The organism is Micromonospora sp. bgisy143 (assembly GCF_057708145.1).
The window spans coordinates 1-53916 of the sequence record NZ_JBYIRN010000037.1; the positions used below are offsets into that span (position 1 = coordinate 1).

Annotated in this window: 47 protein-coding genes; 31 read left to right on the plus strand and 16 right to left on the minus strand. The window is 72.7% G+C overall.

Annotated features, from left to right (window positions below; translation table 11 throughout):
* Window positions 1–387 precede the first annotated feature (387 nt).
* Window positions 388–1074, minus strand: a complete 687-nt coding sequence (locus tag AC3EN4_RS29065) for a hypothetical protein (RefSeq protein WP_435209444.1) — start codon at window positions 1072–1074, stop codon at window positions 388–390.
* Between the two features lie 69 nt (window positions 1075–1143).
* Here AC3EN4_RS29065 and AC3EN4_RS29070 point away from each other — a divergent pair, with 69 nt between their 5' ends.
* From AC3EN4_RS29070 to AC3EN4_RS29080, 3 genes are read left to right on the plus strand one after another with little or no spacing between them, the layout of a single operon-like run.
* Window positions 1144–3762 carry a valine--tRNA ligase gene (locus AC3EN4_RS29070; protein WP_435209445.1) on the plus strand — a complete coding sequence of 873 codons (2619 nt, stop codon included), beginning with the start codon at window positions 1144–1146 and terminating at the stop codon, window positions 3760–3762.
* The gene (locus tag AC3EN4_RS29075) at window positions 3759–5093 is read left to right on the plus strand and encodes a bifunctional folylpolyglutamate synthase/dihydrofolate synthase (RefSeq protein WP_435209447.1); all 1335 of its coding nucleotides are present in this window, start codon (window positions 3759–3761) and stop codon (window positions 5091–5093) included. The genes AC3EN4_RS29070 and AC3EN4_RS29075 overlap by 4 nt, the downstream gene beginning before the upstream one ends.
* Complete coding sequence (locus AC3EN4_RS29080) at window positions 5090–5551, plus strand: DUF4233 domain-containing protein (protein WP_435209448.1); 462 nt, start codon at window positions 5090–5092, stop codon at window positions 5549–5551. Before AC3EN4_RS29075 ends, AC3EN4_RS29080 begins: the two co-directional genes overlap by 4 nt.
* Window positions 5552–5569: 18 nt before the next feature.
* On the opposite strand, the gene AC3EN4_RS29085 is transcribed toward AC3EN4_RS29080, so the two are convergent.
* Window positions 5570–7048, minus strand: a complete 1479-nt coding sequence (locus AC3EN4_RS29085; protein WP_435209450.1) for a VOC family protein — start codon at window positions 7046–7048, stop codon at window positions 5570–5572.
* Between the two features lie 142 nt (window positions 7049–7190).
* Here AC3EN4_RS29085 and ndk point away from each other — a divergent pair, with 142 nt between their 5' ends.
* On the plus strand, window positions 7191–7616 hold the full coding sequence (gene ndk / locus AC3EN4_RS29090) for a nucleoside-diphosphate kinase (protein WP_422736488.1): 426 nt from the start codon (window positions 7191–7193) through the stop codon (window positions 7614–7616).
* A gap of 11 nt (window positions 7617–7627) precedes the next feature.
* Here the strand turns inward: ndk and sigJ are convergent, their stop codons facing one another.
* From sigJ to AC3EN4_RS29105, 3 genes are all read right to left on the minus strand, one after another.
* Window positions 7628–8506, minus strand: coding sequence for an RNA polymerase sigma factor SigJ (sigJ, locus tag AC3EN4_RS29095; RefSeq protein WP_435209452.1), 879 nt, complete (start codon window positions 8504–8506; stop codon window positions 7628–7630).
* Entirely contained in the window at window positions 8503–8934 is a 432-nt protein-coding gene (locus AC3EN4_RS29100) for a carboxymuconolactone decarboxylase family protein (RefSeq protein WP_422740793.1), read from the minus strand. Before AC3EN4_RS29100 ends, sigJ begins: the two co-directional genes overlap by 4 nt.
* Window positions 8935–9026: 92 nt before the next feature.
* Window positions 9027–10169, minus strand: coding sequence for an acyltransferase family protein (locus AC3EN4_RS29105; protein WP_435209453.1), 1143 nt, complete (start codon window positions 10167–10169; stop codon window positions 9027–9029).
* Window positions 10170–10329: 160 nt separating this feature from the next.
* Between AC3EN4_RS29105 and AC3EN4_RS29110 the strand changes: the two genes are divergently transcribed.
* From AC3EN4_RS29110 to AC3EN4_RS29120, 3 genes are all read left to right on the plus strand, one after another.
* Window positions 10330–11880, plus strand: a complete 1551-nt coding sequence (locus AC3EN4_RS29110; protein ID WP_435209455.1) for an alkaline phosphatase D family protein — start codon at window positions 10330–10332, stop codon at window positions 11878–11880.
* A gap of 421 nt (window positions 11881–12301) precedes the next feature.
* Window positions 12302–15448: an isoleucine--tRNA ligase gene (ileS, locus tag AC3EN4_RS29115; RefSeq protein WP_435209457.1), complete on the plus strand. Its 3147-nt coding sequence runs from the start codon at window positions 12302–12304 to the stop codon at window positions 15446–15448.
* A gap of 97 nt (window positions 15449–15545) precedes the next feature.
* Window positions 15546–16235: a lysophospholipid acyltransferase family protein gene (locus tag AC3EN4_RS29120; protein ID WP_435209458.1), complete on the plus strand. Its 690-nt coding sequence runs from the start codon at window positions 15546–15548 to the stop codon at window positions 16233–16235.
* Between the two features lie 163 nt (window positions 16236–16398).
* On the opposite strand, the gene AC3EN4_RS29125 is transcribed toward AC3EN4_RS29120, so the two are convergent.
* Window positions 16399–17412: a hypothetical protein gene (locus AC3EN4_RS29125; protein WP_435209502.1), complete on the minus strand. Its 1014-nt coding sequence runs from the start codon at window positions 17410–17412 to the stop codon at window positions 16399–16401.
* Window positions 17413–18203: 791 nt separating this feature from the next.
* Between AC3EN4_RS29125 and AC3EN4_RS29130 the strand changes: the two genes are divergently transcribed.
* The 8 genes from AC3EN4_RS29130 (at window position 18204) to AC3EN4_RS29165 (ending at window position 27635) form a co-directional block, all read left to right on the plus strand.
* Window positions 18204–20180, plus strand: coding sequence for a TIGR03960 family B12-binding radical SAM protein (locus AC3EN4_RS29130; RefSeq protein WP_422736481.1), 1977 nt, complete (start codon window positions 18204–18206; stop codon window positions 20178–20180).
* Window positions 20181–20282: 102 nt separating this feature from the next.
* Window positions 20283–21002 (plus strand): TIGR03936 family radical SAM-associated protein, encoded by a 720-nt coding sequence (locus AC3EN4_RS29135; protein WP_422740792.1) that lies wholly within the window; start codon window positions 20283–20285, stop codon window positions 21000–21002.
* Between the two features lie 131 nt (window positions 21003–21133).
* Window positions 21134–24217 (plus strand): Rne/Rng family ribonuclease, encoded by a 3084-nt coding sequence (locus tag AC3EN4_RS29140; protein ID WP_435209459.1) that lies wholly within the window; start codon window positions 21134–21136, stop codon window positions 24215–24217.
* Window positions 24218–24334: 117 nt separating this feature from the next.
* Window positions 24335–24799, plus strand: coding sequence for a hypothetical protein (locus AC3EN4_RS29145; RefSeq protein WP_435209460.1), 465 nt, complete (start codon window positions 24335–24337; stop codon window positions 24797–24799).
* 167 nt (window positions 24800–24966) lie between these two features.
* A complete protein-coding gene (gene rplU / locus AC3EN4_RS29150) occupies window positions 24967–25281 on the plus strand; it encodes a 50S ribosomal protein L21 (RefSeq protein ID WP_007464063.1) in 315 nt (104 codons plus the stop codon).
* An 11-nt stretch (window positions 25282–25292) separates the two neighbouring features.
* Window positions 25293–25547: a 50S ribosomal protein L27 gene (gene rpmA, locus AC3EN4_RS29155; protein WP_043966727.1), complete on the plus strand. Its 255-nt coding sequence runs from the start codon at window positions 25293–25295 to the stop codon at window positions 25545–25547.
* Between the two features lie 92 nt (window positions 25548–25639).
* The gene (gene obgE, locus AC3EN4_RS29160; protein WP_435209463.1) at window positions 25640–27115 is read left to right on the plus strand and encodes a GTPase ObgE; all 1476 of its coding nucleotides are present in this window, start codon (window positions 25640–25642) and stop codon (window positions 27113–27115) included.
* Between the two features lie 70 nt (window positions 27116–27185).
* Window positions 27186–27635, plus strand: coding sequence for a GNAT family N-acetyltransferase (locus tag AC3EN4_RS29165; RefSeq protein WP_435209464.1), 450 nt, complete (start codon window positions 27186–27188; stop codon window positions 27633–27635).
* Between the two features lie 25 nt (window positions 27636–27660).
* Here AC3EN4_RS29165 and AC3EN4_RS29170 read toward each other — a convergent pair whose 3' ends face one another.
* Window positions 27661–28320, minus strand: a complete 660-nt coding sequence (locus tag AC3EN4_RS29170) for a DUF6766 family protein (protein WP_435209466.1) — start codon at window positions 28318–28320, stop codon at window positions 27661–27663.
* A gap of 76 nt (window positions 28321–28396) precedes the next feature.
* Window positions 28397–28888 carry a DUF4383 domain-containing protein gene (locus AC3EN4_RS29175; protein ID WP_435209467.1) on the minus strand — a complete coding sequence of 164 codons (492 nt, stop codon included), beginning with the start codon at window positions 28886–28888 and terminating at the stop codon, window positions 28397–28399.
* 232 nt (window positions 28889–29120) lie between these two features.
* On the opposite strand from AC3EN4_RS29175, the gene AC3EN4_RS29180 reads away from it, so the two are divergent.
* The 3 genes from AC3EN4_RS29180 to AC3EN4_RS29190 are packed head-to-tail and all read left to right on the plus strand — an operon-like array spanning window position 29121 to window position 31082.
* Window positions 29121–29936 (plus strand): hypothetical protein, encoded by an 816-nt coding sequence (locus AC3EN4_RS29180; RefSeq protein WP_435209469.1) that lies wholly within the window; start codon window positions 29121–29123, stop codon window positions 29934–29936.
* A 31-nt stretch (window positions 29937–29967) separates the two neighbouring features.
* On the plus strand, window positions 29968–30435 hold the full coding sequence (locus AC3EN4_RS29185) for a phage holin family protein (protein WP_421472713.1): 468 nt from the start codon (window positions 29968–29970) through the stop codon (window positions 30433–30435).
* A complete protein-coding gene (locus AC3EN4_RS29190) occupies window positions 30432–31082 on the plus strand; it encodes a DUF3618 domain-containing protein (RefSeq protein ID WP_435209470.1) in 651 nt (216 codons plus the stop codon). Before AC3EN4_RS29185 ends, AC3EN4_RS29190 begins: the two co-directional genes overlap by 4 nt.
* Window positions 31083–31180: 98 nt before the next feature.
* On the opposite strand, the gene AC3EN4_RS29195 is transcribed toward AC3EN4_RS29190, so the two are convergent.
* Together AC3EN4_RS29195 and AC3EN4_RS29200 are read right to left on the minus strand one after the other, a co-directional pair.
* Window positions 31181–32245 carry a glycosyltransferase family 2 protein gene (locus tag AC3EN4_RS29195; RefSeq protein ID WP_435209472.1) on the minus strand — a complete coding sequence of 355 codons (1065 nt, stop codon included), beginning with the start codon at window positions 32243–32245 and terminating at the stop codon, window positions 31181–31183.
* A gap of 61 nt (window positions 32246–32306) precedes the next feature.
* Window positions 32307–33551, minus strand: a complete 1245-nt coding sequence (locus AC3EN4_RS29200; RefSeq protein ID WP_435209474.1) for a cytochrome P450 — start codon at window positions 33549–33551, stop codon at window positions 32307–32309.
* Between the two features lie 219 nt (window positions 33552–33770).
* Between AC3EN4_RS29200 and AC3EN4_RS29205 the strand changes: the two genes are divergently transcribed.
* Window positions 33771–34169 (plus strand): hypothetical protein, encoded by a 399-nt coding sequence (locus AC3EN4_RS29205; protein WP_422736471.1) that lies wholly within the window; start codon window positions 33771–33773, stop codon window positions 34167–34169.
* A 103-nt stretch (window positions 34170–34272) separates the two neighbouring features.
* Here the strand turns inward: AC3EN4_RS29205 and AC3EN4_RS29210 are convergent, their stop codons facing one another.
* Window positions 34273–34491: a DUF397 domain-containing protein gene (locus tag AC3EN4_RS29210; protein ID WP_007464035.1), complete on the minus strand. Its 219-nt coding sequence runs from the start codon at window positions 34489–34491 to the stop codon at window positions 34273–34275.
* Between the two features lie 68 nt (window positions 34492–34559).
* Here AC3EN4_RS29210 and pepN point away from each other — a divergent pair, with 68 nt between their 5' ends.
* Entirely contained in the window at window positions 34560–37076 is a 2517-nt protein-coding gene (gene pepN / locus AC3EN4_RS29215; protein ID WP_435209476.1) for an aminopeptidase N, read from the plus strand.
* A gap of 96 nt (window positions 37077–37172) precedes the next feature.
* Here pepN and AC3EN4_RS29220 read toward each other — a convergent pair whose 3' ends face one another.
* Together AC3EN4_RS29220 and AC3EN4_RS29225 are read right to left on the minus strand one after the other, a co-directional pair.
* Window positions 37173–38387, minus strand: a complete 1215-nt coding sequence (locus tag AC3EN4_RS29220; protein WP_435209478.1) for an FAD-dependent monooxygenase — start codon at window positions 38385–38387, stop codon at window positions 37173–37175.
* Between the two features lie 159 nt (window positions 38388–38546).
* Complete coding sequence (locus AC3EN4_RS29225) at window positions 38547–39206, minus strand: PadR family transcriptional regulator (RefSeq protein WP_435209480.1); 660 nt, start codon at window positions 39204–39206, stop codon at window positions 38547–38549.
* A gap of 105 nt (window positions 39207–39311) precedes the next feature.
* On the opposite strand from AC3EN4_RS29225, the gene nadD reads away from it, so the two are divergent.
* The 5 genes from nadD (at window position 39312) to AC3EN4_RS29250 (ending at window position 42755) form a co-directional block, all read left to right on the plus strand.
* Window positions 39312–39908: a nicotinate-nucleotide adenylyltransferase gene (gene nadD, locus AC3EN4_RS29230; RefSeq protein ID WP_435209482.1), complete on the plus strand. Its 597-nt coding sequence runs from the start codon at window positions 39312–39314 to the stop codon at window positions 39906–39908.
* A 110-nt stretch (window positions 39909–40018) separates the two neighbouring features.
* The gene (gene rsfS, locus AC3EN4_RS29235; protein WP_053656062.1) at window positions 40019–40426 is read left to right on the plus strand and encodes a ribosome silencing factor; all 408 of its coding nucleotides are present in this window, start codon (window positions 40019–40021) and stop codon (window positions 40424–40426) included.
* Window positions 40423–41052, plus strand: coding sequence for a histidine phosphatase family protein (locus tag AC3EN4_RS29240; protein ID WP_435209484.1), 630 nt, complete (start codon window positions 40423–40425; stop codon window positions 41050–41052). Before rsfS ends, AC3EN4_RS29240 begins: the two co-directional genes overlap by 4 nt.
* A 69-nt stretch (window positions 41053–41121) precedes the next feature.
* Window positions 41122–41976 carry a DegV family protein gene (locus AC3EN4_RS29245; RefSeq protein ID WP_435209486.1) on the plus strand — a complete coding sequence of 285 codons (855 nt, stop codon included), beginning with the start codon at window positions 41122–41124 and terminating at the stop codon, window positions 41974–41976.
* On the plus strand, window positions 41961–42755 hold the full coding sequence (locus AC3EN4_RS29250; RefSeq protein ID WP_435209488.1) for an SDR family NAD(P)-dependent oxidoreductase: 795 nt from the start codon (window positions 41961–41963) through the stop codon (window positions 42753–42755). The genes AC3EN4_RS29245 and AC3EN4_RS29250 overlap by 16 nt, the downstream gene beginning before the upstream one ends.
* A 51-nt stretch (window positions 42756–42806) precedes the next feature.
* Here AC3EN4_RS29250 and AC3EN4_RS29255 read toward each other — a convergent pair whose 3' ends face one another.
* Window positions 42807–44285, minus strand: coding sequence for an arabinofuranosidase catalytic domain-containing protein (locus AC3EN4_RS29255; protein WP_435209489.1), 1479 nt, complete (start codon window positions 44283–44285; stop codon window positions 42807–42809).
* Window positions 44286–44501: 216 nt separating this feature from the next.
* Here AC3EN4_RS29255 and AC3EN4_RS29260 point away from each other — a divergent pair, with 216 nt between their 5' ends.
* The 4 genes from AC3EN4_RS29260 to AC3EN4_RS29275 all read left to right on the plus strand — a co-directional run bounded on the left by AC3EN4_RS29260 (window position 44502) and on the right by AC3EN4_RS29275 (window position 49328).
* Complete coding sequence (locus AC3EN4_RS29260; protein ID WP_435209491.1) at window positions 44502–45401, plus strand: ComEA family DNA-binding protein; 900 nt, start codon at window positions 44502–44504, stop codon at window positions 45399–45401.
* Complete coding sequence (locus AC3EN4_RS29265; RefSeq protein WP_435209492.1) at window positions 45398–47779, plus strand: ComEC/Rec2 family competence protein; 2382 nt, start codon at window positions 45398–45400, stop codon at window positions 47777–47779. Before AC3EN4_RS29260 ends, AC3EN4_RS29265 begins: the two co-directional genes overlap by 4 nt.
* 155 nt (window positions 47780–47934) lie before the next feature.
* Window positions 47935–48915 carry a DNA polymerase III subunit delta gene (holA, locus tag AC3EN4_RS29270; RefSeq protein ID WP_422736461.1) on the plus strand — a complete coding sequence of 327 codons (981 nt, stop codon included), beginning with the start codon at window positions 47935–47937 and terminating at the stop codon, window positions 48913–48915.
* The gene (locus AC3EN4_RS29275; RefSeq protein ID WP_435209494.1) at window positions 48912–49328 is read left to right on the plus strand and encodes a hypothetical protein; all 417 of its coding nucleotides are present in this window, start codon (window positions 48912–48914) and stop codon (window positions 49326–49328) included. The genes holA and AC3EN4_RS29275 overlap by 4 nt, the downstream gene beginning before the upstream one ends.
* Before the next feature lie 254 nt (window positions 49329–49582).
* On the opposite strand, the gene rpsT is transcribed toward AC3EN4_RS29275, so the two are convergent.
* Together rpsT and AC3EN4_RS29285 are read right to left on the minus strand one after the other, a co-directional pair.
* Window positions 49583–49849 (minus strand): 30S ribosomal protein S20, encoded by a 267-nt coding sequence (gene rpsT, locus AC3EN4_RS29280; protein WP_422736459.1) that lies wholly within the window; start codon window positions 49847–49849, stop codon window positions 49583–49585.
* Between the two features lie 262 nt (window positions 49850–50111).
* On the minus strand, window positions 50112–51086 hold the full coding sequence (locus AC3EN4_RS29285) for a phosphotransferase (RefSeq protein ID WP_435209496.1): 975 nt from the start codon (window positions 51084–51086) through the stop codon (window positions 50112–50114).
* A gap of 61 nt (window positions 51087–51147) precedes the next feature.
* Between AC3EN4_RS29285 and AC3EN4_RS29290 the strand changes: the two genes are divergently transcribed.
* Both AC3EN4_RS29290 and lepA read left to right on the plus strand, forming a co-directional pair.
* Window positions 51148–51684, plus strand: coding sequence for a DUF4240 domain-containing protein (locus AC3EN4_RS29290; RefSeq protein WP_435209498.1), 537 nt, complete (start codon window positions 51148–51150; stop codon window positions 51682–51684).
* Window positions 51685–51801: 117 nt separating this feature from the next.
* The gene (gene lepA / locus AC3EN4_RS29295) at window positions 51802–53679 is read left to right on the plus strand and encodes a translation elongation factor 4 (RefSeq protein ID WP_435209499.1); all 1878 of its coding nucleotides are present in this window, start codon (window positions 51802–51804) and stop codon (window positions 53677–53679) included.
* Window positions 53680–53916 lie beyond the last annotated feature (237 nt).

Here is a 53916-nt window from a genome sequence, read left to right on the forward strand (position 1 = left end):
GCCCGAACCCCGCGGGCCCTTCAACCCGCGCCGGCCCCATCCCCGCGTCCGCGCGCCGCGCACTGCGCGACCCGCGGGGTGATCATGGAGTTATTGCGGTGACACGCCGGTGACGGTGGCAATAACTTCATGATCAACCCGGCGAGAGGGCTTGGCGCTGGCGATGGGCTGGGCGCTTGGACCAGGTGCCGGCACTCGTCGACCCGTCGACGGTCGTGACCGCGGCGACGCGCGGAGGCAGGGGTGGAGTTGGCGAAAGGCGTCCGGACCCGCCGGTGATCGACTCCAGATCGGCGACATTGGCCTGTCAAGGCCAGCGGGACACCCCCACATCGGCGACGTCGTGTCGATCACGACAGGCAGGGGCCCGGTGGGCGGCTCGGCGGGTTAGTTGCGGGTTTGCATGTCGGTGCGGAGGTCGCGGAGCAGGGCGCCGGCGTCCGTCACCGACCTGCCGGGGAACATCGCCATCACGACGCTGCCGTGATCGGCCCAGCCGCACACCGCGAAGTCGCCGCCCTCACCACTCGTACTGCCGCACTTCATGACACCACCCAGCTCGCCGGCGTCCACCTCGCGCAGCCCGGTGACCGCACCCGTCTCGTCGGACATCAGGCCGAAGAGGCTGTCCAGGTCGCGTTCGGGCTGCCAGAGCAGGGTCGTGCCGCCGAAGACCAGCACCGACCGCTTGTCGTCCGCGGGGTCGCGGTAGACGGTCCCGAAGCTGCGGTCCAGGTCGATGTCGGCGGCCAGGCCGCTGCGCAGGTAGTCCGCCGTGCTCTTGGCCCGCTCGCTGTCGTCCCGGGTCAACCCCGCCACCTGATCGGGCGAGGTCAGCCGGGTGTCCTTCTGCTGGGCCACACGCCACCCGCCGACACCCAGCACACCCGCGCCCGCGAGACCGACGACCAGCGCGACCGTCCAGCCGATCTTGCGGCGGCGGGACCAGCCACTGGAGCGCTCGTCGGGGTCGCCGCCGGTGTCCCGCGTGCTCAGCTGGATCGGCTCCTCGGTCAGTTCGACCGGCTCAGGGCCGTGGTCGAGCGACCGGTCGGTGAGATGTGCGTCGGACATAGCCGACACCGTACGCGAACGACAGGTGGCGCACGTCAGGTCCGCGGAAGCCCTTCGTAGACTTGTCAGGTGACCGAGAGACTGGATGCCCGACGCCCCGACGCCCCGACCCTTGCCGGCCAGTACCAGCCCGGCGAGGTAGAGCAGCGACGGTACGAGCAGTGGGTAGCCGCTGGGCACTTCCGGGCCTCCGCCGACAGCGACAAGCCCCCCTTCACCATCGTCATCCCGCCGCCGAACGTCACCGGGTCGCTGCACATGGGCCACGCGTTCGAGCACACGCTGATGGACGCCCTGACCCGGCGTAAGCGGATGCAGGGCTTCGAGGCGCTCTGGCTGCCCGGCATGGACCACGCGGGCATCGCCACCCAGAACCTGGTCGAGCGTCAGCTCGCCGCCGAGGGCCTGTCCCGGCACGACCTCGGTCGGGAGAAGTTCGTCGAGCGGGTCTGGCAGTGGAAGGCCGAGTCCGGCGGCAAGATCCTCGGCCAGATGCGCCGCCTCGGCGACTCGGTCGACTGGGACCGGGAGCGCTTCACCATGGACGCCGGCCTGAGCCGGGCGGTCCAGACGATCTTCAAGAAGCTCTTCGACGACGGCCTCATCTACCGGGCCAACCGGATCATCAACTGGTGCCCGCGCTGCCTGACCGCGCTGTCGGACATCGAGGTCGAGCACACCGACGACGACGGTGAGCTGATCTCCATCCGCTACAGCGACGAGGTCGTGGTGGCCACCACCCGGGCCGAGACGATGCTCGGTGACACCGCCGTGGCGGTGCACCCCGACGACGAGCGCTACCAGCACCTCATCGGCACCGAGGTCGAGCTGCCGCTCACCGGCCGGCGGATCCCGATCGTCGCCGACGCGCACGTCGACCCGTCCTTCGGCACCGGCATGGTCAAGGTCACCCCCGCCCACGACCCGAACGACTTCGAGATCGGGCAGCGGCACGACCTGCCCTCGCTGACCGTGATGGACGAGCGTGGCGTCATCACCGTGCCCGGCCCGTTCGAGGGGCTGGACCGGTTCGAGGCGCGGCCGGCGATCGTTGCCGCGCTGCGCGAGCAGGGCCTGATCGTCGCCGAGAGGCGCCCGTACGTGCACGCGGTCGGTCACTGTTCGCGCTGCAAGACGACCGTCGAGCCGCGGCTGTCGTTGCAGTGGTTCGTGAACACCGCTCCGCTCGCCCAGGCCGCCGGTGACGCGGTGCGCGACGGCCGGGTGCGGATCGAGCCGGCCGAGCTGGCGAAGCGTTACTTCGCCTGGGTCGACAACATGCACGACTGGTGCATCTCCCGCCAGCTCTGGTGGGGGCACCGCATCCCGGTCTGGTACGGCCCGGCCGGCGAGATCGTGTGTGTCGGCCCCGACGAGACGCCGCCGACCGGCGAGGGCTGGCACCAGGACGAGGACGTCCTGGACACCTGGTTCTCCAGCGGGCTGTGGCCGTTCTCCACCCTGGGCTGGCCGGAGGAGACCCCGGACCTGGCGAAGTTCTATCCGACCAGCGTGCTGGTCACCGGGTACGACATCCTGTTCTTCTGGGTCGCCCGGATGATGATGTTCGGCCTCTACGCGATGGACGGCCGGCCGCCCTTCGACGTGGTCGCGCTGCACGGCATGGTGCGTGACCAGTTCGGCAAGAAGATGTCGAAGTCGTTCGGCAACGTGGTGGACCCGCTGGACTGGATCGACAGGTACGGCGCCGACGCCACCCGGTTCACCCTGGCCCGGGGCGCGAACCCCGGCCAGGACGTGCCGGTCAGCGAGGAGTGGTGCCAGGGCTCGCGCAACTTCTGCAACAAGCTCTGGAACGCCACCCGGTTCGCGCTGATGAACGGCGCGCACACGAGCGGCGACCTGCCGCCCGTCGAGCAGCTCTCCACCGTCGACCGGTGGGTCCTGTCCCGGCTCGCGCACGTCACCGCCGAGGTCGACGAGCAGTTCGAGGCGTACGAGTTCGCCAAGGTGTGCGACCTGCTCTACCACTTCGCCTGGGACGACGTCTGCGACTGGTACGTCGAGCTGAGCAAGCCGGTGCTCGCCGAGGGCGGTGCCCAGGCGGAGGTCACCCGTCGGGTGCTCGGGCACGTCCTGGACCAGTTGCTGCGGCTGCTACACCCGGTCATCCCGTTCGTCACCGAGGAGTTGTGGGTCGCGCTGACCGGCGGCGAGACGGTGCAGGCCGTCGCCTGGCCGGTGGCCGACCGGTCGCTTGTCGACGACGCCGCCGAGGTCGAGCTGTCCGCCGTGCAGCGGGTCGTCACCGAGATCCGCCGGTTCCGTTCCGACCAGGGGCTGCGCCCGACGCAGCGGGTCGCGGCGCGGCTGGACGGGCTGGCCGGGGCCGGCATCGCGGCCCACGAGCCGCTGATCCGGTCGCTGGTGCGCCTCGACCCCGCCGGTGACGACTTCCAGGCCAGCGCGACGTTGGCCATGCCCGGCGCGGTCGGTGTCGCGTTGGACACCCGGGGGTCGATCGACGTGGCCGCCGAGCGGGCCCGGCTGACCAAGGACCGCGCTGCCGCCGAGAAGGAGGTCGCGCAGGCCCGGGCGAAGCTCGACAACCCGGCCTTCGTCGGCAAGGCCCCCGAGCCGGTCGTCGCGAAGATCCGCGAACGGCTCGCCACCGCCGAGGCCGACCTGGTCCGGATCGACGCTGCTCTGGAGACACTTACCTCGTGACCGACCGTACCGATTTCGCCGCCGCCGAAGCCGAACTGAACGCCCGCGGGTTCACCCGCATGGTGTTCGAGCTGGACCGCATCGAGTCGCTGCTCGACCTGCTCGGCAGTCCGCAGCGGGCGTACCCGTCGATCCACCTCACCGGCACCAACGGCAAGACGTCCACCGCCCGGATGATCGACTCGCTGCTGCGGGCGTTCGGGTTGCACACCGGCCGCTACACGAGTCCGCACCTGGAGACCGTCCGGGAGCGGATCAGCCTGGACGGCGAACCGGTGAGCGAAGAACGGTTCGCCACGGTGTACGGCGAGATCAAGCCGCTGGCCGAGCTGGTCGACGCGCGGTCGGACGAGCCGCTGACGTACTTCGACATGACGACCGCGTTGGCGTTCGCCACGTTCGCCGACGCGCCTGTCGACATCGCCGTGGTCGAGGTGGGGCTCGGCGGCGCCGAGGACGCCACGAACGTCATCCAGGCCGGCGTCTGCGTGATCACTCCGATCGGCCTGGACCACACCGAGTGGCTCGGCGACACGCTCCAGGACATCGCGCTGGCCAAGGCCGGCATCATCCACCCGGGTGCCACCGTGATCGCCGCCGCGCAGGAGGAGGAGGCCGCGCGGCCCCTGCTCGAACGCTGCGCCGAGGTGGGCGCCACCATCGCCCGCGAGGGCGCCGAGTTCGGCGTGCTGAGCCGGGCGGTGGCCGTCGGTGGTCAGGTGCTCAAGCTGCAGGGGCTCGGCGGCGTCTACGACGACGTGTTCATCCCCCTGCACGGGGCGCACCAGGCGCAGAACGCGGCGGTGGCGCTGGCCGCCGTGGAGGCGTTCCTCGGGGCCGGGGCCCGCCGCCAGTTGGACATCGAGGCCGTCCGGGAGGGGTTCGCCACGGCCAGCTCCCCGGGCCGGTTGGAGCGGGTCCGCAGCGCCCCGACCGTCCTGCTGGACGGCGCGCACAACCCGCACGGCATGGCCGCCACGGTGACCGCCCTGCAGGAGGAGTTCGCGTTCAGCAAGCTGGTGGCCCTGGTGGGTGTCCTCGCCGACAAGGACGCGAGCAGCCTGCTGGAGCTGTTGGAGCCGGTGGCCGACCTGGTGGTGGTCACCCGCAACAGCTCGCCCCGGGCTATGCCGACGAAGGAACTCGCCGCCCTGGCCAGCGAGATCTTCGGCGAGGAGCGCGTCGAGGTGGCCGAGGACATGCCGGACGCGATCGAGTTGGCGGTCGCGCTGGCCGAGGAGGACGTGCCCGGTGAGCTCAGCGGCGTCGGTGTGCTGGTGACGGGTTCGGTGGTCACCGTCGCCGACGCCCGCCGGCTGCTGAAGCGATGACCGGCCCCGAGCGCGACCCCCGCGCCACCGACAACCCGACCGGCGCGGACGCCGGCACCGGCGGGCCGGTCCAGGACGTACCCGCAGCGGGCTCCGGGGAGCCGGAGGCTGGGCAGGTACGACGCTCCGGGCTGCGGAACCCGCAGGCGGCCGTCCGGGGTCTGGGCGCCGGCACGCTCGGCCTGGAGGCGCTGGTGCTGCTGCTGGCCATCCAGCCGATCCGGGTGGTCGGCGGTGACCTCGACGGGGCCGCGATCGCCGTGGTGGTGGCCCTGGCGGTGGCCGCCATCCTGCTGGCCGGCATGATGCGCCGCCCCTGGGCCTGGCACGCCGGCACCGTGTTGCAGGGCCTGCTGATACTGGCCGGGCTGCTGCACTGGTCGCTGCTCGTGCTGGGCATCATCTTCGCCCTGGTCTGGGCGTACGCGCTGCACGTCCGCCGGGTCATCCTCGGCTGACGCCCGGGGCGCTCAGGGTCAGGCTTCGGCCCGTTCGCGCCACTGGGTCAGGGCGATGCCGTGGCCGTCCGGGTCCCGGAAGGCCGCCGCCCACACCTCCAGCTTGCTGCCCCGGTTCACCACCCGCGGGGCGTACGTGAAGCGGACACCGGAGTCACGCAGCCGCCCGTACGCCGCCTCGATGTCGTCGACCTCGAGGTTGACGTGCACGAGCCGCCGGCTGATCGGGGCCGCCCCGGTCACCTCGCGCAGCACCAGCCGGGTCGCGCCGAAGGCGAGCACCGCGTTGCCGGTGCCCTGGTCGACCTCGGTGAAGCCGAGCATGTCGCGGTAGAAGCCGAGCGACCGGGCCAGGTCGGTGACCAGCAGGGTCAGGCCGACGCCACTGATCGGGCCGGCCGGGTCCGCCGCCGACGCTCCGTCGTACCCGAAGATCGCCTCGTCCAGGGTCTCGGCGGTGACCGTCTCGCGGACCGCTCCCACCGGGGTCGGATCGTCGAGCGGCAGGTCCAGCGGGTCCAGCGGATCCACCACGACCGGGCCGGTCCGCTGCGTCGGCGGGGCCTCGGTGGTCCGGTCCGCGCCGGGCGCGGACCGGGCCTGCGCCGGCGCGTCCGGGCGGTCGTCGTCGGACTCGGCGGGGCGGTCGTCACCCGGGTCGGCGTCGGGCTGCTCGAAGTGCTCCTCGGCCGGAGGTCGGGGTGCGGGAGTGGCCCGTCGGGGCAGGCCCGCGCCGGGCTGCTGCTCGACGACGACGCCTTCGAGGACCACCGGACCGCCCGGGGACTGGCTCACCACCACCGGCTTGCGCTCGTCGGGGACGCCGGACCGGTCCTCGCGCAGGGGATCGCCGCCGCGTGGGTCACGGAACGGGTCGCCGCCGCGCGGATCGCGGAACGGATCGGGGCCGAGCGGGTCGCCGAACGGGTCACCGCCGCGCGCATCCCGGAAGTCGTCATCGGGCGCGCGGTCCGCCCACGGCGGGGCGTCCTGCTGGATCAGCACGTCGTCCACGGCGTCGACGTCGCCGAACTCGGGCGGGAGGTCCGCCACGGCCGCGGCGGTCTCGGCGTGGGTGGGCACCTCGTCCCAGAGGACCTTGACGTGCCGCTGGTCGTCGAGCGCGACCCGGATGGGCAGGGTCTGCCCCAGCGACGGCCACTTGGAGACCGGCACCCGCGGCTCGATGATCTTCTTGGATCGCGGCGGCAGGCCGGGCGCGTCGATGACCAGTTGCAGCTCACACCGGCCGAACGCGTACTGGGTGGGTGGTTCGGAGGCGCTGTGCACGTGCGCCACGCCGACCACCCAGGTGCGTCCGCCGCCCTTCACGGTGGCCAGCGCGATCGCCAGCACCAGCAGGGCGACGCCGAGCGCGACGATGGCCCAGCTGGTCATGCCCAGCCCGAAGAGGACGACGAAGGTGGCCACGGTGCCGAGCACCGTGCCGATCAGCTTGCGTACCGGCGCGATGGGCCGGTTCCCGCCATTCGCCACAGTGGACCTCCCGGGGGTCAGGGCCAGGCTAGGCCGGATCGGCCACCGGAGGAAAGACCGGCCGCCGCGCCGGCGCCGGGACCGGGTCGCTAGGCTGACCGTACCGAGCCCAAGCGTTCTGCGCGTACAGGAGGAACCCAGCGTGTCCAGCAACAGCCCGGAAGAGCGCAGCCTCGTGCTGATCAAGCCCGACGCGGTCCGCCGCGGCCTGGTCGGCGAGGTCCTCTCCCGCTTCGAGCGCAAGGGGCTGCGGATCGACGCGATGGTGCACCGGACGATGGACGCCGAGCTCGCGGACGCGCACTACGCCGAGCACGTCGACAAGGCGTTCTATCCGCCGCTGAAGGACTTCATGACCGGCGGCCCGCTGGTCGCCCTGGTCCTCTCCGGCGACCAGGTCATCGACGTGGTCCGTGGGCTGGTCGGCGCGACCGACGGCCGTAAGGCCGCCGCCGGCACGATCCGGGGCGACCTGTCGCTCTCCAACCGGGAGAACCTGGTGCACGCCTCCGACTCGCCGGACAGCGCCAAGCGCGAGATCGCGCTCTGGTTCCCCGAGCTGGGCTGACGCCGCGTCGCTCAGTCGGCCGGCGGTAGCTTCTCCGGGTTGCCCACCACGTAGACCTCGGTGATCCGGCCGGCTGCCGCGGCGACGGTCAGCGTGTACCGGCCACCGTCGGAGCCGCGCACGAGCAGCAGGGCGGGTTCGCCGTTCAGCTCCAGCCGATGCGCCGTCCACGCCCGGCGCGGGCCGTAGATCCCGGCGTAGTACCGGGCGACCCGGTCCGCGCCCCGCACCGGGTTGCGCGCGGAGCGGACCCGACCACCACCGTCGTTCCACGCCGTGACGTCTGCGGCCATCAGGTGGGTGAGCGTCGCCAGGTCCCCGTTCCGGGCGGCGGCGAGGAACGCCTCCAGCAGCCGCTCGCGCTCCGGACGGCTGGCGGTGAAGCGGCGGTCCTCCTGGCGTACCCGGGTCGTCGCCCGGTGGTACAGCTGACGGCAGTCCTGCGGGGTCCGGTCCAGGATCTCCGCGATCTCGGTGTACGGCAGGTCGAACGCGGTGCGCAGGACGTACACGGCACGCTCCGGCGGGGTGAGCCGTTCCAGCACGTGCAGCAGCGCGGTGGAGAGCGAGTCACGCAACTCCGCGCGGTCCAGCGGGCCGAACGGCGAGGGCTCGGTCGGCACCGGCTCGGGCAGCCACGGCCCGACGTACGTCTCGCGGGCCGCCTGCCGGGCCCGCAGCCGGTCCAGCGCGAGCCGGGTCACCACCCGGGACAGGTAGCGGCGGGGCTCGGCCACCGTCGAGCGGTCCACGCCCAACCAGCGCAGGTACGTCTCCTGGAGCACGTCCTCGGCGTCGTGTCGACTGCCGAGCAGCCGGTAGGCGAGCCCGAGCAGCATCGGCCGGTGCGCCTGGAGCGCACCGGCCGCCTCTGCCGCCGTGGTCGTCACGCCTGAGCCGGAGGCTCCATGCGCGTCGTCACCGCGATGCGATTCCACACGTTGATTGTGGCGATCGCGAGGATCAGGTCGGCCAGTTCCTTCTCCGACCAGACCTTCGCGGCGGCGTCCCACACGTCGTCCGGCACGCCGTGCTCGCCCAGGCGGGTCACCGCGTCGGTGAGCGCCAGCGCCGCCCGCTCCCGCTCGTCGAAGAACGGGGCCTCGCGCCAGGCGGCCACGGCGAACAGCCGCCGGTCCGACTCGCCGTTGGCCAGCGCCTCGCGGCTGTGCATGTCCACGCAGAACGCGCACCCGTTCGACATCGACGCGCGGACCTTGACCAGCTCCAACACGGTCGGATCGACGTTCGCCCGGACGTACTTCTCCAGGCCCGACACGGCCTGGTATCCCTGCGGCGCCACCTCGAAGAGCTTCATCCGTTGCACGGCAACCTCCCTGATCGGTTCGACACCGCTACGACGATCCGGTCGGTCGCGCTGTGACAACCGGGGCTATGAGCCCGGTCACGTCATCGCGCGGGGACGGTGTCCGGGAGCACCTCGCGGGGGCGGGGGATCCGCACGACGCCGTCGCCGCCGGACGGGCCGTCCTGGTCGCGTGGCGCGGGCCGGGACACCCGGGCGGCCAGCTCGCGGCCCACCGTGATCATCGGTAGCTCGACCCAGCGGTAGAGCACGTCCGCGAGGACCAACGCCACCAGCACGGCGGCCACGAAGATGCCGGTGCTGTGCCGACCCAGCGTGGGCAGCAGTCCGACCGCCGCGTGCGCGGCGATGGACTGGACCAGGTACATCGAGTACGACCGTTCGCCCACGAACACCAGCGGCCGCAGTCCCAGCACGCGGGCCAGGACGCTGCGCGACAGCAACGCCGGCAGCAGCAGCGCGGTCGCCGCCGCGTAGCTGCCGATCAGCGCCTCCTGGCCGAAGCGGGCCGGCCAGTACCGTACGGCCACCTGCACCGCGGCGAAGGCCACGATCACCACGCTGGCGGTGACCGGGTGGGTCAGCGGCCGGAGCAGGGCGAAGCCGCGCGGGTGGTGCATCAGCACGGCGATCAGGCAGCCGAGCAGGATCGCCACGTAGTGGATCGGCCAGCTCAGCCAGGCGATCTGCGGTGGGATCAGCGCGACGAGGAGCACGAGGAGCCCGAGGGTGACGGCGAGCCGACGACGGAAGACGCCGGTCACCAGCACGAAGGCGATCGCCGGCCAGAGCAGGTAGAACTTCTGCTCGATCCCGATCGTCCAGGAGTGCAGGTAGGGGGCGTTCGCCGGCAGGAAGTCGTTGAGCAGCAGCAGGTAGTAGCGCAGCGAGCGTTCGACCGCGTCGGCGGTGCCGCTGAGCCGGGCCAGGACCCAGGTCAGGAACAGCACGAGCAGGTACACCGGCATGATCCGGAAGAACCGCCGCAGGTAGAAGGCGCGCAGCGAGACCCGCCCGTAGCGGTGTTCCTCCCGCAACAGCAGCGTCGTGATCAGGAAGCCGGAGAGCACGAAGAAGAGGTGTACGCCGATCCAGCCGGTCAACCAGGCCCAGGACGGGCCGCCGAAGTGGAAGGCGAAGACCATCACGGCCGCCACGGCCCGCAGGCCGTCCAGCGCGGGGAACCGACGCATGGCCTGGAACTCGTCATGGTTGAGCGGACGCACCGGCGAAGTCTGCGCGAGCCCGTCACCGGGGTCAAGCCGCGCAGGCCGCCCGCTCGCGCCCGTCGGACAACAGGCGTTCGGTCGGCGGTCACCCGGACCGCCGGCCGCGGTCATCTGCGCCCGGTAGACCCACGGGGTCAACCCATGACCGGGAGGAAGCATGACCGAGCTTGATCGACGTACCCTGCTGCGGGCCGGCCTGGTGGCCGGAGCCGGAGTCGCCGGCGGCGCGCTGCTGGGCGGCGCCGGCGCGAACGCCGCCCCGGCCTGGCGCCCGGCGGGACGCCCGGTGCTCACCCACGGGGTGCAGAGCGGCGACGTGACCGCGGACTCGGCGCTGGTCTGGACGCGGGCCGACCGCCCGGGTCGGATGCTGGTCGAGGTGAGCCGCCGCCCCGACTTCCGGGGCGCGCGGCAGTTGCGGGGCCCGGTGCTCGGGCCGAACGCGGACTTCACCGGCAAGGTCCGGCTGCGGGGTCTGCCGGACGCCGAGCGGCTGCACTACCGGGTGCGGGTGGAGAGCCTGGACCGGCACGGGGTGGTCAGCGAGCCACGGACCGGGTCGTTCACCACCGCGCCGGACCGGCACCGCCGCCGGGACGTGCGGTTCGTCTGGACCGGGGACATCGTCGGGCAGGGCTGGGGGATCGACCCCGCCTTCGGCGGGCTGTCGATCTTCCGGGCGATGCGCGCGGTCCGTCCGGACTTCTACCTGTGCAGCGGCGACACGGTGTACGCCGACGGCCCGCTCGTCGAGTCGGTGACCCTCCCCGACGGGCGGATCTGGCGCAACCTGGTCACCCCCGAGAAGAGCAAGGTCGCCGAGACGCTGACCGAGTACCGGGGGCAGTTCGCCTACAACCTGCTCGACGAGCACCTGCGCGAGTTCGCGGCGGCGGTGCCGCAGGTCAACCAGTGGGACGACCACGAGGTGCTCAACAACTGGTACCCGGGGGAGATCCTGGACGACCCGCGCTACACCGAACGGCGGGTCGACGTGCTCGCCGCGCGGGCCAGCCAGGCGTTCCACGAGTGGCTGCCGGTGCCGGACAACGGGCCGCTGTACCGGCGGATCCCGTACGGGCCGCTGCTGGACGTCTTCGTGCTCGACATGCGGACCCACAAGGACCCCAACGACGGCAACACGTACGCCGACCCGAGGCGCGGGCTGCTCGGCCGCGAGCAGCGGGAGTGGCTGATCCGGGAGCTGAAGCGCTCCACCGCGACCTGGAAGGTGATCGCCAACGACCTGCCGATCGGCGTCGTGGTGCCGGACGGTTCCGCCGCGCAGGAGGGCGTGGCGCAGGGTGACCCGGGCGCGCCGGCCGGGCGTGAGCTGGAGTTCGCCGAGGTGCTGCGGGCCACCCACCGGGCCGGGGTGACCGGGATGGTCTTCCTCACCGCCGACGTGCACTACTCCGCCGCGCACCACTACGACCCGGCCCGGGCGGCCGTCGGCGACTTCACCCCGTTCTGGGAGTTCGTCTCCGGCCCGGCGCACGCCGGCGCGTTCGGCCCGAACGCCCTCGACGGCACGTTCGGACCGCAGGCGGTCTTCGTGCACGCCCCGCCGAGGGCGAACACCGGGCCGGCCGAGGGCTTCCAACACTTCGGCGAGGTACAGATCGACGGCGAATCCGGTGCCCTGACGGTGAACCTGCGCGACCGCGACGGCGCCTCCCTCTGGACCACCACTCTCCCAACCCCCTAACCCCACCCACCCGGCCCCCGGCCCCCTCGGTTGATCATGAAGTTATCGTCACGACACGCCGGCCCGGCGGGCAATAACTTCATGATCGCCGGGGCGGTCGGGACCGGTCGGGGGGCGGTCGGGGCGGTCGGGGGGTGGTGGGATTACTCGGGGGCGCGGTGCTGGGTGGGTCTTGTATCATTGGGGGTCGTAAGGCGATGACCCGGCCATCACCGGTGAGCCTCCGGAAGAACAGCCGGGTGACCGGCCCAGTAGAACCGGACGGGTCCGGCCCGTCACAGCCGGCCAATGAGCGGGCGGTCGATCCTGACCGCCAAGCGGGGTGGTACCGCGGGCCACCCGGGGAGCGTCGTCGGCGTACCCCGGACGGTTCGTCCTCGCAGACCCACGTTGCGTGAGCTGCTGAGGAGAGCGACAGGCGATGGCCTATCCGTTGCACGACCCGACCGCCGCCGGTGTCCCGGCGAGCCCGGACCTGCCCGCGGTCGAGCGCCGGGTGCTGGAGCACTGGACGGCCGACAAGACCTTCGAGGCGTCGGTCGAGGCCCGTCCCGCCGGGACCGACGGCAAGAACGAGTACGTCTTCTACGACGGCCCGCCGTTCGCCAACGGCCTGCCGCACTACGGCCACCTGTTCACCGGGTACGTCAAGGACGTGGTGCCGCGCTACCAGACCATGCGCGGCCGGCACGTCGAGCGGCGCTTCGGCTGGGACTGCCACGGCCTGCCCGCCGAGGTGGTGGCCGAGAAGCAGCTCGGCATCACCAGCAAGGCCGAGATCATCGACCTGGGCGTGGCCCGGTTCAACGAGGCCTGCCGTACCTCGGTGCTGGAGTTCACCCAGGACTGGGAGCGGTACATCAACCGGCAGGCCCGCTGGGTCGACTTCACCAACGACTACAAGACGCTCGACCTGGACTACATGGAAAGCGTCATGTGGGCCTTCAAGACCCTGCACGACAAGGGTCTGATCTACGAGGGTTTCCGGGTGCTGGCGTACTGCTGGCGCTGTGAGACGCCGCTGTCGAACACCGAGACCCGGATGGACGACGTCTACCGCGACCGGCACGACCCCACGCTGACCGTGTGGTTCGGGCTGACCCCCGACGAGTCCGCGCCGGAACTGCTGCGCGGGCCGGTCAAGCTGGGCGTCTGGACCACCACGCCGTGGACCCTGCCGTCGAACCTGGCGCTCGCCGTCGGCCCGGACATCGAGTACGCGGTCCTCGACCGCGACGGGGAGCGGTACGTCGTGGGCGCGGCGCGCCTCGGCGCGTACGCCAAGGAGCTGGACGGGTTCGAGCAGGTTGGCACGGTGTACGGCCGGGACCTGGTCGGACGCCGCTACACGCCGCTGTTCGACTTCCTGGTCGAGCAGGCGGGCGAGAACGCGTACCAGGTGCTCGGCGCGGAGTTCGTCACCACCGAGGACGGCACCGGGATCGTGCACCTGGCCCCGGCGTTCGGCGAGGACGACCAGAACGTCTGCAACGCCGCCGGCATCCCCACCATCGTCACCGTGGACGACCACACCCGGTTCACCGCGCTGGTCCCGCCGTACCAGGGTGAGCAGGTCTTCGACGTCAACAAGCCGGTGATCCGGGAGCTGAAGGAGCGGGGGGTGGTGCTCCGGCAGGACACCTACACCCACTCGTACCCGCACTGCTGGCGCTGCGACACCCCGCTGGTCTACAAGGCGGTGTCGTCGTGGTTCGTCGCGGTGACCCAGTTCCGGGACCGGATGGTCGAGCTGAACCAGGAGATCAACTGGACGCCGGGCCACATCAAGGACGGCTCGTTCGGCAAGTGGCTGGCCAACGCCCGGGACTGGTCGATCAGCCGGAACCGGTTCTGGGGCTCGCCGATCCCGGTGTGGAAGTCCGACGACCCGAACTACCCGCGCCTGGACGTCTACGGCTCGCTCGCCGACATCGAGCGCGACTTCGGCGTACGCCTGAGCGACCTGCACCGGCCGGCGGTGGACGACCTGGTCCGCCCCAACCCGGACGACCCGACCGGCACGTCGATGATGCGCCGGGTGCCGGAGGTGCTGGACTGCTGGTTCGAGTCCGGCTCGATGCCGTTCGCCCAGGTGCACTACCCGTTCGAGAACGCGGACTGGTTCGAGCACCACTACCCGGGTGACTTCATCGTCGAGTACATCGGGCAGACCCGTGGCTGGTTCTACACGATGCACGTGCTGGCCACCGCGCTGTTCGACCGGCCGGCGTTCCGCAACTGCCTGAGCCACGGCATCCTGCTCGGCTCGGACGGGCGCAAGATGTCCAAGAGCCTGCGCAACTACCCGGACGTCTACCACGTCTTCGACTCGTACGGGTCGGACGCGATGCGCTGGATGCTGATGTCCTCGCCGGTGCTGCGCGGCGGGGACATGGCGGTCACCGAGACGCTGATCCGCGACGCCGTGCGGCAGGTGCTGCTGCCGCTCTGGAACGTCTGGTACTTCTTCTCGCTCTACGCCAACGCCGACGGCCACACCGCGCGGCGGCGGACGGACTCGACGCACCTGCTCGACAGGTACATCCTGGCGAAGACCAACGAGCTGGTGTCGACGGTCGGCGCGCAGATGGACGCGTACGACATCTCGGGCGCGTGCGCCACCGTCCGGTCCTACCTGGACGCGCTGACCAACTGGTACGTGCGTCGGTCCCGGGACCGGTTCTGGTCGGGTGACGCCAACGCCTTCGACACGCTGTCGACCGTGCTGGAGACGCTCTGCCGGGTGGTGGCGCCGCTCGCGCCGTTGACCGCGGAGGAGATCTGGCGTGGCCTGACGGGCGAGCGGTCGGTGCACCTGACCGACTGGCCGTCCGCCGAGGAGTTCCCGGCCGACCACGACCTGGTGGCGGCCATGGACAACGTTCGGGCGGTCGCCTCGGCGGCGCTGTCGCTGCGCAAGGCCAAGGGGCTGCGGGTACGGCTGCCGCTGTCGACGTTGACCGTGGCGTCCCCGGCGGCGGAGCAGCTGCGTCCGTTCGCCGACCTGATCGCCGACGAGGTCAACGTGAAGGCGGTGGAGTTCAGCGCCGAACTGGCCGCGTACTGCGAGCAGGTGTTGACCGTGGTGCCCCGGGCGCTCGGCCCGCGCGTCGGCAAGCAGGTCCAGCAGGTGATCAAGGCGGTCAAGGCGGGCGACTGGGAGCTTGTCGACGGCGCACCGGTGGCCGCCGGCATCACCCTGGCCGAGGGCGAGTACGAGCTTCGTCTCGTGGCCGCCGACGCCGAGCACTCCGCGCCGCTGCCCGGCGGCGAGGGTGTGGTGGTGCTCGACACCGAGGTCACTCCGGAGTTGGCCGCCGAGGGCCTGGCCCGCGACGTGGTGCGGGTGGTGCAGCAGGCCCGCCGTGACGCCGACCTGGACGTCTCGGACCGGATCGTGGTGTCGGTGTCGGCGTCCGAGGAGGTGCGCGCCGCGGTGGCCGCGTACCGGGAGTTCGTGTCGGGTGAGGTGCTGGCCGACTCGGTCGACTTCGCCGAGGGCCTCGACGGTTTCGCCGGTGAGGTGGGCGAGGGCGAGCGGGTGACGGTCACCGTCCGTCGGTCGTAGAACACGGACACGGATGCCTCCACACCTCCGTCTGCGGGGTGTGGAGGCGTCCGCTACCGTGACACCGCCTGCTCGCACCTCATCTGCCGGAGGACCAGTGCCCCTGCTCTACACCATCGGCAAGCTCACCGTGGCGCCCGCGCTGCGGTTGGCGTTCCGCCCGACCGTGGAGGGTCTGGAACACGTGCCGGAGACCGGCGGCGCCATCTTCGCCGGCAACCACCTCTCGGTGGCGGACGAGCTGTTCCTCGGCACGGTGGTGCCGAGGCACCTGGCGTTCTGGGCCAAGTCGGAGTACTTCACCGGCACCGGCGCGAAGGGCGCGTTCTCGAAGTTCGTCCTCACCGGTCTGGGCGCGATCCCGGTCGAGCGGGCCGGAGGGCGTGCCGCGCTGTCCGCGTTCGACGCCGCCATCCCGGCGTTGCGCGGCGGTGACCTGGTGGTGGTCTACCCGGAGGGCACCCGCTCCCCGGACGGCAAGCTCTACCGGGGTCGGACCGGAGCGGCCCGGCTGGCGATCGCCGCCGGTGTGCCGATCATTCCGGTGGGCACCATCGGCACGGACAAGGCGCAGCCCATCGGGGCTCGGGTGCCCCGCCCCGGCACCGCCAAGATCACTGTGAAGTTCGGTAAGCCGCTGGACTTCACCGGCCGCCCGGATGATCGCACCTCGCTGCGGCAGATGACCGACGAGGTGATGAGCGAGATCCAGAAGCTTACCGGCCAGGAGTACGTCCCGCGCTACGCCCCGAAGCGCGCCGACACCGACCCGGCCGCCGAGGTCTGACCCGCGTTCCCTGCCTTCGGCCTCAACCGGACCCCGCACGCCCCGCGGGGAGGCGCTCGCCCCCGACAGCCTGATGCCTGTCAGTCATAAATATGACTCACAGGCATCAGGCTCACTGGCCCGAGCCGTCCGCGTGACCTCACGCAGCGTCACGGATGGCCGCTCAACCCTGCTTCGGTTGGACGATCTGCGTGCGCAGGGTGTCCAGCAAGGTCGCGCTGTCGGCGACGGAGAGCCGGGTGAACACGCCGGTGGCGATGCTGCCGTGGTCGACCGAGGTGCACACCACCACCTCGCCCTCGGCGGGCCGGCCGACCGCGCAGCGCTCGTAGCGACCCCGTACGCCGGTCCGCACCGTTTCGGACGCCTCCAGCGCGTAGCGCTCACCGAGCCGCGTGATCTCCTCGTCCGCGTCCGCCTCGGGGGTCAGCCGGAAGCCGGTGCCGCCGAAGACCGTCACCTGCTTGCCGTCCGCCGTCCGGTAGACACCGGCGAAGGTGTCCTCGGCGAGCAGGTGCTCCTGACGTACCTCCCGCTCCAACTGCTTGGCCGTCTCGGCGCTGCTGTCGTCCTGCCGCAGGCTGAGGTCGGCGACCTGCTCGGGCAGCGCGGCGCTGGCCGGGTACTGGGACGAAATCGGCAGACCGTAGTAGGCGGGGCAGCCGCAGCAGCAGGCCAGGGTGAACAGCAGCAGCCACGGCCAGCGCCGCCGCCGGCGACGTGGTCGGGGGGGCGGATACCCCTTGGGGGCCTCCCGGCCCGGCGGTGGCGTGGCCGGCCCCCGCCCCCGGCGCTGTTTCGGCACCGGAGCCGGCGGCGCCGGCCGGACCGGCGCGGCGGATCGGCCGGCAATCGGTGGTGGCGGTGGGGCGGATCGGGCGTGCGGTGGCGGCGGTGGGGCGGGTCGGGCGTGCGGTGGCGGATAGGCCACCGGCGGCTGGTGGGCTGGCGGGGGCTGGTGGGCCGGCGGTGAGACCGGGTGCGTCCCGATCGGCGGCGGCGAGACGGGGTGCGTGCCGACCGGCGGCGCGGACCACTGCCGGGTGGCCGGCGGGACCGGATAGTCGAGCGTCGGCGGCAGCGGCGGCAGCTCGGCGGACGGCAGGTCCCAGCCGCCGGTGTCCACCCCGGCCCACGGGTCGACCGGGGTGCGGTGCTCGGGCGGCTGCTCCGGCAGCGGTGGCGGCGGGGTCGGCTCGGCCGATTCCCCCCAGGCGCGCCGACGCGGTAGCGGCGGCGGAACCGGCGCGGACCCGCTCCACCGGGGCGCGGGCTCGGGCGGTGCGGGTGCGGGCGCAGGCGCGGGCGGCGCGGCGGGGGAGTCGGGGCGGTCACCCACGCGCTCGCGGGCCGTTGGGTCGGGCCCGGCGGCCGGCCCGGGCTCGGCCACCGGCTCCTTGATCGTCGGCTCCGGCCCTGCTGCCGGCTCGGACGCCGTCGGCTCCGGCGTCGCCGCGGGTTCGGACGCCGTCGGGTCCGGCGCCGCTTTCGGTTCGGACGCCGTCGGGTCCGGCTCCGCTTTCGGTTCGGACGCCGTCGGGTCCGGCTCCGCTTTCGGTTCGGGCGTCGTCGGGTCCGGCGTGGCCGGGGGCTCGGACGCCGTCGGGCCCGGCGCTGCCGCGGGCTCGGGCGTCGTCGGGTCCGCCGGGGCCGTCGCGGTCCGGTCGGCCGCGGGTTCCGGCTGGTCGGGGGCGGCAGGCTGGTCCGGGGGTACGGGTGGGGAGGTCGACTCGTCGGCGACCGCCGGCGCGTCGTCCGGCTCCGGGCCAGGGGTGCGCCCGTCGGCCGGCCGTGCTCCCGGCTGGGGCTCCGGCATCGCGGCAATCTCCTCTCGCGCCGGTCCGAGGTTAGTACCGCGCCGCCACCACCGCCGCCCGGGCACCGGAGCGCGGAGCCGAGGGTGGCCGGTCGGCCGGCATCGTGGCGTGCGCGCGGTCCCCTCCGGGCGGGCGCGTACCCTTGGGCATCATGAGTGCCCCGTCCACGACACCTCGCGCAACCGCGACCAATTCGGTGTGGCCCCGGCTCGAGCCGTTGCTCCCACAGATCTCCAAGCCGATCCAGTACGTCGGCGGTGAGCTGGGCGCGGTCGTCAAGGACTGGGACGCGGCGACGGTGCGCTGGGCGCTGATGTACCCCGACGCGTACGAGGTGGGCCTGCCCAACCAGGGCGTGCAGATCCTCTACGAGGTGCTCAACGAGCTGCCGGACACCCTCGCCGAGCGGACGTACGCGGTCTGGCCGGACCTGGAGAGCCTGATGCGCACGCACGGCGTGCCGCAGTTCACCGTCGACGCGCACCGGCCGGTGCGCGAGTTCGACGTGTTCGGCATCTCCTTCTCCACCGAGCTGGGCTACACGAACATGCTCACGGCGATCGACCTGGCCGGCATTCCGCTGCTGGCTGCCGACCGCACCGACGCCGACCCGGTGATCGTGGCCGGTGGGCACGCCGCCTTCAACCCGGAGCCGATCGCCGACTTCATCGACGCCGCGGTGCTCGGCGACGGCGAGGAGGCCGTCCTGGAGATCACCGCGATCGTCCGGGAGTGGAAGGCCGAGGGCTCCCCGGGTGGCCGGGACGAGCTGCTGCTGCGGCTGGCGCGTACCGAGAGCGTCTACGTGCCGCGCTTCTACGACGTCGACTACCTCCCGGACGGCCGGATCCAGCGGGTCGTGCCGAACCGGGCGGACGTGCCCTTCCGGGTGCACAAGCGCACGACGATGGACCTGGACGCGTGGCCGTACCCGAAGAAGCCCCTCGTGCCGCTCGCCGAGACGGTGCACGAGCGGTACGCCGTGGAGATCTTCCGGGGCTGCACCCGGGGCTGCCGCTTCTGCCAGGCCGGCATGATCACCCGCCCGGTGCGGGAGCGGTCGATCACCACCGTGGGGCAGATGGTGCGGGAGGGCCTGGAGTTCTCCGGCTTCTCCGAGGTGGGCCTGTTGTCGCTCTCCTCGGCCGACCACTCCGAGATCGGCGACATGTGCTCGGGCCTCGCCCAGCAGTACGAGGGCACAAACGTCTCGCTGTCGCTGCCGTCGACCCGGGTGGACGCCTTCAACATCGACCTCGCGCAGGAGTTGTCCCGCAACGGGCGGCGTACCGGTCTGACGTTCGCCCCGGAGGGCGGGTCGGAGCGGATCCGCAAGGTCATCAACAAGATGGTGTCGAAGGAAGACCTGATCCGCACGGTCGTCACCGCGTACAGCAACGGCTGGCGGCAGGTGAAGCTCTACTTCATGTGCGGCCTTCCCACCGAGACCGACGACGACGTCCTCGAGATCGCGGAGATGGCCCACGAGGTGATCCGGGCCGGTCGGGCGGCGACGGGCTCCAAGGACATCCGCTGCACGGTCTCCATCGGCGGGTTCGTGCCGAAGCCGCACACCCCGTTCCAGTGGGCCTCGATGGAGCGTCCCGAGGTCATCGACCACCGGCTCAAGCTGCTCAAGCAGGCCATCAACGCGGACCGTTCGTTGGGTCGGGCGATCGGCTTCCGCTACCACGACGGCGAGCCGTCGCTGATCGAGGGCCTGCTCTCCCGGGGTGACCGCCGGGTCGGCGCGGTGATCCGCCGGGTCTGGGAGAACGGCGGCCGGTTCGACGGGTGGAGCGAGCACTTCTCGTACCAGCGCTGGGTGGACGCGGCGGCCGAGACGCTGCCCACCTTCGGGGTGGACCTCGACTGGTACACCACCCGCCAGCGCGACGAGCTGGAGGTCCTGCCCTGGGACCACCTGGACTCGGGTCTGGACAAGGACTGGCTCTGGCAGGACTGGCAGGATTCGCTGAGCGAGTTCGAGCAGGACGACTGCCGCTGGACCCCGTGCTTCGACTGCGGCGTCTGCCCGTCGATGGACACCGAGATCCAGATCGGCCCTACCGGCAAGAAACTCCTGCCCCTGACGCCGATCACCCCCCTGAGAACCCCCGCCTCCTGACCCGATTCCGTTCAGGTGCGGTGCTGAGTTTCGAGGAGCGAGACGATCAGTAAGAGAAACCAGCCGGAAGGTGGGCAGGCGCCGGTCGTCCAGCGCGCCCGCATCCGGTACGCCAAGCGCGGGCCGCTGCGGTTCACCTCGCACCGGGACTTCGCCCGGGCCTTCGAGCGCGCGCTGCGCCGTGCCGCCGTACCCATCGCCTTCTCCCAGGGCTTCACCCCGCACCCGAAGATCTCCTACGCCAGCGCGGCGCCCACCGGGGTGGCGAGCGAGGCGGAGTACCTGGAGATCGGCCTCCAGGCGCCGGTCGACCCGGAGGCGCTGCGCGTCGCGCTCGACGCCGCGCTCTCGCCCGGGCTGGACGTGCTGGAGGTGGTGATCGCCGAGGGGGGCAGCCTGGCCGACCGCATCGAGGCGTCGCACTGGCGGATCGAGTTGCCCGAGGTCGAGACGGCGACGCTGCGCGCCGCCGTGGACGCTTTCACCGCCGCCGACGAGGTGATGGTCGAGCGGATGACCAAGCAGGGACGACGGACCTTCGACGCCCGAGCGGCCGTCATGTCGATCGATGTCCTCTCCCCGACGCTGACGCCTTCCGGGGTGCCGGCCGTACCGTGTGCGATACTCGAACTGGTCGTGCGGCAGGTCACCCCGTCCGTGCGGCCCGATGACGTCCTTTCCGGCCTCCGCGTGGTGGCCGACCTGGAGCCGCCGGTCTCGCCGAGGGTGACCCGGCTGGCTCAGGGCACGCTGACCGCGCAGGGTGCGATCGTGGATCCGTTGGATGCGGACCGCGACGGGGCAGCCATCGTTGGGCACTGACCGACGGTCAGCGCTCTTGCAGGCAGACTTCGGCGGTCGCGCACCACGCGCGCCCGGCGGAAACACTTTTGCGGCGACCCTGCGTGGCAGCGCTCACCCGCGCCCGGGGCAGCCAGAACTGGAGAACGTCCATGCTCGAGAACGAGCCCGAGGGCGGCGAACGGACCGGTTCACAGCCGGCCGGCGACACCGCTGAGCAGAGCAGTACCACCGACAGCGCCACCGGCGCGGAGCAGACCAGCGCCACCGGCGCGGAGCAGACCACCGGCGCGGAGCAGGCCGCTGCCGAGAGCGGCGAGCCGGCCGTCAAGCCGCGCCGGGCGCGGACCACGCGGCGTCGGGCCGCCCCGCTCAACCAGCCGGAGCAGGCCGAGGCGCCCGTCGAGGCGTCCAGCGGTGGGGTCGGCGCCGTCGAGTCGCCGCAGGCGGAGGTCTTCGCCCCGATCTCCGGTGACCTGGACGTCCCCCCGAAGGCCCCCCGCCGCCGCCGCAAGGCCGCCCCGGTCGAGACGACCGCCGAGGAGCCGCTGGTCGCGGCCAGCGCGGAGCTGGCGTCCCCCGAGGTCGTTCCGCCGGTCAAGGTGACCCGCACCCGGCGTAAGAAGGCGACGCCCGCCGTCACCGAGCCCGAGCCCGCCGCTGTCGTCGAGCCGGAGCCGGCCGTCGAGGAGCCGGCCGCCGTCACCGAGCCCGAGCCCGAGGCGGCCGTCCCGGCCGACGAGAACCCGGCGGAGTCCGACCTGCGGGAGGCCGAGGCCGAGCTGGACGAGGCGCCGACCCCGCCGGCGGCGGCCGAGCAGGCGTTCGGCGACGTGGCGCCCGGTGTCGCGGTGGCCAATGTGACGGACGAGCCGATCGAGCCCGCTGAGGCCATTGAGGCGGAGCCGCCGAAGACCCGTCGCCGGCGGGCCGCGCTCTCCGCGCCGACCGTGTTGTTCATGGCGCCGCAGCCGGACGCCGTGCCGGTGAGCCGCCCGGCGGAGCCCGCCCCGACCGCCGAGGAGCCGGCCGTCGAGGCCGAGCCGTCCCGGCGGCGTCGGCGCGGCCGCCGCGACGCGGAGCCGGTGGAGCCGGTCGAGGCCGTCGAGGCGGAGGAGGAGCCCACCGAGGAGCCCGACGAGACCACCGAGGTGGACGAGGACGACGAGGACAGCGCCGCCGCGCGCCGTCGCCGTCGCCGTGGTCGCCGTGGTCGGGGCCGGGGCAAGGGTGGCGCCGACGAGGCCGAGGACGAGGAGTCCGACGAGGCGGCGCAGGCCGAGGAGGAGACCGCCGAGGCTGAGGCCGAGGGCGACGAGGACGAGGAGTCCGAGGGCGGGGACGGGATGACCCGCCGTCGCCGCCGTCGCCGTCGCCGGGGCGCGGGTGACACCGAGGGGGCCGCCGACGACGGCGTGCCGACCGTGGTCAAGATCCGCGAACCCCGTCGTACGGTCGACGAGGTCCAGGGCGTGTCCGGCTCGACCCGGCTGGAGGCCAAGCGCCAGCGCCGCCGGGACGGCCGGGAGCAGCGGCGTACCCGCCCGCCGATCCTCAGCGAGTCGGAGTTCCTGGCCCGGCGCGAGTCGGTGGACCGGGTGATGGCGGTCCGGCAGCGCGGTGACCGTACGCAGATCGCCGTCCTGGAGGACGGTGTGCTGGTCGAGCACTACGTCACCCGCAACTCCTCCGGCACGATGGCCGGCAACGTCTACCTCGGCAAGGTCCAGAACGTGCTGCCCAGCATGGAGGCGGCGTTCGTCGACGTCGGCCGGGGCCGCAACGCGGTGCTCTACGCCGGTGAGGTCAACTGGGACAGCTCCGGGCTGGAGGGGCGGGCCCGCTCGATCGAGCAGGCGCTGCGCTCCGGCGACTCGGTGCTGGTCCAGGTCACCAAGGACCCGATCGGGCACAAGGGCGCGCGGCTGACCAGCCACATCGCGCTCTCCGGCCGGCACCTGGTCTACGTGCCCAACGGCAACGCGTCCGGGATCAGCCGCAAGCTGCCGGACACCGAGCGCAAGCGGCTGCGGGACGTGCTCAAGAAGCTGGTCCCGGACGGCGCCGGCGTGATCGTCCGGACGGCCGCCGAGGGCGCCAGCGAGGACGAGTTGGCCCGCGACGTCAAGCGGTTGCAGGCGCAGTGGGAGGACATCCAGGCCAAGGCCGCCGAGGGTGGCGCCCCGGTGCTGCTCTACGAGGAGCCCGACCTGGTCATCCGGGTGGTCCGGGACCTGTTCAACGAGGACTTCCGCGAGCTGGTCATCGAGGGCGAGCAGTCGTACGGCATGGTCGAGTCGTACCTGTCGCACGTCTCCCCGGACCTGGTCGACCGGGTCCGCCGGCACGTCGGCACGAACGACGTGTTCGCCGAGTACCGGATCGACGAGCAGATCATCAAGGGTCTGGACCGCAAGGTGTTCCTGCCGTCCGGCGGCTCGCTGGTGATCGACAAGACCGAGGCCATGACGGTCGTCGACGTGAACACCGGCAAGTACACCGGTTCCGGCGGCAACCTGGAGGAGACGGTCACCCGCAACAACCTGGAGGCGGCCGAGGAGATCGTCCGCCAGCTCCGGCTGCGGGACATCGGTGGCATCGTGGTGATCGACTTCATCGACATGGTGCTCGAGTCGAACCGGGAGCTGGTGCTGCGCCGGCTCACCGAGTGCCTGGGTCGGGACCGCACCAAGCACCAGGTCACCGAGATCACCTCGCTCGGCCTGGTGCAGATGACCCGCAAGCGGATCGGCGCGGGCCTGCTGGAGGCGTTCAGCGAGACCTGCGAGTGCTGCAAGGGTCGGGGCGTCATCATCCACACCGAGCCGGTGCCGGAGAAGCCGCGCAACGGTGGGGCCGCGGAGAAGGTCAAGGCCGTCGCGTCGTCGGCGCCGGCCGCCCCGGCCGCGGAGAACGGCACGCCGTCCTCCCGCCGCCGGGCGCGCAAGAGCGCCCCGGCCGAGCGCGCCGTGGTCGAGGTCGTCGACACCGACAACCACGCCGAACCGGACGCCGACTACCAGGACACCATGGGGTACGACCTGTCCCGGTACGAGACGGAGACGGAGGCCGCCCCGGCGGTGTCCGACAGCCAGCGGGGCGAGTCGGCCCGGCTGGCCGCTGCGGACGACCCGGACGCGCTCGCCGACGCCGACGGCGACGAGGAGGCCGCCGAGGGTGGCACCGGACGTCGTCGTTCCCGCCGGGGTGGCGCCCGTCGGCGGACCCGCCCCTGACGGCTGACCGGCCCGGTGTTTGACGAGGTCCCTTCTTCGGCAATGTGATGCCGGGAGGGACCTCGTCGCTCGGGTCACCCCGACGCGGGAACGGTCGGCCCCGGTCAGGAGAAGAAGATGCGTCGCCTGCTCGCTCGTACCCTGCTGGTGGTCGTGATCGTGGCCGGAGCGGGCTGTTCCGACGGCCGCTCGGGTGGCGCGGACCCGGCCGGGTTCGGGCCGTCGACCGGTACCCCGGTCGATCGGGTGGCGGGCGGTGACGTCCACGTCTGCGCCGAGGCGCGGCGGGCCGGGGCCACCGCCGTGCGGGAGTACGTCGAGGAGCTGGGCCGGATGGTCGCGGCGGCGGGCGCGGGTGACACCGCGACGGCCGACGCGGCCCGGGCCCGGGCGCAGGCGGCGCTGGCCGGCTGGCAGGCCGCGCTGCGGGAGCAGCGGGCCAGGGCCGCCGACGCGCAGCTCAGGATGCTGCTCAGTGACCTCGGCACGGAGGTCGCCGCGCTCGGCGGGGACGTCGAGTCGATCGACGAGACCGAGCTGGACCGGCTCCAGCAGCGCCTCGATCAGCTCTGCGCGCAGTGAGCCGGGCGGGCCGGTTTGGGGTCCACGGCGGCGATGCCGTACTCTTGCCTACGGCCCACCTTTGGTGTGCCGAGTTCCCGCGTGCCCGCGCCGCCGTGCACTGCTACCCGGCGAGCCGCCGCGGGGACGACCAGTCAGCAGCCTCAACGACAGGGAGTCCGCCTCCGATGTACGCGATCGTCAAGACCGGCGGCAAGCAGTACAAGGTCGCCGAGGGCGACGTGATCGAGGTCGAGAAGCTCACCGGTGCCCCCGGTGACGCGGTGAAGCTCACCGCGGTGCTCCTCGTCGACGGTGACGACCTGGTGACCGACGCGGCGAAGCTTGCCGAGGTCGCGGTGTCCGGCGAGATCGCCGCGCACACCAAGGGCCCGAAGATCCGGATCCACAAGTTCAAGAACAAGACCGGCTACCACAAGCGCCAGGGTCACCGCCAGCCGTTGACCCAGGTCAAGGTGACCGGCATCTCCAGCGGGAAGTAGGTCGTCCTCCAATGGCTCACAAAAAGGGTGCGTCCAGCTCGCGTAACGGTCGCGATTCCGCGGCCCAGCGACTCGGCGTGAAGCGCTTCGGTGGTCAGGTCGTCAGCGCCGGTGAGATCCTCATCCGGCAGCGTGGCACCAAGTTCCACCCCGGTGACCTGGTCGGCCGTGGCGGCGACGACACGCTGTTCGCCCTGGCCGCCGGCTCGGTCCTGTTCGGCACCAAGCGCGGTCGCAAGACCGTCAGCATCGTTCCGCAGCAGTAGCTCTCTCGCTGGGCGGGCCGCGGACCTCCGGGTCCCGGCCCGCTTCGCTTTTTCGTAGTGCGGGGTCGACCCTCGCTGGAAGGATTGACGCCGTGGCGACGTTCGTTGACCGGGTCGTCCTGCATCTGCAGGCCGGCGATGGTGGGCACGGTTGTGTCTCGATCCACCGCGAGAAGTTCAAGCCCTTCGGCGGGCCGGACGGCGGCAACGGCGGTCACGGCGGCAGCGTGTCGCTGGTGGTCGACCCGCAGGTGACCACGCTGCTCGACTTCCACTTCCACCCGCACGTCAAGGCCGACAACGGCAAGGGCGGCGCCGGGTCGAACCGGGACGGGGCCAACGGCCACAACCTGGTGCTCAAGGTGCCCAACGGCACGGTCGTGCAGACCACCGACGGCACCGTGCTGGCCGACATGGTCGGCGCCGGCACCACCTTCGAGGTGGCCCGGGGCGGGCGCGGCGGGCGCGGCAACGCGTCGCTGGCCAACGCCCGGCGCAAGGCGCCCGGCTTCGCCGAGCTGGGGGAGCCCGGTGACCAGCTCGACATCGTGCTGGAGCTGAAGAGCGTCGCCGACGTGGGCCTGGTGGGTTTCCCGTCGGCCGGCAAGTCGTCGCTGATCTCGGTGATCTCCGCCGCGAAGCCGAAGATCGCCGACTACCCGTTCACCACCCTCGTGCCCAACCTCGGCGTGGTCCGGCTGGACAACCACACCTTCACCGTCGCCGACGTGCCGGGCCTGATCCCCGGCGCGGCCACCGGCAAGGGTCTGGGCCTGGAGTTCCTTCGGCACATCGAGCGCTGCGCGGTCCTGGTGCACGTGATCGACTCGGCGACCCTGGAGCCGGGCCGCGACCCGGTCGCCGACATCGACGCGATCGAGGCCGAGCTGAGCCAGTACGGCGGGCTGGCCGACCGCCCCCGACTGGTGGCCGTGAACAAGGTCGACGTGCCGGACGGGCGGGACCTCGCCGAGATCGTCCGCCCCGACCTCGAGGAGCGCGGCTACCGGGTGTTCGAGGTCTCGGCGGCCACCCGCGAGGGGCTCAAGGAGCTGACGTACGCGATGGCCGAGCTGGTCGAGGCCGAGCGTAAGGCCGCCCCGCCGGCCGAGCCGACCCGGATCGTCATCCGGCCGACTGCCGTGGACGACGCCGGCTTCACCATCACGGCCGAGGCCGACGGGTCGTTCACCGTGCGCGGCGTGCGCCCGGAGCGGTGGGTCAAGCAGACCAACTTCGACAACGACGAGGCGGTCGGCTACCTCGCCGACCGGCTGGCCCGACTCGGTGTGGAGGACAAGCTCGCCAAGGCCGGCGCAGAGCCCGGTGACCTGGTCCGGATCGGTGAGCGCGAGTTCGACTGGCAGCCGACGCTGTACGCGGGTGTCGAGTTCGTGCCCGGCAACCGGGGCACCGACGTACGCCTGGAGGAGAAGTCGAGCCGGGCGTCGGCGGCGGAGCGGCTCGCCGCCCGCAAGGCCCGCCGGGTGCGCCCGGAGGACGAGATGGGCGCGGACGAGATCGGCGCGGACGTGGGCGACGACGACATCGAGGATGACGCCGAGTAGCCGATTGCGCTCCGTGATCGGGTTGACTGCCGGAAACCTCCGCGAAATGCATCCCGCCTAGCGTCGGGTGATGCTGATCGAGTCGCGGCCCGCCATCGATCCCGAGATCGCCGCTCTGGTCGTCGCCCAGCAGCGTGAGCTGCGCGAGGCGGACGGGGGGTTGGACGGGCAGGTCACCGTCACCCACGACGACATCCGCTACCTGGCGGTGGTGGTGCGTGGTCGGGCGGTCGCCTGCGGCGGACTCCAGTCGCTGGACGCCGTCACCGGTGAGATCAAGCGGATGTACGTCCGGCCGGCGTACCGGGGCAGGGGCATCGCCCGGCACCTGCTCGCCGCCCTGGAGGAGTGCGCGTTCCGGCAGGGGCACACGGTGGTCTGCCTGGAGACCGGCACGTACCTGCCGGCGGCCATCGGGCTGTACACGTCGTGCGGCTACGAACCGATCCCGGTGTACGGCGAGTACGTCGGCAATCCGTACAGCGTCTGTTTCGCCAAGCGGCTCCCGGTCGCGGCCTGACCGGCTGCCGGCGGGCCCGGCGGCCTCAGGCGCCGGTCTCGGCGTGCGCGACGGTGACCGGCTTCGACTCCGGCGACGCGTGCTGGCGCAGCACGATGCTGAGCAGGATGAGGGCGCCGACCGCCAGGAACTCGCTCTGCCAGTTCTGCATGGACTGGAACCAGAAGTCGCTCGTGCCGAGGAAGTCCCACACGCTGATCGGCGGTGCGCCGCTCTGCAACGCCTGCTCCTGGTTGTACGCGGCCGTGCCGCCGAGCAGGTGCCCGACGAACGAGCCGGCGAAGATCAGCAGCAGCGCGATGGAGAGGCTGTTGCGGTAGACCACCAGGGGCAGGCCACCGGCGCGTACCGGCCACGGCGACTGCGCGGTGGCCCGGCGCGCGTCGTCCTCCGGCCGGTCGGTCTGGTCGATCGGCTTCGACTCGGCCGAGCCGCGCTGCACCAGGTACGCGGTGAGCAGCACGTACCCGCCCATCTGGAGGAACTCCGACTCCCAGTTCTCGAAGACGGCCTCGGCGAAGTGCCCGCTGGTCAGGTACGCGGGCCAGCTCAGCGGGGCCGCGCCGAACTCGGTCAACTCCTCGTTGTGGGTCTGCCAGCCGAAGACGCTCTGCAGGACCAGGAACACCACGAAGGCGCCCAGCATCGCGGCGGCGAGCGCGTTGTCGCGTATCCAGCGAGGCATCATCGACCCCCTTCACGGATCATCAGCCGTGACGTACCCCGCCCGCCATCGCTCTCAAACTTGACGAAGCAGCAGCTCAGGGTCGGTCGATAGGGGTGTCGAGGCGGCCGCCGGTCCCGGCCTCGTTCGACAGCAGCAGGCCGAGCGCCAGCATCCCGAAGCCGAGCGCGAGGTGCAGCCAGTTGTCGGCGTCGTTGACCGGCAGGATGTTCGCGCCGCCGCTCTCGTCGATCGCCTCGATCGCCAGCCCGTACAGCCAGAGGGCGAGGTAGATCGCGCCGCCGCCGGCCAGGAAGACCCGCGCGCCGGCGACGCTGCGGGCCAGCGCCAGGCCCACCAGCCCGAACAGCAGGTGTACGGCGTTGTGCAGGATCGAGACCTGGAACACGCCGAGCAGCTTGGCCTCGGAGTGGTGCCCGGCGAAGCTCAGGTCGCCGTAGTCGGTCGTGATGCCCGGGATGAAGCCCAGGACGCCGATCAGCAGGAAGACCCCGGCCACGACCAGCGCGGCGACCTGCACCCGGGGTCGGGGCGCGGCGGGTCGGCGACCTCGCGCGTCTCGTGCCATCGGTGCCCCTTTCGTGGATCTGCCCGGTCCTGCGAACGTCGCTGTCCGCAGCGGCGACGTGACGCAGCCCGACGATCCTCCATTTTGAAGTCCGTCCCGGCGCTCCCGCAGAGAAATGCACGAACAGGTATGGAAGGCAAAACGCCGGGTAGGTGAGTTGTCAGCGGCCACGGCGACGCGGCCGCATCCCCCCAGCACAACCGCGAAGACACTTCCGAGCGGAAGGGAAATCATGACTTACGATCTGTCCCCCACGTCCTCCACGTACGGCCAGGAGTCCAGCAACGGCGGCGGTGTCCGCGAGCAGGCCCGGCACGTCGGGTCCGAGGCGGCGCACGCCGGTGGCGCGGTCGCCCAGACCGCCAAGGAGCAGGGCACCGAGGTCGGTCGCGAGGCCGCCCGGCAGGCCCGCAACCTCTACGGCGAGGCCCGCAGCCAGCTCGCCAGCCAGACGGGTGAGCAGCAGCGCCGCGCGGCCGGCGGGCTGCGGTCGATCGCCGACGAGATGCGTTCGATGGCCGAGCAGGGTGGCCAGGCCGGTCCGGTGAGCGAGCTGGCCCGCCAGGCCGCCGACCGGGTGCACGGCGTGGCCGGCTGGCTGGAGGAGCGCCAGCCCGGCGACCTGATCAACGAGGTACGCGACTACGCGCGGCGTAACCCGGGCACCTTCCTGGTCGGCGCGGCGGTGCTCGGTGTGCTGGCCGGTCGACTGACCCGGGGCATCTCCGCCGCCGGCGACGACTCCGGCAACGGTTCCGCTGGTTACCGCGGCGCGGGCGCGTACGACCCGGAGCGCACCGCCGTGATCCCGACGCCGCCGCCGGCGCCCCGTACCGCCGCGGACGCCACCCCGGCCGGCGGTTACCTCGACCCGACCCCGGGCACCTACGCCGAGCCGACCTCCGGCGGCTACGCCGACCCGGCCCCCGGCGGCTACACCGACCCGACGCCGGGTGGCTACACCGAGCCGGCCGGCACCGGTCAGCCGTTGCCGCCGGTGACCCAGACCGACCCGCTGCCGGGCGTACCGTCCAGCCCCCGCCCGTGAGGCGCCGAGTCATCCGAAGGGAGGCGGCGGCATGAGCATGCCGACGCAGGGGTCCGGACTGGACTCCGGATACCACCCCGACGCGGGTGCCCCGCACACCGCGGCCGAGGTGAAGGGCAGCTCGATCGGTGACCTGATGCGTCAGGTCACCACCGATCTGTCGACGCTGATGCGCCAGGAGGTCGAGCTGGCCAAGGCCGAGATCCGCCAGGAGGGCAAGAAGGCCGGCAAGGCCGCGGGCCTCTTCGGCGGCGCCGGCTTCGGCGGCTACATGGTGGCCCTGTTCGTGTCGATCGCCATCTGGCAGTTCCTGGACAACGTCATGGACTCCGGTCTCGCCGCGCTGATCGTGGCCGTGATCTGGGCCGTGGTCGCCGCCGTCCTCTACTCGGCGGCCAAGAAGAACGCCCAGCACGTACGCGGGCTCAAGCAGACCAACGACAGCGTGCAGCGGATCCCCGACGCGCTCAAGCCCCACCCGGAGGGAGTCACCCGATGAGCACCGACCCCGACCAGATCCGCCGGGAGATCGAAGCCACCCGCAACAGCCTCAGCTCCGATGTGGACGCGCTGGCGTACAAGGTCAGCCCCAGCCGCATCGTCGACGACCGCAAGCAGCGGGCCCGCTCCGCGCTGCAGAATGTGAGGGACAAGGTCATGGGAACCGCTACCGACCTCGGCCACGGCACCGGCCACGCCGCCCACTCGGTGGGCGACCGGGCGTCGTCGGCGGCGTCCAGCGTCAGCGACGCCGCGCACTCGGCGGCCTCCTCCGTCAGCGACGCCGCCCACAGCGCGCCCCGGGTCATCCGGCAGAAGTCGCAGGGCAACCCCCTCGCCGCCGGCCTGATCGCCTTCGGCGTGGGCTGGCTGGCCTCCTCGCTCATCCCGGCCTCCCGCCGGGAGCAGCAGGCCGCCGCCCAGGTGAAGGAGAAGGTCGGCGAGCACAGCGGCGTCGTCAAGGAGAAGCTGGGCGAGGTGGCCAGTGAACTCAAGGACGAGCTGCGCGAGCCGGCCCAGCACGCCGCCGAGTCGGTGAAGAGCACCGCCCAGGACGCCGTGCACGCGGTCAAGGACGACGGCCGCTCGGCCGCCCAGGACGTCAAGGACCAGGCCCAGCAGGCCCGCCAGCAGGTGAGTTCCTAGAGACACCGACGTCGACGACGGCTCGCGGCCACCCCGGTGGCTGCGAGCCGTCGCCGCATCTCCCCGCGATCTTGCACTTGCTGTTGTCGTTCTGTCGGCTAGCGAGGCTTTTGTCCCAGCAGAAAGTGCAAGATCGCGGGGACGTGGGGGTGGGGCTGGGCTGGGGTGCGGATTCTGGTTCCGCCGTAGCGGGTGCCGCCTTTCAGTACGCGCTGGGTCAGCGCGAGCCAGCTGCAGATGCCGCGCTCCAGCAGCCAGAGGGGGGCCGCCAGCGCCGTGGTCGGCGGAAAGACTGCGGTGCCGGCGGCGCGGCGACGGCCCGCCTCGGCCAGCGCGACGACGACGGCCGTCGCGCCGAGCAGCAGCCGGGGCCGGCGGAACGCGACCGCCGCGCCGAGCGCCGGCAGCACCGCGAGCGCGGTCAGCAGGCGGGCCGGCTGGGCCAGATCGTCGTACGCCTGCCGGACCCGCTGACCGCGAAAGTGCGCCGCGTCCGGCGGCAGCCGGCGTACGTACAGCCAGGGCGGCGCGGCCTCGCTTCCGCCGTACGCGCGCACGGTGCGGATCAGCTCCAGGTTCTCGAAGAGCACGTCCGGGTCGTACCCGCCCATGGCGAGGAACGTGCTGCGGCGTACCGCGAGGGTGCCGGGGTAGTCGTTGCCGAGGGCCCGGTTGAGCAGCGTCCGCCCGGTGTCCCACCAGGCGTGCCAGGGCAGCGGATCGAAGTAGTTCTGCGGCCGGACCAGGTCGACCCGGTGCAGCAGCCGGTGCACCGCGTGCAGCCCGGCCTCGTCGTACCGGACGTCGTCGTCGGCGATCATCACGTGCTCGTGGCGGGCCGCGTCGACTCCGGTGTGCACCCCGACCACCTTGCCGTTTAGCCCTCGTCTTGCGGGGTCGGGCCGGAGGTGCCGGACCAGCCCGTGCCAGGCCGCCGCGTGCCGGGCGAACAGCTCCTGCGGTGACCCGTCGACCACGATCACGTCCACGAGAACGCTCAGCCGGCGCAGGTAGCCGGTCAGCTCGTCCAGGTCGGCGTCGGTGTGCCAGCGCAGCGGCAGGACGTACGCCATCGGCAGGACCGTCGACGGTACGGCGGCGGGTGGCGACCCGCCGCCGTCGCGCCCGACTCGACGGGCGTCACCGGTGGCCGGACCGGGCATCGGCGTCTCCTGGGCAGGTGGGTGCGGTCAACGGCCGTCCGCTGGGCTTGCCACACCCGGGTCAGGCGCGGCGGACGTTGGTGAGGGTCATGCCGCTGGGCGGCAGCGCGGGCATCCGGCGCAGGTCCAGGCGGAGGTCCTGCGGCGGTACGTCGTACCGCATGCTGTCGGTCAGGTGGGTGACCGCCCGCTTCATCAGGTCGATGGTGATCCACTCGCCGGCGCAGCGGTGCCCGGTGGTGTGGTCGCCGCCGCCCTGTGCGATCAGCGCGAACGGGTCCACCCGGCGGTCCGCGAACCGCTCGGGGCGGAAGAGTTCCGGTTCGGGCCAGAGCGCCGGGTGGTGGTTGGTGCCGTAGAGGTCGAGCAGCACCCGGCGGCCCTGCGGGAAGTGGTGGCCCTGCCAGTCGAAGGAGCGCCGGACCCGGGCCGCGGCCATCGGGAAGAACGGGTAGTAGCGGCGTACCTCCTGGACGAACTGCTCGGTGGCCTCGTCGTCGCCGTGGAGCCGCTGTCGCCAGGCGGGATGGTCGTGCAGGGCGAGCGCGGCGAAGACGATGTACCGGTCCACGGCGACGGTGGGACGCAGCAGGTTGAGCAGTTCGACGGCGGCGATCCGGCGGGGGAGCAGCGCCCCGCGCGCGTCGCGGTGTTCGGCGACGACCTGTAGCGGGCTGTCGGCCGGGGCCGGGTGGATGCCGCTGCGGGTCCGCTCGACGAGGCCGCCGATCCAGCGTTCGGCGCGGCGGCGGGCGAGCAGGCCCCGCCAGTGCCGTGGGCCGATGACCGCCGGGCCCTCGATCATGGCGTGCAGGTCGACGGCGCGGCGGTCGACCTGCGCGGTGTCCAGCGGCACGCCGGCCCAGGCGCAGACCACCCGGGTCAGCAGTCGACCCATCTCGTCGTAGAGCGGCACCGCGCCGGCCGCCTCCCAGGCGGGAATCCGGGCCCGCCACTCGGCGTCGAAGAGGTGCCCGAGCCGCCCGATCGCGCTCGGCGTCATGATCGACATGAACATGGCCTTGCGGTCGGTGTGCGCCGCGCCGTCCAACCCCTGCACGCCGCCCCGGCCGGTGAGCGTCCGCTGCACCCGCAGCGGCATGGCGCCCTCGCGCTGGAAGCGCTCGTTGTCGTAGAACAGCGCCGCGGCCGGCCGCCCGCGCAGGCAGATGGCCGGTGCGAGCAGGATCCGGGTGGCGAAGACGTCGCTGCCGAGGCGCTCGCAGCGCTCGCCGATGAACCGGTAGCCGGCGCGCAGCAGGGCGAGGGTGCTGTCCGGGCTGCGGTCGGCCGGCATGGTCGCCATCGGGACTCCTCGAGGTTCCGGCGGCGGCCCGCGTCGCCGCCGTGGCACGTCTACCCCCGTCGCCGCCGCGCAATCCCCGCGTCCACCGCACGTCCGCTGGCCCCTCCCACGGGCGGCGGAACCTGGTTTGCTTGCCGGTGGGGACGTCGCCGGTCGGCAGCACCGGTCGACGGGCGCGACCCCGCCGGGCCGACGGTCCACGACCACGGGGAGGGCGACATGCACGACAACAGGTCACCGCGCTGGCGGCGGCGGGCGGTCGAGACGCCGGGCGCGGGTCGGTCCGCCCGGCCGCTGATCGGCCCGCCCGGACGGCCGGCACGACCGCGCCGGTTCTTCACCGTGCACCTCGGCTTCACCGCGCCGGGCCCGGTCGACGCCCGTGAGCAGGCGGTGGCGTACGCGGAGGCGTTGAGCCTGCTCCGCCCGGAGTTGGCGCTCGGGGCGGCGGCCCTGTCGCCGGCCGACGCCTGGCACCGGGCCGCCCGACTGTTCTGCGGCGCGGTCGGCCCGGACGGCGAGCGCTGCGTCGACGTCGCCGACCACCCCGGCTTCCACCACGCGCCGGGCCCGGGCGGTCTGGGCTGGGGCGACGGCGACCGGCCCGAGCGCGGTTGAGCGGCCCGTCGCGTCCTCCCGCACACGGTGTGACCCATCGGGTGTCGCCCGTGCCGGCGTCCTCGCCGCGAAGACGCCGGCACGGGCGACGATCGCCGGTGGCTCAGTCCAGGTCGAATTCGCCGTCCTGCGCGCCGGCCACGAACGCGTCCCACTCGGCCTGGGTGAAGACCAGCACCGGGCCCTCCGGTTCGGCGGAGTTGCGCATCCCGATCAGGTCGTCGACGAAGGCGACCTCGACAGCGCTCTCGGAGGTGTCCCCCTCGGCCCGTTGCCAAACCGCTCGGGAGAGGTCGAAATCGCCCTTGGGGTGCTGCGCCATGCTTCTTTCCTCCACTGCCGGAGCCAGGTGGGGACCGCCTGCCGATCCCCATCGGGCAGGATAAGCGGATGCCGAGCCTGACCCGTGTAGAGGCGACCGCGCGTGGCGCGGCGATTACTGTCGAGTCCTATCAGGTGGACCTCGACCTGACCGGCGACGGGGATCTGTTCCGGTCCCGCGTCGAGATCCGGTTCCGGGCGACCGCCGGCACCGCCACCTTCGCCGAGGTCAAGCCCGCAAACCTGCTTTCGGTACGCCTCAACGACCGTCCCGTCGACCCCGCCACCCTGACCGACAACCGGCTGCCGCTGGCCGACCTCGACCCGACGAACACCCTCGTCGTCGAGGCGGAGATGGTCTACTCCAACACCGGGGAGGGGCTGCACCGTTTCGTCGACCCGGCGGACGGCGAGACCTACCTCTACGCGGTGACGTTCCTCGACAACGTCCAGCGCATCTTCGCCGCGTTCGACCAGCCCGACCTCAAAGCCCCGTTCACCCTCTCGGTCACCGCGCCGCCGCAGTGGACGGTCTCCAGCAACGCCGAGGTGGCCGCCAACCCGGCCCCCGGGCGCTGGGAGTTCGCCCCGACCGCGCCACTGGCCACGTACTTCTTCTCGCTGATCGCGGGGCCGTACCACGTGCGCCGGGCCGAGCACGACGGCATCCCGTTGGCGATCTACTGTCGACGGTCGCTCGCCGAGCACCTGGACGCCGACGCCGAGGAGATCTTCGACATCACCGGGCGGTGCCTGGACCGGTTCCACCAGCTCTTCACTGAGCGCTACCCGTTCGGCAAGTACGACCAGGCGTTCGTGCCGGAGTTCAACGCCGGTGCGATGGAGAACCCGGGCATCGTCACCTTCCGCGACGACTACGTGTTCCGGTCGGCGGTCACCGACAGCCAGCGCGAGCTGCGGGCCAGCACCATCGCCCACGAGATGGCGCACATGTGGTTCGGTGACCTGGTCACCATGCGCTGGTGGGACGACCTGTGGCTCAACGAGTCCTTCGCCGAGTACCTGGGCTACCGGGTCACCGCCGAAGCGACCCGCTTCGACCAGGCGTGGACGACGTTCGCCATGCGCCGCAAGGCCTGGGGGTACGCGGCCGACCAGCGTCCCTCCACCCACCCGGTCGCGCCGCAAGAGGTGGCCGACGCCGACGAGGGGCTGCTCAACTTCGACGGCATCTCGTACGCCAAGGGCGCCGCCGTGCTGCGGCAACTGGTCGCCTGGCTCGGCGACGAGGCCTTCCTCGCCGGCCTGAACGCGCACTTCGCCGCACACCGCTTCGGCAACGCCACCCTGGCCGACCTGCTGGCCAGCCTCTCCGCCGCCAGCGGCCGGGACCTGTCCGGCTGGGCCGAGCTGTGGCTGCGCCGGCCGCAGGTCAACACGTTGCGGGCCGAGATCGGCGTCGACGCCGACGGCCGCTACACCGAGGTCGCCGTGGTGCAGACCGCCCCCGAGTCCCACCCGGTGCTGCGTCCGCACCGCATCGGCGTGGGCCGGTACGCGGCGGACGGCACCGTCCAGCGCACGGAGGTGGATCTCGATCCGGCCGTCGACGGTGGTCGTACCGTGCTCGGCGCGTTGACCGGCGAGGCGGCGGCCCAGGTGCTGCTGCCCAACGACGGTGACCTCACCTACGCCAAGGTGCGCCTCGACGCGGCGTCGGCGGACGCCGTCGCGCTGGTACTGCCGGGCCTGACCGACCCGTTGGCCCGGGCGGTGCTGTGGGGCGAGGCGCTGGACGCGGTGACCGACGGTGAACGGCCGGTCGGCGGCCTGGTCGATCTGATGGTCGCGGCGCTGCCCGCCGAGACCGAGGTGATCATCGCGGAGGACGTGCTGGTCCTCAGCCGTTCGCTGGTGGACCGGTATCTCGACCCGTTGGCCCGGACGGCGGCGCTGGCCCGGATCGCCGAGGCGTGCCGGCGTCTGCTCGACGGCGCGCCGGCGGGGGAGTCGCTGCAGCTCGCCGCCGCGCGCGGCTGGATCGCCGCGACCACCGACAGCGACCTGCTCGTCGGCTGGCTCGCCGGCCGGGACGTGCCGGCCGGGCTGGCCGTCGACGCGGAGCTGCGCTGGGCGGTACTGCGCCGGCTCGTGGTGCTGGGTGCGGCGGGCGAGGCGGAAATCGCCGCCGAGGCGCGGGCCGACGTCAGTGCCGCCGGGGCGGAACAGGCCGCGTACTGCCGGGCCGCCGTGGGCGACCCGGCCGCGAAGCAGGCGGCCTGGGAGATCATCGTGCGCGACGCCGAGCTGTCCAACCGACTGCTGGAGGCGACGGCGGAGGGGTTCTGGCAGCCCGAGCAGGCCGACCTGACCGCCGGGTACGTCCAGCGGTACTTCGCCGAGATGCCGGCCGCCGCTCGTCGGCGTACCTCCTGGACGGCGGACCGGGTGGCGAAGCTGGCGTTTCCCCGCTACGCCGTGGCGCAGCCGACCCGGGGGGCGGCCGCGGCGCTGCTGGCTCGCGACGACCTGACGGCGGGCCTGCGGCGGGTGGTCACCGACGCCGACGACGACCTGCGGCGGGCGCTCGTGGCCCGCACGGCGGTGGCCGCCGCCTCGGCCTGAGGCCGACGGGGTCGTGGCCGGCCCGGTCGAGTCCGAGCCGGCCACCCCGGGAGCGGTCGGGCGCGGGGTGGCCCGCCGGTCACCCCGCGCCCATGCTCAGCGCAGCGCGGGCTCGGCCGTGACCGGGGCGTCGAAGTCGATGACGTAGCGCTGCTCGTGCGCGATGGTCCGCTCCGGGTCCATCGCGGTGCGCATCAGCAGCGGCATCAGCAGCGGCATCAGCGTCCGGGCGACCGGTCCGGGGGCCTTGGCGTGGTTGATCCGCGCCGCGCGGGCGGCGACCTTCTCGACCCGGGTACGACGCAGCCGCACGTACGCCTCGAACGCCGACGTCACATCGGGCAGGTCCCGTAGGCACCGGGCGAGCTGCACCGCGCTCTCGATGGCGAGCGACGCGCCCTGCCCGGAGCTGTTCGACGGCGCGTGCGCGGCGTCGCCGACCAGCACCATCCGGCCCCGGTGCCAGTGCGACACGGGCGGCATGATCTGCAACGCGCCGACCACCTGGAGATCGTCGGCGGAGCTGGTGGCCATCAGCTCCCGGCCCGGGTCGTCGTCGCCGTAGGTGGCGCGCAACGTGTCCAGCCACTGCGACGCGGGCACCGCACGGGCCTCGACGAGGCTCATCGGCCGCTGCCCCGGCAGGTTCGCGCCCCAGCGGGTGCCGCCACCCGGCTCCGGCCAGTACAGGTAGTAGCCGCGCCGCCCGAAGGCGAACGTCATCGTGCCGGCCTCGGCGTCCACCTGGTGCCGGGCGACCGCCTCGAAGCCGAGCAGGCCGGTGAACCGGGGGCCGGGCGCGGCCGGGTCGATGAGGCCACGGACCGTGGACCGGATGCCGTCCGCGCCGACCAGGACGTCGGCGGTGGCCGTGCTGCCGTCCTCGAAGCGCGCGGTCACGCCGTCGTCGGTCTGCGTGACGTCGACAAGTCGTCTGCCGTACGTGAAGGTGACCCCCTCGGCGACCGCCCGGTCGTGCAGCACCCGGTGCAGCTCGGCCCGGTGCACCACGCGCAGCGGCGGCACCCCGGCCAGCGTCGGCAGGTCGATGCGTCGGGCGCCGACGGCCATGACGCTGCGGTGGATCGGTGTGGCGATCGCTGTCACCGCCTCGTCCGCGTCGACCGCCCGGAGGGCGGCCACGCCGTTGGGCGCGAGCGCGAGGGTGCCACCGATGCCGCCCGCGCCGGTGGCGGTCGCCGGGTACGCCTCGGCGACGGTGGCGGTGATGCCGGCGCGGTGCAGCGCGAGGGCCGCCACCGGCCCGGCGATGCCGCCGCCGATGACGAGCGCGGTTCGTACCGTTGTCATGCTCTTTCTCCCTGGTGTCGTCGCGTGGGTGCGGACGAACCGTCCTGGGAGGGAACCCGGTTATCCTCGTGGTTGCCGCTTCGGGCCGGGTGCCTGCTCAGGTGTCGGTTCGAGGTAGGGCTCCGGCGGGGTGTTGGCGCACCCCGCCGGAGCTTTTCGTCAGTCGGCGGTGTCGGGCTCGCTGCTGGTCCTCGCGGCCAGTTCGGTCAGCTCGGCCGGCATTTCTCCGGTCTCGTGGAAGGCCCGCCAGGTGTCCAGCCCCGGGTAGCTGCCCGAGGTCAGCTCGGCCAGCAGGGCGCGGAGCCAGGTGGCCTCGGCGTCCCGGATGGCCAGGTCGTACTCGCTCTCCACGAGGAACAGGCGCGGGATCTCCCGCAGGTGGGCGTCGAGCGTGTCGCGGTCGCGGCGGAGCGCGTCCTCCAGCCGGTCGAGCCGCTGCCGGAGCAGGTCGATTGCCTCGTCGGGATGCAGGGCGGCGAGTACGGAGAGGCCGGCCCGGAAGCGGGGATGCTCCGGCATGGGTGTGCCGACCAGTTCGCGCGCCCAGTCGACCAGCTCGGCCCGCCCCGCGTCGGTGATCCGGTAGACGGTGCGTTCCGGGCGTCGGCCCTCGCGGACGCTCTCCACGGCGACGATCAACTGGTGTTTGTCCAGGTTGCGGATCACCGTGTAGAAGGAGCCCCACTTGAACTCCATGTCCTGGTCCTTGCCCCAGGCGCGCAGCGTGCTGGCCATCTCGTAGGGGTGCATCGGCCGCTGGACGAGCGCGGAGAGCACGGCCAGCGCCAGCAGGTTGCCGACCTTGCGCCGTTTCGGCATGACGCACCTCCCAATACTTGCCGACGAGTATACGCATACGAGTATCCGCGCCACCAGCCCTCGGGCCGACACGACCGGCTCGGACGTCCGGCCTACGATCACGGGGTGGAGGAAGATATCCGGCGGATCGGGATCATGGGTGGCACCTTCGACCCGATCCACCACGGGCACCTCGTCGCGGCCAGCGAGGTGGCGGACCGGTTCGGCCTGGACGAGGTGGTCTTCGTCCCCACCGGGCAGCCGTGGCAGAAGGCCGACGAGCCGGTCAGCCCCGCCGAGGACCGCTACCTCATGACGGTCATCGCCACCGCCTCCAACCCCCGCTTCCAGGTCAGTCGGGTCGACATCGACCGCAGCGGTCCGACCTACACCGTCGACACGTTGCGCGACCTGCAGGCCGAGTACGGCCCCAAGGTGCAGCTCTTCTTCATCACCGGGGCGGACGCGCTGCAACGCATCCTGTCCTGGAAGGACCTGGACGAGATCTTCGAATTGGCTCATTTCGTCGGGGTGACCCGGCCCGGCTTCGCGCTGACCGACAAGCACCTTCCGGCGGACACGGTCAGCCTGATCCAGGTGCCGGCGATGTCCATCTCGTCGACCGACTGCCGGGCCCGGGTCGCCCGGGGTGAGCCGGTCTGGTACCTGGTGCCCGACGGTGTGGTGCAGTACATCGCCAAGCGACGCCTGTATCAGCCCTGATTGCGCCCGGTATGAACCGTTTCGTGGGCCTAACCGACCAGAACTGACGGGTCGGGACCGCGCCGGGTGTGAGACGCTTGGAGGATCGCACGCCTGATCGAAGGAGAACGGTGACAGTTTCCGAACGCGCGCACGAGCTGGCGATCGCCGCCGCCCAGGCCGCCGCCGACAAGAAGGCGCAGGACATCGCGATCATCGACGTCGGCGACCAGCTCGCCATCACCGACGCGTTCCTGCTCGCCGCCGCCCCCAACGAGCGTCAGGTGCTCGCCATCGTCGACGCCATCGAGGAGCGCCTGCTGGAGCTGCCGGAGAAGGCGAAGCCGGTGCGCCGCGAGGGTGAGCGCGGTGGCCGCTGGGTGCTGCTCGACTACGTCGACATCGTGGTGCACGTCCAGCACACCGAGGAACGCGAGTTCTACGGGCTCGACCGCCTCTGGAAGGACTGCCCCACCATCCCGTTCGTCGACCGCGACCTGGTCGAGGCCGACGCCAGCGGGTCCGCCGCAGCCGAATGACCCGGCTGATCGTCTGGCGGCACGGCAACACCGACTGGAACGCCGCGAACCGCGTCCAGGGGCAGACCGACGTACCCCTCAACGAACTGGGCCGCGACCAGGCCCGCGCCGCCGCGCCGCTGCTCGCGTCGCTGCGTCCGGACGCCATCGTCTCCAGCGACCTGGGCCGCGCCGCGGAGACGGCTGCGGCGCTGGCCGCGCTGACCGGGCTCGGGGTACGCACCGACGCCCGACTGCGCGAGCGACACTTCGGCCAGTGGCAGGGCCTGCACCTCACCGAGGTCGCCGAGCGGTTCCCCGGCGAGTACGCCCGCTGGCGGGCCGGCGACCCGGCCCCGGGCGCGGATCTGGAGCCACTGCACGATCTCGGTGAGCGGGTCGCCGCCGCGTTCCTGGCGGCGGCCGACGCGACACCCGGCGGAACGGTGGTCCTCGCCACCCACGGCGGCGCCTCCCGCCAGGGCGTCGGTCACCTGCTCGGCTGGCCCTCCGAGGTGCTGCGCACCATCGGCTCGCTGGCCAACTGCCACTGGACCGAGGTGCGGCACGACGACGTCCGGGGCTGGCAGCTCCGTGGGTACAACGTCGGTCTCGTCACCGCCCCGGCCGTCGTCGACGCGGTCTGAGCGCCGATCCCACCCGGGCCGCCGCGCGCACCTCGGCGCAGCGCGTCGTGATCGGCTAGCGTGCCGGGCATGCCCGTCGCGGTCGTCACCGACTCCACCGCCTACCTCCCGCCCGAGCTGGTGCGGCGGCACCGGCTGACCGTCGTCCCGCTGACCGTCGTGCTCAACGGTGCGGAAGGGCTGGAGGGGGTGGAGACCCAACCCGCCGACGCCACCCGCGCGCTCAGCGAGCGGCGGGTGTCGGCCAGCACCTCCCGCCCGGCGCCCGAACAGTTCGCCCGGACGTACCGCCGCCTCCTCGACGAGGGCGCCGACGGCGTGGTCTCGGTGCACCTGTCCGCCGGTCTGTCCGGCACCGTCGAGGCGGCCCGACTGGCCGCCGTCGAGGTCGGCGGTCGGGTCGAGGTCGTCGACAGTCGCTCCACCGGCATGGGGCTCGGCTTCCCGGCCATCGCCGCCGCCACCGCCGCCGAGGCCGGGGCGGACCTGGCCGGCGTACGCGACGCGGCGGTCGCCGCGGTCGCCCGGACCACCGTCTGGTTCTACGTCGACACGCTGGAGTTCCTGCGCCGGGGCGGCCGGATCAACGCCGCCGAGGCGCTGCTCGGCACCGCCCTGTCGGTCAAGCCGATCATGCACATGCCGGACGGCGCGATCGTGCTGCGCGAGAAGGTGCGTACCGCCAGCCGGGGAGTCGCCCGGCTCGTCGACCTGGCCGTCGAGGCGGCCGGCGACGACGACGTCGACCTCGGCGTCCACCACCTGGCCGCGCCGCAGCGCGCCGAGGCGCTGCTCGCCGCGCTCACCGCCCGGCTGGGCGAACGGGTGCGCGACACGTACGTCTCCGAGGCGGGCGCGGTGGTCGCCGCGCACGCCGGGCCGGGCCTGGCGTGCGTGGTGGTGCACCGTTGGCCCCGGAGCTGACCGCAGTGGCCGGCGCGTGCGTGGTGACCGGTGGCGGCCGTGGCGTCGGCCGGGCCGTGACGCACCGGCTGGCGACGGCCGGGGTCACCGTCGTCGTGGTGGAGCGTGACGCCGAGGCGGTGGACTGGCTCGCCGGACATCCGGCCGCCGACCGGCTGCGTGCGGTGGTCGGTGACGCCGGTGACGAGCGGGTGGCCGCGCACGCCGCCGAGGTGGCCGAACGCGTCGCCCCGCTCACCGGCTGGGTGAACAACGCGGCGGTCTTCCGGGACGCGGACCTGCACACCGCGTCGGCCGACACCGTGCTGGACCTGATCGGGCTGAACCTGCGCCCGGCCGTGGTGGGCGCCGCCGTGGCGGTACGGCGGTTCCTGGCCGCCGGCACCGGCGGCGCCATCGTGAACGTCTCGTCGCACCAGGCCCGCCGGCCGGTGCCGGGCGCCCTGCCGTACGCCACGGCGAAGGCCGCCGTGGAGGGACTGACCCGGGCGCTGGCCGTCGAGTACGGGCGGCACGGCATCCGCGCCAACGCCGTCGCGCTCGGCTCGATCGCCACCGAGCGGCACGCCGAGTTCCTGGCCGCGCAGGAGCCCGCCCGGGCCGAGTGGATCGACGCCGAGCTGGCCCGGCTGCACCCGGTGGGCCGGATCGGGCGTGCCGACGAGGTGGCGGAGGCGGTCGCGTTTCTGCTGTCGCCGGCCGCGAGCTTCGTCAACGGGGTGACCCTGCCGGTGGACGGGGGACGGGCGGTGCTCGGCCTCGACCCGGAGGCCCGCTGATCCGGTGCCGTCGGGCCGCCTCCACCGGGAGGCGGCCCGACTGCTGTCCGCTCAGCTACGCAGGGACCACTGCTGGTTCTGTTGCCCGTTGCAGGCCCAGAGGATGAGTTTCGTGCCGTTGGCGGTGGCGGCGCCGTTGGCGTCCAGGCAGAGCCCGGACTGGACGCCGGTCACCGTGCCGTTGGCGTTGACGTTCCACTGCTGGTTCGTGCCGCCGTGGCAGTCCCAGATGATGACCTGGGTGCCGTTCGCGGTGCCCTGGCCGTTGGCGTCGAGGCACTTGTTGCCGTACACCTGGATCTGCTTGCCGGCCGTGTAGGTCCAGCGCTGCGCGGTGCTGTTGCTGATGCAGTCCCACAGTTGCACCTGGGTGCCGTTGGTGGTGGTGCCGTTCGGCACGTCGACACAGCGACCCGACTGCGCGCCCACGATCTGGGCGTTCTGCTGCGGGTTGCCGCCGCTGGCCGGCGTGTAGGCGGCAGCGGCGATGTTGGCCTGGACGGCATCCTCGGTGGCGGCCGACGGGTAGCCGGAGGTCAGCACACCCTCGAAGAAGGTGCCGCGACCGGTGATGCTGTTGTCGCCGCCGATGCCGAGGAGGATGGCCCCCTCCTTCTTCATCGGGTGGTAGCCGTTGGGCCGGCGACCGTCGAAGTAGGTGGTCAGGCCACCTGACTGCGCGTTACCGCCGCGGATCGCCCAGTGGTTCGGCTCGCCCTTGACGATGGCCGTCACGAAGCGGTGGTTGATGGACGCGATGTTGTTGTAGCCCGCGTTCACCCCGGAGAACAGGCCCCACTCCAGGTCGGCCATGATCCAGGGACCCGCGCCCGCGCCGTAGCCCCACTGCTTGTTCGCGCCGAAGTAGACCGTCTCCATGATGGCGCGTTCGTCGGCCTGCACGTTTGTCTGCGCGTTGCCGTAGTCGAAGCAGCACCACTGGTTGTAGTGCGTGCCGTCGACCACGGCGTAGATGCCCTCGGGCTGGTCGCCGGTGGCGACACCGTTGGTGTTGTTGTTGCGGTAGCCGGTGCCGGGGGCGATGTAGACGCCGTACGCCTTCTGGCCGCTGATGGTGACCGGTGCCGCCTTCGCGTCGGCGAGGTTGTCGTACCCGCCGGGCGCCGGGCCGGTGAAGCCGCCCGGAGGTGCCTGGGTGAGGCGGTTGTTGCGGCCGGACTGGTCGTAGATGACCGTGATCACGCAGCTCGTGTTGGCACAGAAGGTGTCCTGGGTGGCCGCGTTGGCGACGCCACCCGCGCTGAGCACGCCGACGTCACGGGTGGTGTTGTCCGACGATCTGCGGACCTGGTAGAGCGGGCCGTTGTACGCGCCGTACAGGGCTCGGGTGGTGCTGTGCGCGGCGACGCACGGCGTGCCGCCGGCGGCGTAGATGTCGCACGGGCCGGTGCCGGCCGCCCGGGCGACGCCTGGCGTCTCCGTGACCAGATAGACGCCGGCCCCGGCGACGAGGACCAGCAGGGTCCCCGCTGCGGCCAGCAGGCGGCGCAGCCTTGTCTTCACGTCCATGGATTCCCCTTGCGGTGCGGCGGTGGTGGTGGGGGTGATGTCACGCGTGATAGCGCTAACATTAATCCCCGTCCATGAATGCGCGCTACCTCCCGGCGGCCTCCACGCCGTAGCAGACACGAGCATGATCAGGGCGTTGTCCACAAAGGCGTCGACTGTCCACAGGCCGGCGCCGCGACGCGCCCGTCGTGGCGTCCGGCGTCCTAGCGTCGCGGCGTGGCAGAGGACGAGGAGACAGCGGTACGGCAGCGTCTGCGCCGGCTGACGGCCGCGACGGGTGGCCCGCCGCCGACTCCGTCGGGCAGCAGCGCGTCGCCGACGTCGTCGGGCAGTGGTGGGTCGCCGACGTCGTCGGGCAGTGGTGGGTCGCCGACGTCGGCGGGCAGCGGCGCGTCAACGACTTCGTTGGACGGTGGCGCGTCGCCGACTCCGTCGGACGGTGGTCCGTCGGCGGCCGACGGGCCCGCCGGTCTCGGCGGCGGTGCGGCACGGCTGCCCGGCCCCGGAGCGTTCGACCCCGGCAGACGCGGTGTGCGGGCGTTGGCGGCCGTGGCCCTCGTGGTGGTGCTGGCCGCCGCCGGTTGGGCCTGGCGGTCCCGACCGCACGCGGAACCGCTCACCCCACCGGTCGGCGAGGCCACCTCGGCCGTCGTGGCCGGGTCGGCCAGCGCGACGGCGTCCGGCGAGCTGGTGGTGGCGGTCGCCGGCAAGGTACGCAAACCGGGGCTGGTCCGCGTACCGGCCGGGGCCCGGCTCGCCGACGCCCTGTCCGAGGCCGGCGGCCCGCTGCCCGGCGTCGACGTGGCGCTGCTCAATCCCGCCCGCAAGGTCACCGACGGTGAGTTGATCGTCGTCGGGGTGACGCCGCCACCGGCACCGGGCCCCGCGGCCGGTCCCGCTGCCGGTGGAGCGCCGGCCCCCGGCGCGGTGCTGAACCTCAACACCGCCACCCTCGCCCAGCTCGACGCGTTGCCCGGGGTGGGGCCGGTGCTCGCCCAGCGCATCCTCGCCTACCGGGACCAGCACGGCGGGTTCACGGCCGTCGGCGACCTGCGCCACGTCGACGGGATCGGCGACGCGCGGTACGAGCAGCTCAAGGACCTGGTGACGGTGTGACCGTCGCACCCGTCGTCGGCGACCCGCCGCCACCGGATCTCCGGCTCGCCGGGCTGGCCGTGGCCGCCTGGCTCACCGCGCTCACCGGCCTGCACCTCGGCCCCCGACCACTGCTCCTGGTGGCCGGCGTGGCAGCCGTGTCGACGGCGCTGGGCACCCTGCGCCTGCTCGGCCGGCTCGGTCGCCCCGGGGCGCTCGCCCGCCGGTACGGCTGGATCGTCGTCGCGGTCGGCCTCGGCGTGTTCTGCGGCGCGGCGGCGACCTCCGCCCGGCTGCTCGTCCGGGACGCGCCGCCGGTCCGCACACTGGCCGAGCAGCGTGCCCCGGTCACCGCCGACCTCGTCGTGCGGGATGATCCGCGCCCGATCCGCTCCGCCGGGCGTCCCGGCATGCTGCTGGTGTCGGGCGAGCTGATCCGGCTGACCGGTCCGGACGGCCAGCGGCTCCGGGCATCGGTGCGGGTACTGGTCCTCGCCACCGACCCGGCCTGGCGCGGGCTGTTGCCGGGGCAGCGGCTGACCGCCGACGGGCGGCTCGGCGTGCCGCGCGGCGGTGACCTCACCGCGGCCGTCCTCGCCGCCACCGGTCCACCCGAGCGGCGCGGTACGCCCTCGTGGGCGCAGCGCGCCGCCGGCACCCTGCGCGCGGGTCTGCAACGGGCCTGCGCGCCGCTGCCCGACGACCCGGGCGGCCTGCTGCCGGGGCTGGTGGTGGGCGACACCAGCCGTCTGCCGCCCGCCGTCGAGGAGGACTTCCGGGCGACCGGCATGACGCACCTGAACGCCGTCTCGGGCAGCAACGTCGCGATCGTGGTGGGCGCGGTGCTGCTGGTCGCCCGCTGGGCGCGCGCCGGTCCATGGCTCGCCGGCCTGCTCTGCGGGGTGGCGCTGGTGGGGTTCGTCATCCTGGTACGTCCGTCGCCGAGCGTCGTACGGGCCGCCACGATGGGGGCGATCGGGCTTGTCGGGTTGGCCGTCGGCCGACCCCGGGCCGCGCTGCCGGCGCTGGCCGCCGCCGTCACCGTGCTGGTGCTCGTCGACCCCGAACTGGCCGGCGACGCCGGGTTCGCGCTCTCCGTCCTGGCCACCGGAGGGCTGCTGCTGCTCGCGCCGCGCTGGCGGGACGGGCTGCGCCGCCGGGGCGTACCGGCCGGGTTGGCTGAGGCGTTGGCGGTGCCGGCGGCTGCCCAGGTGGCCTGTGGGCCGGTCGTCGCGGGGATCTCGAGCACGGTCAGCCTGGTGGCGGTGCCGGCCAACCTGCTGGCGGTGCCGGCTATCGCACCGGCGACGGTGCTGGGCGTGACGGCCGCCGTGCTGTCGCCGGTCTGGCCGGCCGGGGCCGGGTTCGTCGCGTGGCTGGCGAGCTGGCCGGCCTGGTGGCTGGTCGTCATCGCCCGCCACGGCGCCCGCCTCCCGGCCGGCACCCTGGCGTGGCCGGGCGGGGTCCGGGGTGCCCTGCTGCTGGCCGGGCTGACCGTGGCGCTGCTGGTGGCGGCACGCCGACCGCTGGTACGCCGGTTGGTGGCGGTGGTCGCCGTCGCCGCCCTGGTCGGCGCCCTCGGGGTCCGGTTCGTGGCCAGCGGCTGGCCGCCGCCAGGCTGGGTGGTGGTGGCCTGCGCCGTGGGGCAGGGTGACGCCCTCGTCCTGCCCGTCGCGCCCGGCCGGGCGGTGCTCGTCGACGCGGGGCCGGAGCCGGGCGCGGTGGACGGCTGTCTGCGGCGGCTCGGTATCCGGGAGGTGCCGCTGCTGGTGGTCAGTCACTTCCACCTCGATCACGTGGGCGGGGTGACCGGGGTGTTCCGGGGGCGACGGGTGGGCGCCGTGCTGACCCCATCCGCGACGGAGCCGGCGAGCGGCCGGGCGGCGGTCCGCGCGGCGGCCGCCGGCCGGGCCACGATGCGGGAGGCCACTGCCGGGGCACGTCACCGGGTCGGCGGTGTCGAGTTGCTGGTGCTGGGTCCGCCGTACCCGCTGGGCGGCACCCGTTCGGACCCGAACAACAACTCGCTGGTGCTGCGCGCCACGGTCGCCGGCGTCTCGGTCCTGCTGCCGGGCGACGCCGAAACCGAGGAGCAGCACGCCGTCCTGGTCCGGACGCCGCCCGAGCAGCTCCGGGCGGACGTGTTGAAGGTCGCGCACCACGGCTCGGCGTACCAGGACGAGGGCTTCCTGGCCGCCGTACGGCCGGCCGTCGCGCTGGTGCCGGTCGGCACGGGCAACACGTACGGGCACCCGAATCCGGCGCTGCTGGCCCGGCTGAGCAGGAACGGCGCCCGGGTCCTGCGGACCGACACCGACGGCGACGTGGCGGCGATCCGGACGACTCACGGGCTGGCGGTGGCTCGTCGAGGGGTACCGCCGGGACGGCCACCACCGTGAGAGGCGCGTGGAAATTGCGCACACTCGACCCGAAATCCTAGCGATTTGCGGATTGAATGGTGAATCGAGATAAATGTCTGGATTTGCGCTAAGTGCGGGCTACGCTGACCGGGCGGCGAATGAGCAGGCCCGTACCCGCCTCAGGCCGTGCGAATATGGGCGACGTGACCCCCGCCAGCCTCGCCCCCATTGTGCTCGTCCTCGGCGACGAGGAGCTGCTCGCCACGCGCGCGGTCTCCGAAGCTGTCGAACGGGCCCGCGCCACCGACCCCGAGGTGGACGTCCGCGAGTACCAGGCGGGTGCGCTCACCGTCGGCGAGATCGCCGAGATGCTCAGCCCGTCGCTGTTCGGCGGCCGGCGGCTGCTCATCCTGCGCTCCGGCCAGGACGCCCGCAAGGACCTGGTCGCCGCGCTGCTGGCGTACGCGAAGAATCCCGACCCGGAGGTGCAGCTCCTGGTGCTGCACCTGGGCGGCGCCAAGGGCAAGGCGTTCGCCGACGGGCTGCGGTCGGCCGGCGCCACGGTGGTCCCGGCGGCCAAACTCAAGGGTCACCGCGATCGGGTCGCCTTCGTCCGTGACGAGATCCGCCGGGCCGGTGGCCGATGCGCCGACGACGCCGCCGAGGCGCTGATCGCGGCGGTCGGCAACGACCTGCGTGAGCTGGCCGCCGCCTGTTCCCAGCTCATGGCCGACACCGACGGGCGGATCAGCGCCGAGACGGTCTCCCGTTACTACCGGGGGCGCGTCGAGGTGACCGGCTTCACCGTGGCCGACGCCACCATGGTCGGCGACGTGCCGGCCGCCCTGGAGGCGCTGCGCTGGGCCCTGCACGTCGGTGTCGACCCGGTGCCCATCGCCGACGCCCTCGCCGACGGGGTACGGACCGTGGCCCGGGTGGCGTCGGCCGGGCGGGGCAACGCGTACCAGCTCGCCAGCAGCCTCGGGATGCCGGCGTGGAAGATCGAGCGGGCGCAGCGACAGGGGCGCGGCTGGACCCCGGAAGGTCTGGTCCGGGCCATGCAGGTCGCCGCGGAGTGCAACGCGGCCGTCAAGGGGGGCTCGGACGACCGGGCGTACGCCCTGGAACGGGCGGTCTTCTCGGTCGCGGCGGCCCGGCAGGGCAGCATCCGGTGACCGGGCCGAACCGTACGGCGTGGGCCACCGTGTCCGCCGACGAGGAGCGGTACCGGCCGCTCTACGCCCGCCTCCTCGGCCTGCGGTTCGTCAACCCCGGTGGGGTGCTCTGCTTCCTGTTCTTCGAGGGCACCATCGCCCTGGCCGTGCTGCTCGCCCTCGCGGAGCTGGTCACCTGGTGGGCGGTGCTGGTGCTACCCGTGGTCGTGGCGGCGATGGTCAAGCTCAACGACATGGTGGCCGCGGTGGTGATCCGTTCCGCCGCGCTCGTACCCGAGCAGGAGCGGGACCGCTTCCGGCGGCAGATGGAGCCGGTGGTCGGTCGGGCCCGCGTCGAGTGGGGCGCCGTGACCCCGGCGGTGGTCACGACCGATCCGGTGCGGCCCCGGCGTCGTCGGGACCCGCTGGACTGACGACCGCCGGGCTCCGGCCGTGACGACTGCCGGGCCCGGGCCGTGCCGACCGCCGGGCTCCGGCCGTGACGACTGCCGGGCCCGGGGCGGGACGACCGCCGGGCCTGGGGGCCGTGACGGCTGCCGGGCCTGGGCCGGGACGACTGCCGGGCTCCGGCCGTGCGCCGGTCGGTGATACTGCCGGGCGTTCGCGGACACACGGAAGCCCCGGACCGAGGGTCCGGGGCTTTCCGAAGCAGTCTGACGGTGAAGCGTCAGGCGGAGAGGGCAACCACGCGCTTCGCGATCGCGGACTTGCGGTTCGCGGCCTGGTTGGCGTGGATCACGCCCTTGCTGACGGCCTTGTCCAGCTTGCGCGAGGCGTCCAGCATGAGGGCGGTCGCCTTCTCGACGTCACCGGCCTCAGCAGCCTCGTGGAACTTCCGGACGGCGGTCTTCAGCGACGACTTGACCGACTTGTTGCGCAGCCGGGCCTTCTCGTTCTGCCGGTTGCGCTTGATCTGGGACTTGATGTTCGCCACGCGACAGCCTCGTCTTGATAGCTCGGGTTGGTCAGCTTGTGCACGACATGACGACATGAGTCATCGCCGCGCGAAGAGCCAGGTTACCAGGTCGCCCGGGACGAGCCAAAACGGCTCCGCCGCCCGCGTCCACCCGGGCGTTCGGGTCGTGATCCACTCGGCTTCCGGGAAGCCAGGGTATCCGCCGCCCGCTGACCGCCCGACTTCCCGGAACCCGAGTGGATCACGGCTCGGCCGTGCGGCGGGACGCCAGCGCGGTCGGTCACCGCCAGCCCTGCCTGCGGGCGAGCCAGTCGAGGGCCTGCGCACCGCTGGACCGCTGGTGTGCCGCCCGGTGCGGCGAGGCCGTCACCGGTGTCGCGTCCGCCCCGGTGAGGTAGTAGCCGGCCAACGCGGCGAGGGTGACGTCCAGCGCGTCCGGGGGAGCGCCCGCGCTCGCCGGCTGCGCGGCGAAGATCCGGTCGACGTCCAGGCCGCCGCCGTACGCGGTGAGCAGCAGGGTGACCAGGTCGAACCAGGCCGGCCCGGTGCAGGCCCAGGTCCAGTCGCAGAGCCAGGCCCGGCCGTCCGGGTCGATGAGCACGTTGTCCACCCGCAGGTCGCCGTGGAGCACGCCGGTCGCCCTGTCGGCGTACCCGGGGAGGCGGGACTCCAGCGCCACCAACTCCGGGAGTCGGCCCCGGGCGGCGGCGGGCAGCGCCGGTAGCGGCTCCCGGCCCGCGGCGACCTCCTTCCACCACAGGATGTCCGAGCGGGCCAGGTCGGCCAGACGGGGCAGGCCGAGCGCGGTCAGGCCGGTCGGTGGGTCGGCGAGCGCGGCGGCGACCTCGGCGTACGCGGCGAGCGTGGCGTCCAACTCGGCACGCGTCCAGGGCAGGTGCGGTACCTGGCCGTCGACCGCGTCGGCGCAGAGCGCGAACCAGCCGGCCGCGTCCAGCGTCCACCGCAGCCGGGGCGCCGGCAGGTCGGCCGGCAGCCGGTCGAGGATCGCGGCCTCCCGGGCGTACCCCTGCACCAGGTGCGGTTGTGCGACGGCGGGTGCCGCCTTGACGAAGGCCCGGCCACCGTCGGCGGTGTGCAGCACGGCCGCGAAGCCCCGGGTGAAGCCGGCGGCGGCGACCCGGGCGGTGACCACCGGCGCGCCGAGCCGGTCGGCGATGGCGGCCCGCAGCGCCGCCGGCAGCTCCGACCACGACGGGCGCAGCGCGCCCGCGTGGTACGGCGACGGGGAGGACATCCCACCATGCTGCCCCGGGGTCCGTGCGCGGCGCGCGGCGACACTGCCAGACTGCCAAGCCATGAGGACCGAGGACTTCTGGCAGCTGATCGACCAGGCCCGCGCCGGGGGCGGGGGTGAGCCCGGGCCGGTCGCCGCGCGGGCCGTGGCGCTGCTCGCCGAGCGCGATCCGGAGGACATCGTCGGGTACGCCCAGCACCAGGCGAAGGTGCTGGCGGCCTCGCACAAGGCGGACCTGTGGGGCGCGGCGTACCTGATCAACGGGGGTGCCTCGGCGGAGGGCTTCGAGCACTTCCGGGGCTGGCTGATGACCCAGGGCCGGGCGGTGTTCGCCCGCGCCGTCGGCGACCCGGACTCACTGGCCGAACTGCCCCAGGTGCGGGCCGCCTCGCTCAGCGGCGAGGAGTTCTCCGCCGAGCAGATGCTGGCGGTGCCGTGGGACGCGTACCGCCGGGCCACCGCGGCGGAGCTGCCGACGGACCGCGAGCCGATCCGGACGCCGGACCTGAACGACTTCTGGGACTTCGACGACGAGGACGAGGCCCGCCGCCGGCTGCCCCGGCTGGCCGCGCTCTTCGTGGAGCCGCCGGAGGAGTGAGGCGTCCCGGGGACCGATCCGTCGCCCGCGCAGTGGGCGTACCCCGGCGGCGTGGGAACATGGAGGGGGTCGGCGGCGCGCCGGCCTGTTCACGTCAGCCGACCAGAACGGACCGCTGTGCCACCGAAGCTCGATCCCGGCGCGAACGCCCCTGGTGCCACCGACCCCGGTCGCATCCGGAACTTCGGCATCATCGCCCACATCGACCACGGGAAGTCGACCCTGGCCGACCGGATGTTGCAGCTCACCGGCGTGGTCGACCCCCGGCAGATGCGCGCGCAGTACCTGGACCGGATGGACATCGAGCGCGAACGCGGCATCACCATCAAGAGCCAGGCCGTTCGCATGCCGTGGACCATCCGCGAGGGCGAGCGGGCCGGCGAGCAGGCCGTGCTCAACATGATCGACACCCCGGGGCACGTTGACTTCACCTACGAGGTGTCCCGGTCGCTGGCCGCCTGCGAGGGTGCCGTGCTGCTTGTCGACGCCGCGCAGGGCATCGAGGCGCAGACCCTCGCCAACCTCTACCTGGCGCTCGAGAACGACCTGCGCATCATCCCGGTGCTCAACAAGATCGACCTGCCGGCCGCCCAGCCAGAGAAGTACGCCGAGGAGTTGGCCCACCTCATCGGCGGTGACCCCGCCGACTGCATCCGGGTCTCCGGCAAGACCGGCGAGGGCGTACCGCACCTGCTCGACGAGATCGTCCGGCAGTTCGTCCCACCGGTCGGCGACGCCGAGGCGTCCGCCCGGGCCATGATCTTCGATTCGGTGTACGACGTCTACCGTGGCGTCGTCACCTACGTCCGGGTGGTCGACGGGCGGATCAGCGCCCGCGACCGGATCAAGATGATGTCCACCGGCGCGGTGCACGAGCTGCTGGAGATCGGCGTCATCTCACCCGAGATGGTCAAGGCCGACGGCCTCGGCGTGGGCGAGGTCGGCTACCTGATCACCGGCGTGAAGGACGTCCGGCAGTCCCGGGTCGGTGACACGGTCACCATCAACAGCCAGCCGGCGGCCGAGCCGCTCGGTGGGTACAAGGACCCGAAGCCGATGGTCTACTCCGGCCTCTACCCGATCGACGGGTCCGACTACCCGAACCTGCGCGAGGCCCTGGACAAGCTCAAGCTCAACGACGCCGCCCTGGACTACGAGCCGGAGACCTCCGGCGCGCTCGGCTTCGGCTTCCGCTGCGGCTTCCTCGGCCTGCTCCACCTGGAGATCATCCGGGAGCGGTTGGAGCGCGAGTACAACCTCGACCTGATCTCCACCGCGCCCAACGTGGTGTACCGGGCGATCCAGGACGACGGTGCCGAGATCGTGGTGACCAACCCGAGCGAGTACCCGACCGGCAAGATCGCCGAGGTGTACGAGCCGGTGGTGCGGGCCACCGTGCTGACGCCCAACGACTACGTGGGCGCGGTCATGGAGCTGTGCCAGGGCCGGCGCGGCAGCCTGCTCGGCATGGACTACCTCTCCGCCGACCGGGTGGAACTGCGCTACACGCTGCCCCTCGCCGAGATCATCTACGACTTCTTCGACCAGTTGAAGAGCCGTACCAAGGGGTACGCCTCGCTCGACTACGAGCCCTCCGGCGAGCAGGCGTCCGACCTGGTGAAGGTGGACATCCTGCTGCACGGCGAGCCGGTGGACGCGTTCAGCGCCATCGTGCACAAGGACAAGGCGTACAACTACGGCGTCACCATCGCCGCGAAGCTGCGTACGCTGATCCCGCGCCAGCAGTTCGAGGTGCCGATCCAGGCGGCCATCGGCAGCCGGGTGATCGCCCGCGAGACCATCCGCGCGATCCGCAAGGACGTGCTCGCCAAGTGCTACGGCGGTGACATCAGCCGTAAGCGCAAGCTGCTGGAGAAGCAGAAGGAGGGCAAGAAGCGGATGAAGATGGTCGGCCGGGTGGAGGTCCCCCAGGAAGCCTTCATCGCCGCCCTCTCCTCCGACTCCGGCGACGCCAAACCCACCGGCAAAAAGTAACCCCGGCCGTCCGGCCCTCCCCACCCCACCCACCCCGGTGATCAAGAGGTTCGCGTCATCCGAAGCCCGGATCCTGACGCGAACCTCTTGATCACCGGGGTGGGTGGGGATTTTTTAGGGGTGGGGGTCGGGGTTGTTGCTGTGGGCAACATGTTGTCTGACCTGTATGGACGTGGCACCGGGTCAACCGACGCAGCCGTCCGGCATCGATGCCGGCAACTTCTTGTGTGGATGAGT

Coding starts and splice junctions, on each gene's coding strand:
- AC3EN4_RS29065 (WP_435209444.1), bottom strand. CDS start 1,074: ATGTCCGACGCACATCTCACCGACCGGTCGCTCGACCACGGCCCTGAG.
- AC3EN4_RS29080 (WP_435209448.1), top strand. CDS start 5,090: ATGACCGGCCCCGAGCGCGACCCCCGCGCCACCGACAACCCGACCGGC.
- AC3EN4_RS29100 (WP_422740793.1), bottom strand. CDS start 8,934: ATGAAGCTCTTCGAGGTGGCGCCGCAGGGATACCAGGCCGTGTCGGGC.
- AC3EN4_RS29110 (WP_435209455.1), top strand. CDS start 10,330: ATGACCGAGCTTGATCGACGTACCCTGCTGCGGGCCGGCCTGGTGGCC.
- ileS (WP_435209457.1), top strand. CDS start 12,302: ATGGCCTATCCGTTGCACGACCCGACCGCCGCCGGTGTCCCGGCGAGC.
- AC3EN4_RS29130 (WP_422736481.1), top strand. CDS start 18,204: ATGAGTGCCCCGTCCACGACACCTCGCGCAACCGCGACCAATTCGGTG.
- AC3EN4_RS29140 (WP_435209459.1), top strand. CDS start 21,134: ATGCTCGAGAACGAGCCCGAGGGCGGCGAACGGACCGGTTCACAGCCG.
- AC3EN4_RS29145 (WP_435209460.1), top strand. CDS start 24,335: ATGCGTCGCCTGCTCGCTCGTACCCTGCTGGTGGTCGTGATCGTGGCC.
- rplU (WP_007464063.1), top strand. CDS start 24,967: ATGTACGCGATCGTCAAGACCGGCGGCAAGCAGTACAAGGTCGCCGAG.
- rpmA (WP_043966727.1), top strand. CDS start 25,293: ATGGCTCACAAAAAGGGTGCGTCCAGCTCGCGTAACGGTCGCGATTCC.
- AC3EN4_RS29165 (WP_435209464.1), top strand. CDS start 27,186: ATGCTGATCGAGTCGCGGCCCGCCATCGATCCCGAGATCGCCGCTCTG.
- AC3EN4_RS29170 (WP_435209466.1), bottom strand. CDS start 28,320: ATGCCTCGCTGGATACGCGACAACGCGCTCGCCGCCGCGATGCTGGGC.
- AC3EN4_RS29175 (WP_435209467.1), bottom strand. CDS start 28,888: ATGGCACGAGACGCGCGAGGTCGCCGACCCGCCGCGCCCCGACCCCGG.
- AC3EN4_RS29180 (WP_435209469.1), top strand. CDS start 29,121: ATGACTTACGATCTGTCCCCCACGTCCTCCACGTACGGCCAGGAGTCC.
- AC3EN4_RS29185 (WP_421472713.1), top strand. CDS start 29,968: ATGAGCATGCCGACGCAGGGGTCCGGACTGGACTCCGGATACCACCCC.
- AC3EN4_RS29190 (WP_435209470.1), top strand. CDS start 30,432: ATGAGCACCGACCCCGACCAGATCCGCCGGGAGATCGAAGCCACCCGC.
- AC3EN4_RS29195 (WP_435209472.1), bottom strand. CDS start 32,245: ATGCCCGGTCCGGCCACCGGTGACGCCCGTCGAGTCGGGCGCGACGGC.
- AC3EN4_RS29200 (WP_435209474.1), bottom strand. CDS start 33,551: ATGGCGACCATGCCGGCCGACCGCAGCCCGGACAGCACCCTCGCCCTG.
- AC3EN4_RS29205 (WP_422736471.1), top strand. CDS start 33,771: ATGCACGACAACAGGTCACCGCGCTGGCGGCGGCGGGCGGTCGAGACG.
- AC3EN4_RS29210 (WP_007464035.1), bottom strand. CDS start 34,491: ATGGCGCAGCACCCCAAGGGCGATTTCGACCTCTCCCGAGCGGTTTGG.
- pepN (WP_435209476.1), top strand. CDS start 34,560: ATGCCGAGCCTGACCCGTGTAGAGGCGACCGCGCGTGGCGCGGCGATT.
- AC3EN4_RS29220 (WP_435209478.1), bottom strand. CDS start 38,387: ATGACAACGGTACGAACCGCGCTCGTCATCGGCGGCGGCATCGCCGGG.
- AC3EN4_RS29225 (WP_435209480.1), bottom strand. CDS start 39,206: ATGCCGAAACGGCGCAAGGTCGGCAACCTGCTGGCGCTGGCCGTGCTC.
- AC3EN4_RS29240 (WP_435209484.1), top strand. CDS start 40,423: ATGACCCGGCTGATCGTCTGGCGGCACGGCAACACCGACTGGAACGCC.
- AC3EN4_RS29245 (WP_435209486.1), top strand. CDS start 41,122: ATGCCCGTCGCGGTCGTCACCGACTCCACCGCCTACCTCCCGCCCGAG.
- AC3EN4_RS29255 (WP_435209489.1), bottom strand. CDS start 44,285: ATGGACGTGAAGACAAGGCTGCGCCGCCTGCTGGCCGCAGCGGGGACC.
- holA (WP_422736461.1), top strand. CDS start 47,935: ATGGGCGACGTGACCCCCGCCAGCCTCGCCCCCATTGTGCTCGTCCTC.
- AC3EN4_RS29285 (WP_435209496.1), bottom strand. CDS start 51,086: ATGTCCTCCCCGTCGCCGTACCACGCGGGCGCGCTGCGCCCGTCGTGG.
- AC3EN4_RS29290 (WP_435209498.1), top strand. CDS start 51,148: ATGAGGACCGAGGACTTCTGGCAGCTGATCGACCAGGCCCGCGCCGGG.